Raw genomic sequence first — 46,789 nt, forward strand, 5'->3', positions numbered from 1 at the left:
TCTCCCCTCAGCGGGAGAGGGTTGGGGAGAGGGGTGGTTTGGCTAGGCACCACGCATCTTGATACGCCGCCCCTCTCCCCCGGCCCCTCTCCCGCAAGCGGGAGAGGGGAGCAAACCAGCGATGCTTAGGAACGGTAGTCGGCGTTGATCGACACGTAGTCGTGCGACAGGTCGCAGGTCCAGACCGTCGCTTCGGCCTTGCCGCGGCCGAGCGCGATGCGCACGGTGATCTCGGCCTGCTTCATCACGCGCTGGCCGTCTTCCTCGCGGTAGTCGGGGTTGCGGCCGCCGTCGCGGGCCACCCAGACATCGTCCAGCCACAGGTTGACGCGGTCGACGTCGAGGTCGTTCACGCCGGCGTAGCCGACCGCGGCCAGGATGCGGCCCAGGTTGGGGTCCGACGCATAGAACGCGGTCTTGACCAGCGGCGAGTGCGCCACCGCATAGGCGATCTGGCGGCACTCGGCCACGTCCTTGCCGCCTTCGACGCGGATGGTCATCAGCTTGGTGGCGCCCTCGCCGTCGCGCACGATCATTTGCGCCAGCTCCTGCGCCAGCGCGGTCACTGCGTCGCGCAGCGCCTCGAAGGCCGGGCCTTCGGTGCGGTCGACCACGGCGCCGGACTTGCCCGTCGCGATCAGCACGAACGAGTCGTTGGTCGAGGTATCGCCGTCAATGGTGATGCTGTTGAACGAATGGTCGGCGGCGTAGGAGACCAGCGCCTGCAGCACCGGCTGGGCCACGGCGGCGTCCATGGCGATAAAGCCGAGCATGGTCGCCATGTTCGGGCGGATCATGCCGGCGCCCTTGCTGATGCCCGACAGCGTCACGGTCTTGCCGTCGATCTGCACCGTGCGCGACGCGGCCTTGGGCTGCGTGTCGGTGGTCATGATGGCTTCGGCGGCGGCCAGCCAGTTGTCCGGCTTCGCGTTGGCGATGGCGGCGGGCAGGCCGGCCACCAGGCGGTCAACCGGCAGCGGTTCCAGGATCACGCCGGTCGAGAACGGCAGAACCTGCTCGGTGGCGATGCCCAGTTGCGCGGCCAGCGCGTCGCAGCTGGCGCGGGCATTGGCCAGGCCCGGCTCGCCGGTGCCGGCATTGGCATTGCCGGTGTTGACCACCAGCGCGCGGATGCCCTTGCCAGCGGCAAGGTGCTCGCGGCAGACCTGCACCGGCGCGGCGCAGAAGCGGTTGCTGGTGAAGACGCCGGCCACGGTGCTGCCTTCGGCCACGCGCACCACCAGCACGTCCTTGCGGTTGGCCTTGCGGATGCCCGCCTCGGCCCAGCCCAGCTCCACGCCGGCGACGGATTTCAGGTTCTCTGCCTGGGGCAGCGGAAGATTGACGGGCATGTGGACTCCTCTTTCCTGCTTGCGTTATCTGCTTGCGGCTTCTGCTCGCAACTTGCTTGTCATCAGACGAACATGCCCGCTAAGGGCGGGCATGTCGTTTCCATTCGCGTCACGCCGTGCGACGGGCGCGACCTCATACCGGTGCGCGACTCAGCTGAGCCTGCCGTGGCACTGCTTGAACTTCTTGCCCGAGCCGCACGGGCACGGGTCGTTGCGGCCGACCTTGGGCATGCCCGCCAGCGCCAGCTCGGCGGCGGCCATGGCCGCACCGGTGCGCGGCGACGGCGCTTCCTCGACCGGCTCTCGCCCTTCGGCGAACTCGTCGTGCTTGTACTGCACGTTCTCCAGGTGCGACAGGCCTTCCTCGATCTCTTCCGAAGCCTGCTCCAGTTCTTCCGGCGACTGGATCTGCACGTTGAAGGTCACGCGCGTGACTTCGCTCTTGATCAGGTCCAGCAAACGCGCGAACAGCTCGAACGACTCGCGCTTGTATTCCTGCTTGGGATCCTTCTGCGCATAGCCGCGCAGGTGGATGCCCTGGCGCAGGTGGTCCAGCGCGGCCAGGTGCTCGCGCCAGTGCGTGTCGATGCTCTGCAGCATGACCGAGCGCTCGAAGCCGGCGAACGACTCGCGGCCGACCATCGCGACCTTGCTGCCGTAGCGCTCCGCGGCCGCCTTCATGATCAGGTTGAGCAGCTCTTCGTCCTCGATGCTCTGCGCGCCCTCGATGGTCTGCGCCAGCGGCACTTCCAGGCCCCAGTCCTCGCGCAGGCGCGTTTCCAGGCCGGCGATGTTCCACTGCTCTTCCATGGTGTCGGCCGGCACGTGGTCGCGGAACAGCTCAACCAGCACGCTCTCGCGCAGGTTGGTCACCATGTCGCCGACATCCTGGGCTTCCAGCACGTCGTTGCGCAGCTTGTAGATTTCCTTGCGCTGGTCGTTGGCAACGTCGTCGTACTGCAGCAGCTGCTTGCGGATGTCGAAGTTGCGGCCTTCGACTTTGCGCTGCGCCGACTCGATCGAGCGCGTGACGATGCCGGCCTCGATCGGCTCGCCCTCGGGCATCTTCAGGCGTTCCATGATGGCGCGCACGCGGTCGCCGGCGAAGATGCGCAGCAGCTGGTCGTCCAGCGACAGGTAGAAGCGCGACGAACCCGGGTCGCCCTGGCGGCCGGCACGGCCGCGCAACTGGTTGTCGATACGGCGCGATTCATGGCGCTCGGTGCCGACGATATGCAGGCCGCCGGCGGTCTTGACCTGCTCGTGCAGCGAATGCCACTCATCCTCGAGCTGCTTGATGCGCGCGGCCTTCTCGGCGTCGGACAGGTTCGGATCCGCCTCGATAAAACCGGATTGCTTCTCCACATTGCCGCCCAGCACGATGTCGGTACCGCGACCGGCCATGTTGGTGGCAATGGTGATCATCTTGGGGCGGCCGGCCTGGGCCACGATCTCGGCTTCGCGTGCGTGCTGCTTGGCGTTGAGCACCTGGTGCGGCAGTTGTTCGCGATCGAGCAGGCCCGACAGGTATTCCGAGGTCTCGATCGAGGTGGTGCCCACCAGCACCGGCTGGCCACGCTCGTAGCAGTCGCGGATATCCCGCACCACGGCGTCGTAGCGCTCCTTGCCGGTCTTGTAGATCTGGTCCTGCTGGTCCTTGCGCTGGGCCGGGCGGTTGGTCGGGATCACCACCACTTCCAGGCCGTAGATCTCCTGGAACTCATACGCTTCCGTGTCAGCCGTGCCGGTCATGCCGGCCAGCTTGCTGTACATGCGGAAGTAGTTCTGGAAGGTGATCGTCGCCAGCGTCTGGTTCTCTTGCTGGACGGTGACACCTTCCTTGGCCTCCACGGCCTGGTGCAGGCCGTCGGACCAGCGGCGGCCGGTCATCAGGCGGCCGGTGAACTCGTCGACGATCACGACTTCGTCGTTCTGCACCACGTAGTGCTGGTCGCGATGGAACAGGCTGTGTGCGCGCAGGGCCGCGTACAGGTGGTGCATCAGCGTGATGTTCTGCGGCGCGTAGAGCGATTCGCCCTCGCCGATCAGGCCCTGCTGCGACAGGATCTCTTCGGCCTTCTCGTGGCCGGCTTCGGTCAGGTAGACCTGGTGGCCCTTCTCGTCGACGTAGTAGTCGCCCGGCTTCTCCACGCCGGTGCCATCGGCCTTCTCTTCACCGATCTGGCGCTCGAGCAGCTTGGGGATGCCGTTCATGCGCTGGTACAGGTCGGTCTGGTTCTCAGCCTGGCCGGAGATGATCAGCGGGGTGCGGGCCTCGTCGATCAGGATCGAGTCCACTTCATCGACGATGGCGTAGTTGAGCGGGCGCTGCACGCGCTGCGACGGGTCGTAGACCATGTTGTCGCGCAGGTAGTCGAAGCCGAACTCGTTGTTGGTGCCGTAGGTGATGTCCGAGTTGTACGCCGCCTGCTTGGCGTCGTGCGGCATCTGCGACAGGTTCACGCCCACCGACAGGCCCAGGAAGTTGTACAGCCGGCCCATCCACTCGGCATCGCGCTGCGCCAGGTAGTCGTTGACGGTCACCACGTGCACGCCCTTGCCGGTGATGGCATTCAGGTACACGGCCAGTGTCGCGGTCAGCGTCTTGCCTTCGCCGGTGCGCATTTCGGCGATCTTGTTGTCATTCAGCACCATGCCGCCGATCAGCTGCACGTCGAAGTGGCGCATCTTCATGACACGCTTGCTGGCCTCGCGGCAGACGGCGAAGGCCTCGGGCAGCAGCGCCTCGAGCGATTCGCCGCCGGCGTGGCGCTGCCGGAAGGTCTCCGTCATGCCGCGCAGCTCGTCGTCCGAGAGCTGCTCGAACTTCGGCTCCAGCGCATTGATCTGCGCCACCGTGCGGCGATATTGTTTGATCAGCCGCTCATTGCGGCTGCCGAAGACTTTCTTGAGAAGGCCGGTGATCATCGATTGCTTTCACCTGCGCGGAACCGGGTGCACCCCAGGGATGCGGGCTGCTCCGGCGGCCGGGCGAGGAATGGATAGATTGGCGCAAAACGCCGAGTTTATCATGTGCCGGGGTCACGGCCGGAACGCGCCTGGCCCCGTCCCGCAAGGGCAGGCAAGCCCGCCGAATGTTGACCATGCGTGTCGTGCGCATGATTGCCCGCGCGCCCCGTCAGCCACAGTTTGGGGCGGCCGCCGCAGCTTCAATCCGCGGTCGGGCAAGGCGGCCCCCGCGCCCCTTGCTAGAATGCATGCATGCGCCGCTTCACCCACCACGCCCTGCAGACCCCCGCCGCCAAGCCGCTCAACGACTGGCTGGCCAAGGCCGGCCCGGTTTCGACGCTGATGCAGACCGCGCGCCAGCTGTCGGTGCTGGAGGCCGAGGTGCTGGCGCTGCTGCCCGCCGGCATGCGCGACGGCCTGGCCGTGGCCGGCGTCAAGCGTGACGCCACCGACCCGAACGCCCAGGTGCTGCTGTTGCTGGCCGCGCACGGCGCCGCCGCTGCCCGCGTGCGCCAGGTGGTGCCGACGCTGCTGGCACGGCTGCACCAGCGCGGCTCGCACATCACCGCGATCCGGGTGCGGGTGCAGCCAGAGGTGTCGCGCCACGCGGACTGGGAAGTGGAGCCCGTGCAACGTCAGCGCACCGGCGGCCGCATGACGCCCACGGGACTCGCCAACCTCGACCAACTGGCGCGCAGCCTGCCGGATTCGCCGCTGCGCGACGCGCTCAATACGCTGCTCGCCCATCACCGCTAGCCCGGTGCCGATCACGAAAAAGCCGACCCTCGGGTCGGCTTTTTTTTGCGCCAGTTCGCCAGGATCAGGCAAACGCCGGCTGCGCCTGCGGCAGGAACGCGGCCGGGGCTTCCTCGACGCGGTCGAAGGTGACCAGCTCGTAGGCTTCCTGGTCGGCCAGCAGCGCGCGCAGCAGCTGGTTGTTCAGGCCGTGGCCCGACTTGTTTGCCACATAGGCGCCGATCAGCGGATGGCCCACCACATACAGGTCGCCGATCGCATCCAGGATCTTGTGGCGCACGAACTCGTCGCCGTAGCGCAGCTCTTCATTGTTGAGCATGCGGTGCTCGTCCAGCACGATCGCGTTGTCCAGGCTGCCGCCGCGCGCCAGGCCCATCTCGCGCAGGGCTTCCACCTCGTGCGCAAAGCCGAAGGTGCGGGCGCGGGCAATCTCGCGCACGTAGCTGGTGTCGGCAAAATCGATCGAGAAGGTCTGGCCGGTCTTGTCGACCGCCGGGTGGCGGAAGTCGATGGTGAACGACAGCTTGAAGCCGAAGAACGGCTCCAGCCGCGCCAGCTTGTCGCCCTCGCGCACTTCCACCGGTTTCTTGACGCGGATGAAGGTCTTCAGCGCGTTCTGCTCTTCAATGCCGGCCGACTGCAGCAGGAACACGAAGGACGCGGCGCTGCCGTCCATGATCGGGATTTCCTCGGCGTCGACATCGACATAGAGGTTGTCGATGCCCAGGCCGGCGCACGCCGACATCAGGTGCTCGACGGTCGAAACGCGCGCGCCATCCTTCTGCAACACCGATGCCAGGCGCGTGTCGCCGATGGCCGACGCGGCCACGGGAATCTCGACGGCCTCGGGCAGGTCGACGCGGGTAAAGACGATGCCGGTGTCCGCCGACGCGGGACGCAGGGTCAACGTGACCTTGCGCCCCGAGTGCAGGCCGATGCCAACGGTCTTCACCAGGGATTTGATCGTGCGCTGTTTGAGCATGACAGCCTCAACTATTATAAAAATCTATCGTGTAGCTTTTCTGATTAAGGGATTTTACCACCACATCAAGGGCGCTGCAGCCGGGTTTTGTTTCCGGCTGTTAACACCCCCTTAATAAGTTGCGTATTATCCACGTTTACCCGGATGACTGTGTCAGCCACGCAACGCCGCCAGCACTGCCTCGGCGCTGCTGACGCGGAATTCGCCCGGTGCCTCGACGTCGAGCCGGGTGACGACGCCGTCGTCGATCACCATCGCGTAGCGCTTGGAGCGCACGCCCATGCCGCGTGCGGTCAGGTCCTGGTCCAGGCCCAGCGCACGGGTCCACTCGGCGCTGCCGTCGGCCATCATGCGCACCGTGCCGCCCGCCTGCTGCTCACGGCCCCAGGCGCCCATCACGAAGGCGTCGTTGACCGACACGCACCAGACCTCGTCGACGCCGGCCTCGCGTAGCGCCGCGGCATGCTGCACAAAGCCCGGCACATGCTTGGCCGAGCAGGTCGGCGTGAAAGCGCCGGGCAGGCCGAACACCACGATCTTGCGGCCGCGGACCAGGTCCGCCACCTTGAAGGCATTGGGGCCAAGGGCACAGCCGTTGCCTTCGGTTTCGAAGAATTCCTGCAGCGTGGCGTCGGGGACGCGGGAACCGACAGTGATCATGGGTCGTGGTCCTCCTGGGTTTTCTGAAGAATAGTCCGGATGCCGGTGCGCAGACGCCCGCACTCAGGCAGATGGGCAATCTCAAGATCATAGGCGCCTTGCCCACATTGCCAAAGCCGGCTCACATCCGGTGACATCCGGCGCGGATCCGATACACCTTGCTACAAAGACGTCCGCGCGGCGCACCTCTTGGGTGCGCCGCGCGGACGCTGATACATCCCGACCGGGAAGGCGGGAAACCAGTCCGGGGAGGCGGCCAGCGGCACGCCCGTCCCGGCGACGGGATGCGGGTGAAGCTCAGTCCGGCGCAGGCGCGGCGCCGCCAGCGGCCCGGCGGTTCACGTCAGTCCATGCAAGGCACGCGCGGATGGGGAGCGCACGTGCATCGCGACAAGGCGACGCGTTCCGTCAGGCGGCCGGTGGAGGCACCGATGCCGCGCCAGGCAGGGCTCAGTCTGCCTGCTTGCGCAGGAAGGCCGGGATGTCGTACGTATCCACACCCTTTTCCTGCAGCGCCGCCACGTGGGCCGACGCCGACTCACGCGAGCTGCGCCACACTGCCGGCGTATCCAGGTTGCTGTAGTCCGGCGAGCTGTGCGTGGCCGCGGCGGCGGTCATGTTGGCCATCATCTGCACCGGCATGTTGTCCGTGCCGGTCTTGAGCAGGGTCATCGGCTGTTGCTTCTTGGCCGAGCGGCCCAGGCCCGTGGCCACCACCGTCACGCGCAGCGCATCGCTCATCGAATCGTCGTACACCGTACCGAAGATCACGGTCGCATCTTCCGCGGCGTAGCTGCGGATGGTGTTCATGACTTCCTTGGTTTCCGACAGTTTCAGCGAACGGCTGGCGGTGATGTTGACCAGCACGCCGCGCGCGCCGGACAGGTCCACGCCTTCCAGCAGCGGGCTGGCAACGGCCTGCTCGGCCGCCAGGCGGGCGCGGTCAACGCCCGACACGGTGGCCGTCCCCATCATGGCCTTGCCTTGCTCGCCCATCACCGTCTTCACGTCTTCGAAGTCGACGTTCACCAGGCCGTCAACGTTGATGATCTCGGCAATGCCGGCCACCGCGTTGTGCAGCACGTCGTCGGCGCACTGGAAGCACTTGTCCATCTCGGCGTCGTCGCCCATCACTTCGAACAGCTTCTCGTTGAGCACCACGATCAGCGAGTCGACGCTCGATTCCAGCTCGCTGGAACCGTGTTCGGCCACCTTGGCGCGGCGCGCGCCTTCGAAGTCGAACGGCTTGCTGACCACACCCACGGTCAGGATGCCCATCTCCTTGGCCACTTGCGCGACGATCGGCGCGGCGCCCGTGCCGGTGCCGCCGCCCATGCCGGCAGTGATGAAGACCATGTGCGCGCCGCGCAGGGAATCGGCGATCTGATCACGGGCCGATTCGGCGCAGTTGCGGCCGACTTCCGGCTTGGCGCCAGCGCCCAGGCCCGTATTGCCAAGCTGCAGCACGCGTGAAGCGCTCGAACGCTTGAGCGCCTGGGCATCGGTGTTCATGCAGATGAATTCGACGCCTTGCACGCCGCGGCTGATCATGTGCTGCACGGCGTTACCGCCCGCACCGCCCACGCCGACCACCTTGATGATGGTGCCGTCCTGCACTTCCGTTTCGATCATGTCAAAGTCCATCACTGCCTCCGAGAAAAATCAGTCCCCAGACGATGCAGCCTCCCCGCCGCAACCCCTGGTTTCTGAACAAGAAACCAAAAAAAAGAAAACCAGAAAACTTCCACTCAGCACACAGGCCTGTCCGGTAGACCGCCCTGCCTGCGCGCCGCTGCATCGTCAGCGCGTCAATTTCCGCATTGATCAGAAATTGCCGACAAACCATTCCTTCATGCGCGTCCACACCTGCTTGACCGACCCGCTCTGCACCGCGACCTTGCGCCCGCGCATGCGTTGCACGCGGCCTTCCAGCAGCAGGCCCATCACCGTCGCATAGCGCGGGCTCTTCACCACCTCGTGCAGGTTGCCGCGGTACTCCGGCACGCCCACGCGCACGGGCTTGAGGAAGATGTCCTCGCCCAGCTCGACCATGCCCGGCATCATCGCGGTCCCACCGGTGATGACCACGCCTGACGACAACAGTTCTTCATACCCGGACTCGCGCACCACCTGATGCACTAGCGAGTACAGCTCTTCGATGCGCGGCTCGATCACCGCGGCCAGCGCCTGGCGGCTGAGCGTGCGCGTGCCGCGGTCGCCCACGCCGGGCACCTCGATCATGTCGTCCGGGTCGGCGATCGCCTGCTTGGCGATGCCGTACTGGATCTTGATGTCCTCGGCGTCGGGCGTCGGCGTGCGCAGCGCCATCGCGATGTCGTTGGTGATCTGGTCGCCGGCGATGGGGATCACGGCCGTATGGCGGATCGCGCCTTCGCTGAAGATGGCGATGTCGGTGGTGCCGCCGCCGATGTCGACCAGCACCACGCCCAACTCCTTCTCATCCTCGGTCAGCACCGCCAGGCTGGAAGCCAGCGGCTGCAGGATCAGGTCGTGCACTTCCAGGCCGCAGCGGCGCACGCACTTGACGATGTTCTGCGCGGCGCTGACCGCGCCGGTGACAATATGCACCTTCACTTCCAGGCGGATGCCGCTCATGCCGATGGGCTCGCGCACGTCTTCCTGGCCGTCGATGATGAATTCCTGCGTCAGGATGTGCAGGATCTGCTGGTCGGTCGGGATATTGACCGCCTTGGCGGTCTCGATCACGCGCGCCACGTCGGTCTGCGTGACCTCCTTGTCCTTGATCGCCACCATGCCGCTGGAGTTGAAGCTGCGGATGTGGCTGCCGGCAATGCCTGTGAAGACCTCTGAAATCTTGCAGTCGGCCATCAGCTCGGCCTCTTCCAGCGCCTTCTGGATCGACTGCACGGTGGCCTCGATATTGACCACGACCCCTTTCTTCAGACCCTTGGACTCTGACTGGCCCATCCCGATCACCTCGTAGCTGCCGTCGGGGCGCAGTTCTGCCACCACCGCCGCCACCTTCGAGGTGCCGATATCCAGACCGACCAACAGGTCCTTGTATTCCTTGCTCATCGGGTTTTCTCCGCGTTCTTGCTCTTCAGTCGCGTCGGATTGTTGTTGGAAGTACCTGAAACCGCTGCTGCCGCCGGCGCCGGCTTGGCCGCCTTCGCTGCCTTCGCCGCCTTCTCTGCCCTGACCGCCGCTGCGATCTGCGCCTCGGTCAGGAAGCGGGCATTGGCGGCGCGGATGGCAAAGCCGTTGGGATAACGCAGGTCGGCATACTCGATCTGGCTGCCCCATTGCTGGGTGACCTGCGGCCAGGCCGCGACGAAGCGCCGGACCCGCTGGTCCATCGCCACGCGATCCTCATCGTTCTGCTCGCGGCCCAGTTCGACCTCCATGCCGTTGGACAGCTTCGCGCGCCAGGCATAGCGGCCGGACAGGGCCACCGCCAGCGGCTCGGCCTTGAGCGGCTTGAACCACTGGCGCATGACCTCGAGCTTCTCGATCACGTCGCCCTCGCTGTCCGGCGGCCCGTCCAGCGCCAGCAGCTGTGCGTCTTCTTCCGCCTCGGCGGTATTGGCGACAAAGATCTCGCCATAGGTATTGATCAGGCGCCCGCTGTCGGGCGTGCCCCAGGTGCCCAGCGCCTCGTGTTCCTCGACTTCGACCGCCAGGCCGTTGGGCCATTCGCGCCGCACGCTGGCGCGCCGCACCCAGGGCACCGACTCGAACGCCTGCCGGGCCGCGTTCAGGTCCAGCGTGAAGAAATTGCCGGTCAGCTTGCCCAGCGCGCTGGCGCGCACGCTGGGCGCGTTCACGTGGCGCAGGGCGCCGCCGTCCAGCGGGCCGATCTCCACATGGGTGATGGCGAACACCGGCCGCTGCGCCAGCCACAGCAGGCCTGCCGCGAGCGCCATCAGCACCACCAGCGCGTACAGCGCGGAGGCGATCAGGTTGAGCAGGCGTGCGTTATGCCACATGGTCCGGTGCGGTCCTGTTCGGTTGCGTTATTCGGGTTTCCAATGCTCGTTGGGATGCAGGTCCAGCGTGGCCGCGGCCACCACCTGCATCACGAAGTCCTCGTAGCTGATGCCAACCGCGCGCGCCGCCATCGGCACCAGCGAATGGCCGGTCATGCCGGGCGAGGTATTCATCTCGAGCAGGAAAGGCTTGCCGTCGGCGCGCAGCATCAGGTCGGCGCGCGCCCAGCCGCGGCATCCCAGCACGCGGTAGGACTGCACCGCCAGTGCCCGGACCTCGCGTTCGACTTCAGGGTCCAGGCCCGACGGGCACAAGTACTGGGTATCGTCAGTAAAGTATTTATTTTGATAGTCGTAGTTGGCTTCGGGCGCAACGATGCGGATCACCGGCAGCGCTTCGGCGCTGTCGCCCTCCCCCACGATCGGGCAGGTCAGCTCGGCGCCGTCGATAAAGGTCTCGGCAATGACGTCGTTGTCCAGCGCCGCGGCCTTCTCGAACGCCGCGCGCATCTGGTCGGCGGCAGTGACCTTGGTCAGGCCGATCGACGAGCCCTCGCGCGCCGGCTTGACGATCAGCGGCAGGCCCAGGTCGGCCGCCACGGCATCAAAGTCAGTGTCCGCATGCAGCATGGCAAAGCGCGGCGTGGCCAGGTCATGGGTCATCCACAGGCGCTTGGTGGCCTGCTTGTCCATGGCCATGGCCGAAGCCAGCACGCCGCTGCCGGTGTACGGCACGCCCAGTTGCTCGAGCAGGCCCTGCATGGTGCCGTCCTCGCCATAGCGGCCGTGCAGTGCGATAAAGACGCGGTCAAAGCCGGCCGCGGCCAGCTCGGCCACGCCCTGCAGGCCCGGGTCGAAGCCGTGCGCATCCACGCCGCGCGACTGCAGCGCTGCCAGAACGCCCTTGCCCGACATCAGCGAGATCTCGCGTTCGGCCGAGCGCCCGCCCAGCAGCACGCCGACCTTGCCCAGCGACTTGGGATCGATATTGGGATGGGCGACGAAGCTCATGCCTGGCCTCCCTGCGTTGATTGCGTCGATTGCTGGTGCGACACCAGCTGCCCCGGCACGGCCCCGATCGAGCCCGCGCCCATCGTCACGACCACATCGCCCGGCCGGACGGCATCCAGGATGGCCTGCGGCATTTCTTCCATCTGCTCCACGAAAACAGGTTCGACCTTGCCGGCCACGCGCAGCGCGCGGGTCAGCGCACGGCCGTCGGCAGCCACGATCGGGGCTTCGCCGGCGGCGTAGACCTCGGCCAGCAGCAGGGCATCGACGGTGCCCAGCACTTTGACGAAGTCCTCAAAGCAATCCCGCGTACGGGTAAAACGGTGCGGTTGGAACGCCAGCACCAGGCGGCGCCCCGGGAACGCGCCGCGCGCGGCGGCCAGCGTGGCCGCCATCTCCACCGGGTGGTGGCCGTAGTCGTCCACCAGGGTGAAGGTGCCGGCGCCATCGGGCGTGGCCACCTCGCCATAGCGCTGGAAGCGCCGGCCCACGCCGTGGAATTCGCGCAGCGCCTTGACGATGGCGGCATCGGGCACTTCCAGCTCGGTGGCGATGGCGATCGCCGCCAGCGCGTTCTGCACGTTGTGCAGGCCGGGCAGGTTCAGCACGATCTCCAGCGGCGGCTCGGCATGGCCGTCGAGGTGGCGCTGCACGGTGAAGTGCATCTGGCCGTCGACCGCGCGCGCGTCCACGGCGCGGATCTGGGCATCCTCGGCAAAGCCGTAGCGCACCACCGGCTTGGACACGAACGGCAGGATCTCGCGCACGTTGGGGTCATCCACGCACAGCACCGCGATGCCGTAGAACGGCAACCTCTGCGTGAATTCGATGAACGCCTGCTTGAGCCGGGCAAAGTCGTGCCCGTAGGTGTCCATGTGGTCGGCATCGATATTGGTAATGACCTCGATGACCGGGAACAGGTTCAGGAAAGATGCGTCCGACTCGTCGGCCTCGGCCACGATGAAGTCGCCGGTGCCCAGGCGCGCATTCGCGCCGGCCGAGTTCAGGCGGCCGCCGATCACGAAGGTGGGATCGAGCCCGCCCTCGGCCAGCACCGACGCCACCAGGCTGGTGGTGGTGGTCTTGCCGTGCGTGCCGGCGATGGCCACGCCCTGCTTCAGGCGCATCAGTTCGGCCAGCATCACCGCGCGCGGCACCACCGGGATGCGCTTGCTGCGGGCGGCCAGGACTTCGGGGTTGTCGCCGCTGACCGCGGTCGACACCACCACCGCGTTGGCGCCGGTCACGTTGGCTGCGTCATGCCCGTGCATGACCGTGGCGCCCAGCGAGGCCAGGCGCCGCGTGGCGGCATTGTTGCCCACGTCCGAGCCCGAGACCTTGTATCCCAGGTTCAGCAGGACCTCGGCGATGCCGCTCATGCCGGCGCCGCCGATGCCCACGAAGTGGATGTTTTTGACGATATGCTTCATTCGATTGCTGCTTAATTAGGCTTCAGTCCCTGGCCAGCTGACTGCAGATCTCGGCGACGCGCCGGGTTGCCTCAGGCTTGGCCAGTCCGCGCGCCAGGCGCGCCATGTCTTTCAACTGCGGCCGGGTCAGGCTGGCGATGGTTTGCGCCAGCCCCTCGGCCGTCAGGTCTTTCTGCTGCACCAGCAGGGCCGCGCCCTGCTTCGACAAAAATTCCGCGTTGGTGGTCTGGTGGTCGTCCACCGCATGCGGGAACGGCACGAACATCGCCGCTACGCCTGCGGCAGCCACTTCCGAAACCGTCATCGCGCCGGCGCGGCAGATCACCAGGTCCGCATCGGCGTAAGCGCGCGCCATGTCGTCGATAAACGGCAGGGTCTGCGCGGGCACCTGCGCGGCCGCGTAGTTGGCGCGCAGCGTGTCGATCTGCTTCGCGCCCGCCTGATGCGTGACCACCGGGCGCTTGCCCTCGGGCAGCAGCGCGATGGCCTTGGGTACCACCTCGTTCAACGCCGCAGCGCCCAGGCTGCCGCCCACCACCAGGATGCGCAGCGGGCCGCTGCGCTGGTCATAGCGCGCTTCGGGCGCGTCCAGGTGCGCCAGTTCCTCGCGCACCGGGTTGCCGGTCCATTCGCCGCCGGGCAGCGTGTCCGGGAATGCGCACAGCACGCGGTCGGCCACCTTGGCCAGCACCTTGTTGGCCAGACCGGCGATCGAGTTCTGCTCGTGCAGCACCAGCGGCCGCCCCAGCAGCGACGCCATCATGCCGGCCGGGAAGGTGATATAGCCGCCCATGCCCAGCACCACGCTCGGGCGCACCCGGCGCAGCGCGACTATGCTCTGCCAGAACGCGCGCAGCAGGTTCAGCGGCAGCAGGAACTTGGTCACCAGGCCCTTGCCGCGCAGCCCGCCGAACTGGATGAACTCCATCGGGATGTCGTGCTTGGGCACCAGCGTGGCTTCCATGCCGGTGCGGTTGCCCAGCCAGACCACCTTCCAGCCTTGCTCGCGCAGCGCGTGCGCGACCGCAAGCCCCGGGAACACGTGCCCCCCGGTGCCGCCGGCCATCACGAGCAAGGTGCGCGGTGCGGTCATACCTTCCCTCCGCGCATCAATACTCGATTTTCATAATCAATGCGCAGCAGGATCGCCAGCGCCACGCAGTTCATCAAGATCCCCGACCCGCCATAGCTCACCAGCGGCAGCGTCAGCCCCTTGGTCGGCAGCAGGCCCAGGTTCACGCCCATATTGATAAAGGTCTGCCAGCCGATCCACACGCCGATGCCCTTGGCCACCAGCCCGGCAAAGGTGCGGTCCAGCTGCAGCGCGGTGCGGCCGATATTGAAGGCGCGGCGCACCAGCCAGTAGAACAGCACAATCACCACCAGCACGCCAATAAAGCCGAATTCCTCGCCGATCACCGCGAGGATGAAGTCGGTATGCGCCTCAGGCAGGTAGTGCAGTTTCTCGATGCTGCCGCCCAGGCCCACGCCGGTCCACTCGCCGCGGCCGAAGGCGATCAGCGAGTGCGTCAGCTGGTAGGCCTTGCCCAGCGCATTGCTCTCTTCCCACGGGTTCAGGTAGGCGAAGATCCGCTCGCGCCGCCAGGGCGACGCGGTGATCAGCAGCGCGAACGCGCCCACTGCCACGCCGACCAGCCCGGCGAACAGCTTGCCGTTGATGCCGCCCAGGAACAGGATGGCCATGGCCACGGCCGCGATTACCAGGAATGCGCCCATGTCCGGCTCGAGAAGCAGCAGCATGCCGACCACCACCACGGCCACGCCCATCGGCAGGAAGCCCTTGGACACGGTCTGCATCCACTCCTGCTTGCGCACCGTGTAGTTGGCGGCATACAGCACCACCGCCAGCTTCATCAGCTCCGATGGCTGGAAGTTCATCACGCCCAGCGGGATCCAGCGCCGCGCGCCGTTCACGCCCTTGCCGACGAACGGCACCAGCACGATCACCAGCAGGATCAGTGCGACGATAAAGAGCTTGGGCGCGTAGCGGTCCCACACCTTGACCGGGATCTGGAACGACGCCAGCCCGACCGACAGCCCGATCCCCAGCGCGAACGCATGGCGCATCAGGAAGTGGCTCTCGCGGTAGTTGGCGTAGCGCGGCGAGTCCGGCAGCGCGATCGAGGCCGAATAGACCATCACCAGGCCGAGCGCGAGCAGCACGATCGACACCCACAGCATGGGCTGGTCGTACTCCATCATGCGCGAGCGCGTCGGCTTGACGCCGGACACGGCGTCGCGCAGGCCACCCCAGGCATTGCCGATGGTGGCGCCGATAAAGCCGCTGCGCTTGACCTGTGCTTCGCTCATGGCAGGATCCCCCGGGACAGCGCCAGTTCTTCCACCGCGCCGCGGAACACCTCGGCGCGATGCACGTAGTTGCGGAACATGTCGAGGCTGGCGCACGCCGGCGACAGCAGCACCACGTCGCCGTTCTCGGCCAGTCCGGCAGCCTTCGTCACGGCCTCTTCCAGCGTGGCGGCGTCGACCAGGCTGGCACCGCTGCCCTGCAATGCATCGCGCAGCTCACCCGCGGCGCGGCCGATCAGCACCACCGCGCGTGCGTACTGCGCCACCGGCGCGGCCAGCGGCGAGAAATCCTGGCCCTTGCCTTCGCCACCGGCGATCAGCACCACGCGCTTGTCCAGCCCCGACAGCGCGGCCACGGTGGCGCCGACATTGGTGCCCTTGCTGTCGTCGAAATACTCGACGTCGTCGATGGTGGCAACCCACTCCACGCGGTGCGGCTCGCCGCGGTATTCGCGCAGGCCGTGCAGCAGCGCGTTCATCGGCAGGTCGATGGCACGGCACAGCGCCAGCGCGGCCATGGCGTTGGTGGCGTTGTGCATGCCGCGGATATGCAGCGCGTCGGCCGGCATCAGGCGCTTGTGGCGCGCCGGCACGGCTTCCTGGACCACCTCGGCGGCCTTGCGGCGGCGCGGCTTGCCCTCCCCTTCCGCGTCCGGGTCGGCTTCGGCCAGCACCAGCCAGGGCATGCCGCCCTCGCGCAGGATGCCGAAGCTGCCCGGCGTTTCCGGCAGGTCGGTGCCGAAAGTCAGCGGCGAGCGCCCGGGCCGCGCCATGTCCATGGTCAGGCGGTCGTTGCGGTTGAGCACCTGCACGCACTCGCTGCCAGCCGGCCCGAAGATGCGCGCCTTGGATGCGGCATAGGCTTCCATCGAGCCATGCCAGTCCAGGTGGTCCTGGGTGACGTTGAGCACGGTGGCCGCGGCGGGCGCCAGCGTGTGCGTGGTTTCCAGCTGGAAGCTGGACAGCTCAAGCACCCACACTTCCGGCAGCGATGCCGAGGCGATGCAGGCCGACAGCTTGTCCAGCGCCGACGGGCTGATATTGCCCGCCACCGCCACGCTCTTGCCGGCGCGCTCCACCAGCCGGCCGGTCAGCGCGGTGGTGGTGGTCTTGCCATTGGTGCCGGTGATCGCCAGGATCTTCGGCGCGTAGCCGGACTCGGCTTCCAGGTGGCGCAGCGCGCGCACGAACAGTTCGATCTCGCCCCACACCGGGATGCCGCGCGCCTGCGCCGCGGCCAGCAGCGCGCCGGTGCCGGCTTCCAGCGGCGACAGGCCCGGGCTGATCGCCACCAGGCCGATGCCGTCGAGCAGGCTGTCGGCGAACGGGCCGCCGACGAACTCGGCCGAAGTCAGCTCGGCCTGCAGGAAGACAAGGTTGGCGGGCGCCTCGCGCGTGTCGGCCACGCGCACCGCGCAGCCGTTCAGGCCACACCAGCGCGCCATGGCCAGGCCCGATTCACCGAGGCCCAGTACCAGCACATGAGGTTTTTGCAGCTCGCCAAACACTTCGATTTCCTGCCTTTGATTTCCTGAATCTATATAGAAGAGCGCCGTCAGTCCCTGACCCGCGCAACCGTTAACGCAACTTCAGTGTCGACAACCCGATCAGCACCAGCAGCATGGTGATGATCCAGAAGCGCACCGTGACCTGGGTTTCCTTCCAGCCGCCCAGTTCGAAATGGTGATGCAGCGGCGCCATCCTGAAGAGCCGCCTGCCTTCGCCATAGCGGCGCTTGGTGATCTTGAACCACGTGACCTGCGCCATCACCGACAGTGTTTCCACCACGAAGATGCCGCCCATCACGAAAAGCACGATCTCCTGGCGCACGATCACCGCCACCGTGCCGAGCGCGCCGCCCAGCGCCAGCGCGCCCACGTCGCCCATGAACACCTGCGCCGGGTGCGCGTTGAACCAGAGGAAGGCCAGCCCCGCCCCGCTCAGCGCCGAGCAGAAGATCAGCAGCTCGCCCGCGCCCGGGATATGCGGGAACAGCAGGTACTTGCTGTAGACCGAACTGCCCATCACGTACGCAAACACACCCAGCCCGCTGCCGACCAGCACCACCGGCATGATCACCAGCCCGTCCAGGCCGTCGGTCAGGTTGACAGCGTTGCTCGAGCCCACGATCACCAGGTAGGTCAGCACGATGAAGCCGGCCACGCCCAGCGGGTAGCTGATCTCCTTGAAGAAAGGCACGATCAGGTTGGACTTGTACGGCATGTCCAGCGACAGCCCGCCCTCGACCCAGCTCAGGAACAGGTCCCACACCTTCACGTTGCTGCTTTCCGACACCGAGAACGCTAGGTAGACCGCGGCCACCAGGCCGATCAGCGTCTGCCAGAAAAATTTCTCGCGGCTCGACATGCCGCGCGGGTCGCGATACACCACCTTGCGGTAGTCGTCGACCCAGCCGATAGCGCCGTAGCCGAAGGTGACCAGCATCACCACCCAGATGAAACGGTTGCCCCAGTCGCACCACAGCAGCGTCGACACCGCGATCGAGACCAGCACCAGCACGCCGCCCATGGTCGGCGTGCCGGCCTTGACCAGGTGGGTCTGCGGACCGATGGTGCGCACCGCCTGGCCGACCTTCAACTCGGTCAGCTTGCGGATCACCCACGGACCGAACGCCAGCCCGATCAGAAGCGCGGTGAGGTTGGCCATCACCGCGCGGAAAGTCAGGTAGTTGACGACCCGGAGGAAGCTGTAGTCGTTTTGCAGCCACTGGGCCAGAGCCAATAACATCGTGTTGTCTTATTTAGTGTGCGGAAGAGTCTGCGACCAGCGCCGCGACCATCCGTTCCATGCGCATGAAGCGCGATCCCTTCACCAGCACGGCGCCCGCTTGCGCCACCATGCCCCTGCTGTCTTCCTCCAGTGCCTTTGCCAGTGCTTGCGCGCTGCCGAAATGCCGGCCGCCCGCGCCGAATGCCTGCACCGCATGCACGGCCAGTTCGCCGGTCGCCCACAGCGTGCCAACGCCGCGCGCCTTGGCGTAGGCGCCGATCTCTTCGTGGAACGCCGGGCCCTGGTCGCCCACTTCGCCCATGTCGCCCAGCACCAGGATGCGCGGCGCGGCAAAGCCGGCCAGCACGTCGATGGCGGCGCGCATGGAGTCGGGGTTGGCGTTGTATGTGTCGTCGATGACGACCGTCCCACCCGGCGTGTACTTGACCTGCAGCCGGCCCTTGACCGCATGAAAGCCGGCCAGGCCCGACTGGATCGCCGGCACGTGCACTCCCGCGGCCAGCGCGCAGGCGATGGCGGCCAGCGCGTTGCGCACGTTGTGCTCACCCAGCAGCGCCAGGCGCACGTCGAAGCCATGGCCGGGCGCGCGTACCTGCATCACTTGTGCGCCGTCGACCAGCGTCACGGTGGCGTGCACATCGGCGCGCTGCGAGGTGCCGAACGACAGCGCGCGGCGCGCGCCCGCGGCTTCGCGCCACAGCGGCGCGTGGGCGCCGCCGCTTTCCGCGTCGAGCGGGTACACCGCCACGCCGTGGGCCGGCAGCGCCGCGATCGCGGCGGCGTGCTCGTGGGCGACGGCTTCCACGTTCACCATGAACTCCTGGTGCTCGCGCTGCGCGTTAGTGATCACCGCCACGGTAGGCTGGGCGATGCCGGCCAGGTAGACCGTCTCGCCCGGGTGGTTCATGCCGAGCTCCAGCACCGCCAGCTTGTGCGTGGCGCGCAGGCGCAGCACCGTCAGCGGCAGGCCGATATCGTTGTTCAGGTTGCCGCCGGTGGCCAGGCGCTGGTCCTCGCCCACCGCCGCGGCAAAGATGGCCGCGATCATTTCCTTGACCGTGGTCTTGCCGTTGCTGCCGGTCACCGCCACCGCCGGCAGCGTGAACTGGCGGCGCCAGCCGGCGCCCAGCTCGCCCAGCGCGAGGCGCGTGTCCGGCGCGACGATGGCCGGCACGCCGGCATCGACTTCGCGGCTGACCAGCACGGCGGCAGCGCCGCGTGCCACCACGTCGGCGATGAAGTCATGCGCGTCGAAGCGCTCACCCTTGAGGGCGACGAACAGGTCGCCCGGCTCGACGCTGCGGCTGTCGGTATGCACGCGCGAAAACTTCACGGCGCCGTCGCCGCAAACGCGCGCGCCGGCGATCCAGCCGGCGGCTTGCTGCAAGGTGGTCATTGGGGTCTGGCTCATGCCGATACTCCACGGGTGGCAAGCGCCAGTCGTACGTGTTCGCGATCGGAGAACGGGCGCTTGCGGCCCTGGATCTCCTGGGTGGCCTCATGGCCCTTGCCCGCCACCAGCACCACGTCGGCCGGTGCCGCGTGCTTGACGGCATAGAGGATGGCGGCGGCGCGGTCTTCGATCTGGCGAGCGCGCGCGCGCTCGGCCATGCCGTCGGCAATGGCGTCCAGGATGTCCTGCGGGTCTTCGCTGCGCGGGTTGTCGCTGGTCAGGATGACCTCGTCGGCCTCGCGCTCGGCCACTGCGCCCATTAGCGGGCGCTTGATCGGGTCGCGGTCGCCGCCGCACCCGAACACGCACCACAGGCGGCCGTTGCGCGCCTGCGCCACCGGGCGCAGCGCGGCCAGCGTCTGCGCCAGCGCGTCCGGGGTATGGGCGTAGTCGACCACGGCCAGTGGCGCATCCGGGCCGCCGGCGGCACCGAACAACTCCATGCGCCCTTCCACCGGCGTCAGCGCGCGCAGCGCGGCGATGGCGGCGTCCCACGCCACGCCGTTGGCGAGTGCCGCACCCAGCACCGCCAGCAGGTTGCAGACGTTGAAGGCGCCGATCATCGGCGTGGCCATCTCGGCGCTGCCGAAGCTGCCGTCGATATGGAAGGCGGTGCCGGTGGGCGTGGCGCGCACGTTGGTGGCGCGCAGCCACTCGCCGCGCGGGCGGCGCACCGTGGCCGCGTCGGGGCCGTCGATGCCGTATTCGATCACGTGCGGCGCACCGATGGCGGCGGCGTCCGCCGCAAGCAGGCGCTGGCCCATGGCGTCGTCGCGGTTGATCACAGCAGTGCGCAGGCCGTCCCAGCGGAACAGGCTCTCCTTGGCGGCCTCGTACTCAGCCATCGAGCCGTGGTAGTCGAGGTGGTCCTGGGTCAGGTTGGTCAGCACCGCCACCGAGAAATGCGTGCCGGCCACGCGCTCCTGCTCCAGGCCGTGCGAGGACACCTCCATCGCCACGGCGCGCGCGCCGGCGTCGTGCAGGGACGCCAGGCTGGCCTGCAGCTGCACCGCGTCGGGCGTGGTGAAGCCGGTGGCCTGCAGCGCGCCCGGGAAGCCGGTGCCCAGTGTGCCGATGGTCGCGCAAGGCGTGCCGGCGGCCTGCAGCACCCGTGCCAGCCACTGGCTGCACGAGGTCTTGCCGTTGGTGCCGGTAATGCCGGTCACGGCCAGGCCGCGCACCGGGTTGCCATGCCAGCCGGCGGCGATCGGGCCGGCCAGCTGGTGCAGGCGGCTCACCGCGAGGTGCGGCACGACGTCGCCGAAGGGCCAGTCGAAGCCGTCGGCCTCATAGACGATGGCCCCCGCGCCGGCGGCGATCGCCTGGGCGATATAGGGCCGGCCGTCGGTGGCCAGGCGCTCGTTGCCGAGCACGTAGGCGAAGAACACATCGCCGCGCGCCAGGCGCCGGGTATCGCCGGTCAGCTGCGCGGCGGCGGCCACGTTGGTACGCAGCCAGGCCAGCGCGTTGCTGGCCTGGGCGGTGACCTCGAGCGGGAGCAGTGGCTTGGCCGTCATTGGGTCGAGCTCCACGGTTCGCTCTCCTGCACCTTGTCGCTGACCACCAGCTGGCGGATCGGCGAGTCGGGCTGCACATTCAGTGCGCGCAGCGTGCCGCCGGTGATGGCCGCGAACGCCGGGCCGGCCACCAAGCCGCCGTAGTGGCTGCCGGCCGTGGGCTCGTCCACGCTGACGGCCACGATGATGCGCGGATTCGACATCGGCGCCAGGCCGATGAACGAGGCGCGGTACTTGCTGCGGTTGTAGCCGCGGCCTTCATGCTTGTAGGCGGTGCCGGTCTTGCCGCCGACGCGGTAGCCCATCACCTGCGCCTCGGGGGCGGTGCCGCCGGGCGCGGTCACGGTTTCCAGCATGGCGCGCACATCGCGCGCCACCTGGGGCGACAGGATGCGTTCGCCGGCGACAGGACCGTTGGTGCGGAACATCGACACCGGGATCAGCTCGCCGTCATGCGCGAAGATGGTGTAGGCATGCGCCATCTGGAACAGCGACACCGACAGGCCGTAGCCGTACGACATGGTGGCCTGCTCGATCGGGCGCCAGCTCTTGAACGGGCGCACGCGGCCGGCCACGGCGCCGGGGAAGCCGATCTTGGGCGCCTGGCCAAGGCCGACGCTGGTGAACATGTCCCACATTTCCTGCGGCTTCATCATCATCGCGATCTTGGTCGTGCCGATGTTGCTCGACTTCTGGATCACGCCGCTCACCGTCAGCGCCCCATAGTTGTGGGTATCGCTGATGGTGGCGCCTTCGAAGTTGTACTTGCCGGTGGTGGTGATCACCGTGGACGGCGTCACGCGCTTGAGCTGCAGCGCCAGGCCGACCGTGATCGGCTTCATCATCGAGCCCGGCTCGAAGGTATCGGTCAGCACGCGGTTGCGCAGCTGCTCGCCGGACAGCCGGGTACGGTCGTTGGGGTTGTAGGTGGGCCAGTTGGCCAGCGCCAGCACTTCGCCGGTCTGGGCGTCGAGCACCACCGCGCTGGCGGCCTTGGCCTTGTGCTTTTCGACCACGGCCTTGAGTTCGTTATAGGCCAGGTACTGGATCTTGGCGTCGATCGACAGCTGGATGTCCTCGCCGTCACGCGGGGTCTTCAGCACGCCGACGTCCTCGACCACGCGGCCCAGGCGGTCCTTGATCACCTGGCGCGCGCCGGCACGGCCGGCCAGGCCGGGCTCGCGCGCCAGCTCCACGCCTTCCTGGCCGCGGTCTTCCACGTTGGTGAAGCCGACGATGTGGGCCATCGCCTCGCCTTCCGGGTAGAAGCGCTTGTATTCGCGGGTCTGGTGGATGCCTTCGATCTTCAGCGCGGCGATCTTGTCGGCGACGTCAGGCAGCACCTGGCGCTTCAGGTAGACGAAGCCCTTGTCCTCGGACAGCTTCTTGCCCAGGTCTTTCTCGGACATGCCGAGCAACTTGGCCAGCTGGCGGATCTTGGCGGCATCGACCTGGTTGGGCACGTCCTCGGGCACCGCCCAGATGGCCTTGACCGGCAGGCTGGTGGCCAGCACCAGGCCGTTGCGGTCCAGGATCTTGCCGCGCGTGGCCGGCAGCTCCAGCGTGCGCTGGAAGCGCTTCTTGCCCTCGGCCTCGTAGAACTGGTTGCCGGGGCCCTGGATCCAGGCCGCGCGCACGGCCAGCGCGCCGAAGGCCGCGAACATCATGAACACCACCAGCTTGGAGCGCCACATCGGCAGGCGCAGGCCCAGCACCGGGCTGGCCGAGAACTGGCCGCTGCGCGGGCGCGACGCGGTGCCGTTGCGGTCACGGCGGGGCGGGTTGGGACGGGCCATGCTCATCGGCGCGCCTCCGCGGCACTGGCCGGCGCCGCCTCGGCGGGCGCCGGCAGCACGATGCCGGACAGGTACTGGGTCTTGCCGGGGTTGACCGGCGCCATCTTCAGCTGCGCGCGCGCCGTGTCGGCGATGCGCGCGCTCTTGCCCAGCGCGCTCTGCTGGTACTGCAGGCGCGACCAGTCGATATCGAGCTGCTTCTCTTCAGCCTGGGCCCGCTCCAGTGCGACGAACAGCGTGCGCGCCTGGTGCTGCGCGCTCACCAGCGACAGCGCGCACAGGATCAGCGCGGCGAGCAGGAAGAAGGTCAGGCGGTTCATGCGCGTGCGCCTCCGCCCGCAGGAGTCGCGGCAGGGGCCAGCTTCTCGGCCACGCGCATCACGGCCGAGCGCGCGCGCGGGTTGGCGGCCACCTCCTCAGTGCCCGGCTTGTAGCGGCCGAGCAGGCGCAGCGTCGGTTGCGGCAGGTCGGCCGCGCGCAGCGGCGCACGGCGCAGCGCCGGGTCGGCATCCTGCTGGGGACGGGCGTGCGCCGCCATGAACCGCTTGACGATGCGGTCCTCCAGCGAGTGGAAGCTGATCACCACCAGGCGCCCTCCGACCTGCAGCAGTTCATACGCCGCCTTCAGCCCTCTTTCGAGGTCCTCAAGCTCTTGATTGACGTGAATCCGTAGAGCCTGAAAGGTGCGGGTCGCAGGGTCCTGACCCTTCTCGCGTGTCTTGACGGCTTTCGCCACGAGCGCGGCAAGGTCGGCAGTAGTGGCGATGAGTCCGCCATCGCCGGGTTCGCTCCGGCGAGCAACAATCGCCTTTGCAATCTGTACAGCAAACCGTTCTTCCCCATAGTCTCGTATCACCCTGGCAATGTCCTGCTCATCCGCCTGCGCCAGCCACTGCGCGGCAGTGATGCCGCGCGTGGTGTCCATGCGCATGTCCAGCGGGCCCTCGAAACGAAAGGAAAACCCCCTCGCCGCCTCGTCGATCTGGGGCGAGCTGATCCCCAGGTCGAGCAGCACGCCAGCGACGTGGCCGCGCCCCGACAGGCGCTCGGCCATGGCCGCAAAGCTCGCGTGCTCAATGGAGAAGCGGGCATCCTTGATGGTGCCCGCTTCTGCGATTGCTGCTGGGTCCTTGTCGAACGCAACCAGGGCCCCGTCTGGCCCCAGCCGGGCCAGCACCGCCCGGCTGTGCCCTCCCCTGCCGAAGGTGCCGTCGACGTAGACCCCGTCGGGCCGCCAGACCAAGGCGTCGACGGCCTCGTCCAGCAGCACGGTGCGATGGCGCAGGGCGGGGGTTGCCGGCGTTCCGGTAGGACTCATGACCTCGTCAGAAAGAGAAATTCTTCAATGCTTCGGGCATGCCCTGCGCCATCGCCTGCTGTTCCTTGGCGGCGTAGGTCGCGGCATCCCACACTTCGAAATGGCTGCCCATGCCGAGCAGCATGACTTCCTTGTCGAGCAAGGCGGCACTGCGCAGTTCCGGGGCGATCAGCACCCGGCCCGCGCCGTCCATTTCCACGTCGGCGGCGTTGCCCAGGAAGATGCGCTTCCACCAGTGCGCATCCATCGGCAGCGCTGCAATGCGCGTGCGGAAGGTTTCCCACTCGGGCCGGGGAAACAGCAACAGGCAGCCATCCGGGTGCTTGGTCAGCGTCACCCGGCCTTCGGCCTGCTGTTGCAGCGCCTCGCGGTGCCGGGACGGAATGGACATCCGCCCCTTGGCATCCAGCGAGAGTGCCGATGCTCCCTGAAACAAGCTTGCTCCCGGTCCATGCCGGCCGGTTGTCGGCCAGCATGCGCGTGAATCCCTTCTGTTCCGACTATGGCGACATCATCCCACGGCCGGGGCCCAATTTCACACAAAAATACACTTCCTCACACTATTTCCCACTTTAGAGGAAGCGATATGGCGGGTCAAGGCTGGTTGCAGGGCAGCAAACGAGTTTTTTTGAATCAGAACAATGACTTAGCGCGCACACTTCACGCACCGAAAAAGTGAATCCTTAATGAAATGAAGATCTTAGGGAGGAAAGCCGAGAAACCACCTGAGAACCACTTGCGGAGGAACTGCCGGCGGCACGGGAGAGACCTGCCCCGTCGCGCGAAGAAAGGATACAACAATTGCCCGCCAGCCCCGCCGGAACCAGGGCCAGCGAGGGGCAAGCAGGGGCCGGCTCAGATCCGGTAGGCGGCGGTGGTCATCACGCGCGAGGCGCCGCGCATCAGTGCCCGCACCGGGGCGGGCAACGGGATCCCGCCGGCATCGCGCGCGGCATCGCCGTGGCGGATCTCGTCGTCGCGCATCTGCTCGAGGATGGCGCGCGAGCGGCCGTCGGCCTCGGGCAGGCGGTCCAGGTGCCCGCCCAAGTGGTGCTCGACCTGGCGCTCGGTCTCGGCGACGAAGCCCAGGCTGACACGATCGCCGGCGCGGCCGGCCACCCAGCCGATGGCGAAGGCGCCGGCGTACCACAGCGGGTTGAGCAGGCTCGGGCGCGAGCCCAGTTCGCGCAGGCGCTCGGCGCACCAGGCCAGGTGGTCTTCCTCTTCGCGCGCGGCGGCATCCATCTGCGCGCGCACCGCGCCGTTGCGGGCGGTGAGCTTCTGGGCCTGGTACAGGGCCTGCGCGCAGACCTCGCCGACATGGTTGACGCGCATCAGCCCGGCCACGTGGCGGCGTTCATCGGCGCTCATCTGTTCGGTGTCCGGTGCCAGCCGGTCAGCCGGGTTGGTGCGCGCGGTGCGCGTGGCGCCGGCAATGGCGCGCAATGCCACGTCGAATTCTTTGATCAGGGTGTCCATGTCGCAGAGGCAGTTGGTCTTCGTTCCCGGCAGCCCCTGCCATCATGGGGTGCGCGGCCGCGGCGCGGCACGCGCAGGGGCCATCGGGATTACCCGCATTGTAGCTTGCCTCTAATCGGCGCCAACCCGCATCCCGCCTTGCATTGATGCGCCTGGCTACTCAGAAACCCTGAGTTGTTAAAAGAAGACAAGGGGGATTGGCCTGACTAGTGAATTAAGGGTTGTTTGTTACAGTACTTCGCAACTTCCAAGGAAGTTTGACGCACGGGGGATGGAGACCAACAGGAGGTTCGCCCGGGCCGTCACCAATAATTCTTACAGTGGAGATCAACGAGCATGAAGAAATCGCTTCTGGCGCTGGCAGCGCTTGGCGCATTTGCTGGGGCGGCGCAGGCCCAATCGAGCGTGACCCTGTACGGCGTGGCCGATGCGAACCTCGAATACGTCAGCAATATGTCGACGACGAACCCGACCAACGCCAGCCCCACCAACCCGTTCCCGGGCGCAGCGCACAACCTGTTCCGGATGTCCTCCGGCGGCCTGTCCGGCTCGCGCTGGGGCCTGCGTGGCGTCGAGGACCTGGGCAGCGGCCTGAAGGCGCTCTTTGTGCTTGAAAGCGGTTTTGGGCTGGATGACGGGAAATCGCAGCAAGGTGGCCGCCTGTTCGGTCGTCAAGCCTACGTCGGCCTGGAAAGCGACCAGGTCGGCCGCGTGACCTTCGGTCGCCAGTACACCTCGCTGTTTGACATGATGGCCAACTTTTCGCCGGCCGGCTATGCCACCCAGTACGAGCCGGTGGTCGCTCAACTGGGCCTGAACTTCCGCTCGGACAACACTGCCAAGTACACCGGCAAGTTCGGCCCGGTGACCGCGGTCGCGCACTGGTCGTTCGGTAACGGCGTTGCCGGCGGCGGCGAAGTCCCCGGCCAGTTCCGCCGCGACACCGGCTACGGTGCCGGCCTGGCGTGGGCCGCCGGCCCGTTCGGCATTACCGCCGCCTATGACCAGTACAACCCGACCCTGAACGCCGCCGGTGGCACCGGTGACTTCAAGAAGGCCGCGGTTGCCGCCAGCTATGCCTTCGGCCCGGCCAAGCTGATGGCCGGCTATCGCTGGGGCATGAACAAGGCACCGAATGACAATACGATCCTGAAGGACAACTACTACTGGGTCGGTGCCAACTACCAGGTCACGACGGCGCTGGGCCTGACGCTGGCTTACTACTACGACGACGTCAAGAACCTGAACCTGGCCGCCACCGGCGCCACCAACAATATCAAGAACCCCTGGCAGATTTCGTTCATCGCCGACTACAACCTGTCCAAGCGCACCGACCTCTACCTGACCACCGCCTATTCGAAGAACGCCGGCCTGAACTTCGACACCTCGGCCATCAGCTTCGCCAACGGCTACTTCCTGGGTGCCGGCAAGGACAACATGGTCGGCGTCGCCCTGGGCATCCGCCACAAGTTCTGATCGCCTGTCGATCCCGGTCGCAAGGCCGGTCTGCAAAGGCACCTCCGGGTGCCTTTTTTCATTGGCGCGCCCCCCACTCCCATAGGGCATCACCTCATCGGCGCCACCCCGGCAGCGGACTAGAATGCACTTACCGTAGCCGCCCCACCGACCTCACGAGCGGACAACACCAGGAGACTCACGCATGCAACCCAATCGCCGGCGCGCCGTCGCGCTGCTGCTGTCCGCCAGCCTTGCCGCGCTCGCCAGCCAGTCGGTGCTGGCCGCCGACCCGTACCCGGCCAAGCCGATCCGGCTGGTGGTGCCCTTTGCCGCCGGCGGCACCACCGACATCCTGGCCCGCGCCGTGGCCGCGGAGCTGGCCAGGCTGCCGGGCTGGAACGTGGTGGTCGACAACAAGCCCGGCGCCGGCGGCAATATCGGCGCGGACCTCGTCGCCAAGGCCGCGCCGGATGGCTACACGCTGCTGATGGGCACCGTGGGCACCCATGGCATCAACCAGTCGCTGTACGGCAAGCTGCCGTTCGACCCGATCAAGGACTTCGCTCCGATCACCGAGGTGGCGGCCGTGCCCAACGTGCTGGTGCTGAATCCGGCGTTTGCGCAGCAAAACAAGATCGACAGCGTCAAGGACCTGATCGCCTACGCGCGCGCCAACCCCGGCAAGATCAACATGGCCTCCAGCGGCAACGGCACCTCGATCCACCTGGCCGGGGAGCTGTTCAAGACGCAGACCCGGACCTTCATGGTCCACTTCCCCTACAAGGGCAGCGGGCCGGCGCTGACAGACCTGGCCGGGGGCACCGTGCAGGTGATGTTCGACAACCTGCCTTCGTCGATGGCGCTGATCAAGAGCGGCAAGCTCAAGGCGCTGGCGGTGACCAGCGCCAGGCCGTCGCCGGCGCTGCCGGGCGTGCCGACCATAGCCCAGGCCGCGGGCCTGCCGCAGTATGAAGCCAGCTCCTGGTTCGGCATGCTGGCGCCGGCCGGCACGCCGCCGGATGTCATCCACCGCATCCAGCAGGAAGTGGCCAAGGCGCTGAATGCCCCGGCCGTGCGCGAACGCCTGCAGGCGCAGGGCGCCGAGCCTGTCGGCAACACCCCGGAGCAGTTCGCCGCGTTCATCCGCGCCGAAACCGCCAAGTGGGCCAAGGTGGTCAAGGATTCCGGCGCCAAGGTGGATTGACGCCGATTTGATCGCCGGCAGGGCGGCGGCCCGTATCGCGCATATACTTGAGGCATCAAATGTCGGCTGCCCGCCCCGTGGGCGGCCCCTGGCGGCTGCGGCCGCACCCCTGCGCACCGATGCACTGAAGATGCCAAACCCGTCCCCTGCCGCCGGCGCCGAAAGCGCGCCGGTCGACCTTGAAACCCGCGCCGACCAGACCGAGCACGAAGCCCTGCGGCTGTGGTTGCGGCTGTTGACCTGCACCACCCTGATCGAGGGCGATATCCGTTCGCGGCTGCGCCAGGATTTTGCCTGCACCCTGCCGCGCTTCGACCTGATGGCACAGCTCGACCGCCACCCTGAAGGCCTGAAGATGGGCGAGCTGTCGCGCCGCATGATGGTGACAGGTGGCAACGTCACCGGCATCACCGACCAGCTGCAGCAGGAAGGCCTGGTCTCGCGCGAGGCCCTGCCCACTGACCGCCGTGCCTACCTGATCCGCCTGACCCCGGCCGGGCGCGCCGCGTTCTCGCGCATGGCGCGCGCGCATGAGGACTGGATCGAGCAACTGTTCTCCGGCCTGGCCGAGACCGACCGGCGCGCCCTGTTCCGACTGCTTGGCCGGCTCAAGACCGGCCTGATCTCGCCATGAAGACCCTGCTCTACCTTGTCCTGTGCGGCCTGCTGCCGGCGCTGGCCGCCTGCAGCAGCACGCCGCCGCCGCCGCAGGTCACGCCGGTGAACGCCACCATCAAGCTTGGCCGCGTCACCGAGAAGACGTTCCTGACCCGCCTGGACGTGGCCCAGGTGCCCCCGTACTACGGCGGCGGCACCAGCGTCGGCGTGGGCGCCGCGGGTGGCGGCGGGGGTGGCGGGGTGGGCGTGGGCTTTGCCTTCGACCTGAGCCGGCTGTTCAGCAAGCCCGCACCGGTGCAGCAGGTCGACCTGTTCCAGTACAAGGTGCGAACCATGGACGGCGCGATCGTATCGGCCAACGCGCCGGCGGCGCCGGGGCTGGAGCCTGGCGCGTGCGTGCGGGTGATCTACCCCGACGGCAGCCAGGAAGCCCGCCTGGCGCCATCGAACGAGTGCTGAGCCGCCGCAACGCGGCCTGAAAGCACAACGGCCTCCACTCGGGAGGCCGTTGTCGTTTGCAGCGGCTGCCGCTCAGGCGGCCTTGCGGCTGTCGCGCAGTTCGCGGCGCAGGATCTTGCCGACGTTGGTCTTGGGCAGCTCGGTGCGGAACTCGACGTACTTGGGCCGCTTGTAGCCGGTCAGGCGTTCCTTGCAGAACTCGATCACATCGGCCTCGGTCAGCCCCGGATCCTTCTTCACCACGAACAGCTTGACCACCTCGCCCGAGTGCGTGTCGGGGACGCCCACGGCCGCCACTTCCAGCACGCCCGGGCACTCGGCGACCACGCCTTCGACCTCGTTCGGATACACGTTGAAGCCCGACACCAGGATCATGTCCTTCTTGCGGTCGACGATCTTGGTGTAGCCGCGCTCGTCCATCACCCCGATGTCGCCGGTCTTGAAGAAGCCGTCCGGGGTCATGACCTTGGCGGTCTCGTCCGGGCGGTTCCAGTAGCCGGCCATCACCTGCGGGCCGCGGATGCAGATCTCGCCCGGCTGGCCGAGCGGCACGTCCTTGCCGTCGTCGTCGCGGATCACCACTTCGGTCGAGGGCAGCGGCATGCCGATGGTGCCGGAGAACACGTTGGTGTCGGTCGGGTTGCAGGTGGCCGAGGGCGAGGTCTCGGACAGGCCGTAGCCTTCGATGATCGGGCAGCCGGTCTTGGCCAGCCACTGCTTGGCCACCGCCTCCTGCACCGCCATGCCGCCGCCGTTGGCCACGCGCAGGCCGGAGAAATCGACCTTGCTGATTTCCGGGTTGTTGAGCAGCGCGTTGTACAGCGTGTTGACCGCTGGGAACATGTTGAACCTGTACTTCTGCAGTTCCTTGATGAAGCCCGGGATGTCGCGCGGATTCGGGATCAGCACGCTGGTGCCGCCGCTGCGCATGCCCAGCAGGCAGCAGACCGTCAGCGCGAAGATGTGGTACAGCGGCAGCGCGGTGATGGTGATGGGCTGGTCGATATGGGCGCCCTTGTCCAGCGCCGGCTGCATCCACGCCTCGGACTGCAGCACGTTGGCCACCACGTTACGGTGCAGCAGCACCGCGCCCTTGGATACACCGGTGGTGCCGCCCGTGTACTGCAGGAAGGCAACGTCCTCCGGCCCCGTGGTGGCCGGCTGCAGCGTCAGCTTGCGCCCTTCGGCCAGCACGCTGTTGAAGCGCACGCAGTTGGGCAGCTCCCACGCCGGCACCATCTTCTTGACGTTGCGCACCACGAAATTGACGATCGCGCCCTTCAGGCCGCCGAGCATGTCACCCATGCTGGCCACCACCACATGCTTGACCGGGGTCTTGGCCAGCACCTGCTGCAGCGTCGAGGCAAAGTTCTCCAGGATCACGATGGCCTCGGCGCCGCTGTCCTTGAGCTGGTGCTCGAGTTCGCGCGGAGTGTAGAGCGGGTTGACGTTGACCACCACGAAACCCGCGCGCAGCACCGCCGCCAGCACCACCGGGTACTGCAGCACGTTCGGCATCATGATCGCCACGCGTGCGCCGGGGCGCAGCCCGCGCGACTGCAGCCACGCGGCAAAGTGGGCCGAGAGCTGGTCCAGTTCGCCGTAGGTGATGGCCTTGTCCATGCAGATGAAGGCCTTGCGGTCGGCATAGGTGCGGAAAGACGCCTCGAGCAGCGCGGCAAGCGAGCGGAACTGGCTGGCATCGATCTCGGCGGGAACGCCGGCCGGGTAGTGTTTCAGCCAAATTCTTTCCATAGCACCGTCTCCTGAATTTCTGAATGGTCGTTCGATTTTGCCGAGATGCTAAACGTGCGCCCCGGTTAAAACAACAACTTAGACGAAGTCCTCGGGGTCACCGGACAGCCCTTGGTGCCCCTGACGGGCATTATGCGCCACCGATCGGGCGCAAGTAGCGGGATAACCCCTAGTGAGGCAAATCCGCACTCACCCGCCGCTGGGCAGCGCCAGCTTCATCATGCTGGCGGCAAGCTCCTGCGCCAGTGTCTCCGGGTCCATGCGCCCGGGTTCATGCCAGGTGTACAGGAAGCCCACCACGCTGCCGATCGCATGCGCCGTCACGCGCGCGTCGCCGAAGGCGAACACGCCATCGCGCCTGCCCTCTTCCAGCAGCGCATAGAGGTCGCGATAGAAGTCCCGCGCCATGCTGTCGAGCCACGCCACGGTGTCGGGGCGCAGGTACTGGTTGTCGCGAAAGCTCAGCGTGGCCGGCACATGGCAGGCAACGCAGCGCCGCGCCATCTCGAGCAGGCAGGCCTGCAGGCGCTCGCGCACCGGCAGCGCCGGGTCCGCGGTCTCGCGGATCACGGGCAGGCAGGTCTGGGCCGACTCGCGGCACAGGATGTCGAAGATCTCGTACTTGTCAGCAAAGTAGTAGTAGACCGCCGGCTTGGTCACGCCCAGCGCGCGGCACAGGTCGTTCATGGTCATGCCGGGATAGCCCTTGCTGTAGAAGAGCTGCGCGGCGGTATCGAGGATCTGGCGGCGGCGGGCCTCCTGGCGCTCGGCGATATGCGGGCGGGCCGGCTGCGGCTCTGGCGGTGCGCTCAACGGCGGGTTCAGCGGTGCGGATCTGGGTGCAATCGACATGATGCAATTCTCGCACGGCGGGACGCGGCAGCTTAGTTGGCCGCCGTCTTGCCGCCCGCGGTCAGCGTGCCGGTGCGCGTGGCTGGCGGCGCCAGCCGCTGCAGCGCGGCCTCGCGCTCGGCGGCGGGCAGCGCGCCGATATGGGCGGCCTCGTCATAGAACCGCTGCCAGTCGCCGTTGCACCGCGCCAGCAACGCGGTGAAGGCCGGCACCCACTGCTGGTAGGTGGCCACCGCGGCCAGATGGGCGTTGGTCAGCGGCTGGTCGAACCAGCGGTCATAGCCGCTGAAGCCGCCCCACTCCGTGCGTAGCCGCGCGTACTCGGTGCGCAGGTCGGCGAAGATCCTGGCCTTGCCCTCGCGCTTGGCGTCATCATCGAGCGGGGTCTGGTACAGCGCCACCAGCCGGTCGCGCGTGCCCAGCAACAGCGCGCGGAACTGCTGGCGCCGGGCATCGTACTGCCGATAGCTGGCGCGCGCGTCCTCCGACGCATCCTCGGACAGCCAGCGCTCCACGCCCGCGGCTTCCACTGCGGTGGCGAAGGACTCGTTGAAGGCGGTGTCGTTGCGCACGTACACCACCTGGTGCGCCAACTCGTGGAAGATCAGCCGCGCCAGTTCGCCCTCGGGCAGGTAGACGAAGGTATTGAGCAGCGGGTCGTCGAAATAGCCCAGCGTCGAATAGGCGGGGATGCCGGCCACGTACGTCTCCAGCCCGTCGCGGCGCAATCCCTGCGCATACTGCTCGGCATCGGACTGGGCGTAGTAGCCGCGGTAGCTGATGCAGCCGACGATGGGGAAGCACCACTTGCGCAGCTCCATCGACAGCTCGGGCGTGGCGAACACGCTCCACACCACATAGGGCCGGTGCAGGTTGGCGTAGCGGCGGTAGCTCCCGTTCTCGGGCAGCTTCAGTTCGCGCGAGGCAAAGTCGCGCATGCGGCCGGCCAGCGCCAGCCGCTGCGCCAGGCGCGCATCGTTGGCGTCGCGCGCGCTGGCGATGGCGTCGGTCAGCGGCTGTGCCTGGGCCATCACGCCCAGGTGGCCGCCGATCGACTGCGCGTAGTAGCCGACGGCCTCGCACCCGGCCGTCACCAGGACCACCGCGGTGAGGCCGGTCGCCGCCAGGAGTGCCGCCCAGCGCCGGCGGCCAGGCTGCGGCGTCATGCAGGCAGGACTGCCCCTTGCGTGCAGGCCTCGACCTGCACCAGGCAGTCATAGAACACCGGCGCGCGGCCCAGGTCGGTCAGGCGCTGGCTGGTCAGCTCGTTGGCGTTCTTGCCGTCCGAAGCCAGCTTCTTCCACCAGATCGACAGGCCCACCACCAGCCCGCGCCGGGCGCGGTCGGTGACGCGGGCGCGCGCCACCATGCTGCCGCGGTCGTTGAAGACGCGCACCATGGCGCCGTGCACGATGCCGCGCTCGGCGGCGTCGGCCGGGTGGATGTCCAGGTGCGGCTCGCCCTCGGTGGCGCGCAGGCTGTCGACGTTGACGAAGGAGCTGTTGAGGAAGTTGCGCGCCGGCGGCGAGATCATCGCCAGCGGATAGCGCGCCGCCAGCTCGGGCGCGGTCAGCGGCGCCTCGTACTGCGGCACGTAGTCAGGCAGCGGGTCGAAGCCATCGCGCGCCATCGGCTCCGAATAGAACTGGCACTTGCCCGATGCGGTCGGGAAGCCACCCTCGGCGAACGGCGCCGCCGGCAGCGCCAGCTTCTGCCAGCCCTGCTCCTTCAATGATTCCCAGCTGATGCCGGCCGCGCGCGCATCGCCCGGAATGATGGCCTGCGCGGCGATGGCCTCGTCGCTGTCGGCAAAGCATGCCTCGGTGAAGCCCAGGCGCTGCGCCAGCCGGCGGAAGATCTCGGTATTGGGCAGGGCCTCGCCCATCGGCGCGATGGCGGCGTTGTTGGCCAGGAAATAGGTATGGCCGTAGGCCTTGTGCACGTCGGTGTGCTCAAGCTGCGTGGTCGCCGGCAGCAGGATGTCGGCATAGTCGGCGGTGTCGGTGCGGAAATGCTCCAGCACCACCGTGAACAGGTCCTCGCGCGCAAAGCCCGCGGCGACCTTGCCGGATTCCGGCGCCACCGCGACCGGGTTGCTGTTGTAGACCACCACGGCCTCGATGCGCGGCGCGCCGGGTGCCGGCTCGGCCAGCAGCGCGTCGCCGATGGTGCTCATGTTGACGATGCGCGGCAGCGTCTGCGGCCAGCCAGGCAGCAGGTCGGGGCGCTGCAGCGCGGCTTCGTCGATCGGGAAGAAGCCCGAGGTCGACAGCTGCAGCCCGCCCGCGGGCTGGCGCCAGGCGCCCACCAGCGACGGCAGGCACGCCACCGCGCGCACCGCCTGGCCGCCGCCGTGCACGCGCTGCATGCCGTAGTTCAGGCGGATTGCCACCGGCTGGCGCTCGCGCACCGCCAGCTGGCCGTAGAGGCCGGCCAGCCATTCGATGTCCTCGGCCGGGATGCCGCAGATTTCGGCCGCGCGTGCCGGAGTGTAGGCCTGCGCGCGCTCGCGCAGCGCCTCGAAGCCGACGGTGTGGCGTTCGATGTAGTCGTGGTCGAGCAGGTCGTCGCGGATCAGCACATGGATCAGCGCCAGCGCCAGCGCGCCGTCGGTGCCGGGCATCGGGGCGATGTGGCGGTGGCACTTCTCGGCGCTCAGCGAGCGGTACGGATCGATCGCCACCAGCGTGGCGCCGCGCCGCTTGGCTTCCTGCGCGCGGGTCCAGAAATGCAGGTTGGAAGCAATCGGGTTGCCGCCCCAGATGATCACCAGCCTGGCATCGACCACGTGCTCCATGTCCATGCCCACGCTGGCGCCGTAGGTGTAGCGCAGCGCGGTGGCGCCGGCGCTGGCGCAGATGGTGCGGTCCAGCCGCGACGCGCCCAGCTTGTTGAAGAAGCGCGCGGCCATGCTCTCGCCCTGCACCAGCCCCATGGTGCCGGCATAGCTGTACGGCACGATCGCCTGCGGATCGCGCGCCGCAATCGCCTGCAGGCGCGTGGCGATGGTGTCCAGCGCCTCCTCCCAGGAGATCGGCGCGAACTTGCCTTCGCCCTTCCTGCCGATGCGCTTCATCGGCGTCAGCAGCCGGTCCGGGTGGTAGGTGCGCTCGGTGTAGCGCGACACCTTGGTGCACAGCACGCCCTGCGTGCCGGGATGGTCGGGATCGCCCGCTACCTTGACGGCACGGCCGTCCTCGACGGTAACGAGCAAGGCACAAGTGTCGGGGCAGTCATGCGGACAGGCGGCGCGGACGATGCGGGAAGCCATGGGGTCTCCGGGCGGGGTGTGTTGTTTTCGTTCGGTCGTACGGAACTGGAGATGCCGGCGCAGGCGGCGGGTTGCGGCGCCCGAGCCGCGCCGGCGGGCGGCGCTTTCCCGGCCGTGCGGGGTGATGGCGGGGAGTATCTCGATCCGATTGTATTCGATTATGATGTGCCGGCGCGCTGCCGGCACAGACCAGTACGCGCACCATGCCGCACGACGTGAGCAATTCGCCGGCGAGAGACCGGCCGACGCGGCCAACGGGTAACCGAACCACATTTCGCGGGGGGTTTATGTCTTTCCGATCGGGGGTCAATGGCCGGCTTGCCGGCCTGCTGGTGGCGTGCGCCATCGGCACGGGTGGCGCATCCTGCGCTGCCTTCGCAGCCAACACGGCGGGCACCGCCGACACATCCGAAAACGGCGTCACTGCCGACACCATCCTGCTGGGCCAGTCCGCCGCCCTGACCGGCCCGACCGCCGTGCTCGGCAAGCAGATGAACTCGGGCGCGCGGCTGTATTTCGACCACATCAACCAGCAGGGCGGCATCTACGGCCGCAAGATCCGGCTGGAGGCGCTGGACGACTACTACGAGCCCGAGCCCGCCGCCAGGAACACAAAGAAGCTGATCGAGGAAGACCGCGTCTTCGCCCTCTTCGGCTATGTCGGCACGCCCACCAGCCAGGCCGCGCTGCCGCTGGCAACCCAGGCCAAGGTGCCGTTCTTCGGCCCGTACACCGGGGCGCAGTCGCTGCGCGAGCCGCGCAGCCGCTACGTCTTCCACGTGCGCGCCGGCTACAACGAGGAAACCGCGGCCATCCTGCGCCAGATCCAGACCACCGGCCTCAGGCGCGTGGCCGTGGTCTACAACGAGGACGCCTACGGCAAGGCCGGACTGGAAGGTCTGGAGCGCGCGCTCAAGGCCGCGCCCGACAGCGGCGTACAGATCGTCGCGCGCGAGCCCGTGATCCGCAATACCACGGAAATCGGCGACGCCATACAGGGCTCGATGAAGACCAGGCCCGACGCCGTGGTGATGATCAGCGCCTACCGCACCGCCGGCGCCTTCGTGAAGGAAGCGCTGCGCCGCGGCTACAACGGCCAGTTCTACAACGTCTCCTTCGTCGGCACGCAGGCGCTGGCCAACGAGGTCGGCGCGCAGGGCAGCGGCGTGATCATCTCGCAGGTGATGCCGCACCCGGGCAACGCCACGCTGCCGATCGTGCGGGAGTACCTGCGCATGCTGCAGGCCGCCGGCAAGCCCAGCGAATTCGACTACGCCAGCATCGAAGGCTTTATCGCCGCCAAGGCCTTCACCGAAGGCCTGCGCCGCGCTGGCAAGGACCTGACGCGCGAGAAGCTGGTGACCGCGCTGGAGTCAATGCGCAGCTATGACCTCGGCGGGTTTATCGTCAACTTCACGCCGGAGAACCACGTGGGCTCGAAATTCGTGGAGATGACGATCATCAATTCGAAGGGCCAGGTGATCCGCTGAGACTCCGGGTTTTCTCCTCCCTGCGCGAGGGAGGAGAAAACCAGGCCCTACTCCATGTCGTTCAGGTGACACGCCGAGAATCGCATCGGCGCAATCTCCTTCAGCAGCGGCTGCTCTTCCCGGCAACGCGGCATCGCATGCGGGCAGCGCGGGTGGAAATGGCAGCCCGGCGGCGGGTTCAGCGGCGACGGGATCTCGCCGCGGATCGCGACATAGGTCTTGCGGGCCACCTCCAGCTTGGGCGCCTCGGCCAGCAGTGCCTGGGTATAGGGATGGTTGGGCGCGGCGAACACGTCTTCGGTCGGCGCGGATTCGACCACCCGCCCCAGGTACATGATCACCACGCGGTCGCTGATGTGCTTGACCACGCCCAGGTCGTGGCTGATGAACAGGTAGGTCAGGTTCAGGTCTTCGCGCAGGCGCATGAACAGGTTCAGCACCTGGGCCTGGATCGACACGTCCAGCGCCGCCACCGACTCGTCGCACACCAGGAACTCGGGCTTCACCGCCAGCGCCCGGGCAATGCCGATGCGCGCGCGCTGCCCGCCGGAGAACTGGTGCGGAAAGCGCCGCAGCACGGTCGGGTCCATGCCCACGCGCACCAGCATGTCTTCCACATAGCCCTTCTGCGCGCCGCGCTCGACCATGCCGTGCACCACCGGCGCCTCGCCGACGATATCCAGCACGCGCAGCCGCGGATTGAGCGAGGCATACGGGTCCTGGAAGATCATCTGGATCGCCAGCTGCTTCTCGCGGCGCTTGTCGGGCGGCAGGTGGTCGAGGTTGGTGCCGCGCCAGAAACGCTCGCCCTCGGTCAGTGAGTGCAGGCCTACAGCCATGCGGCCCAGCGTGGACTTGCCGCAGCCGGACTCGCCCACCAGGCCCACCACCTCACCGGCACGGATGCTCAGGTCGACGCGGTCGACCGCGTGCACCACCTCGTCATGCGCATGGGCGCCGAACAGGTTGGCGATGCGCGCGGCGGCGTCGAGCGACTTGACGAAGCGCTTGGACACGCCGCGCAGCTCCAGGATCGGCGCGCTCGGCGTGGCCCCCTCTTCAGCGGCAGGATTCGTCATCGGTCGGGATTGCAGTTCAGTTGCGCTCATGCCGCCTCCTGGTTGGCCAGCACCGGATGGAAGCAGCGCAGGCGGCGGCCGTCGGCGGCGGTCTCCAGCGGCGGCTCGGTCTTGCAGGCAGCGGTGGCGTAGGGGCAGCGCTCACGGAAGGCACAGCCGCCCGGCAGGTTCAGCAGCGACGGCGTCATGCCCGGGATCTGCCGCAGCGGCGCGCCGCGCGGATTGCGCGACGGCGCCGAGCTGATCAGCCCGTGGGTGTACGGGTGCTCAGGGTGCTCCAGCACCTGGCGCACGTCGCCGGCCTCGACGATCTTGCCGGCGTACATCACGCACACGGTATCGGCCAGCCCCGCCACCACCGACAGGTCGTGCGTGATCCAGATCAGCGCCGTGCCCGATTCGCGGCACAGGGTCTGCATCTCGTACAGGATCTGGCCCTGGATGGTGACGTCCAGCGCGGTGGTCGGTTCGTCGGCAATGATCAGGTCGGGCTTGTTCAGCAGCGCGATCGCGATCGCCACGCGCTGGCGCATGCCGCCCGAGAACTGGTGCGGATAGGCCTGCAGGCGCTCGTCCGGCGACGGGATGCCGACCCGCGCCAGCGCATTGCGCGCGCGTTCGCGCGCCACCGCCTTGCCCACCTTCTCATGGGCCAGCACCGCCTCGATCATCTGCGTGTCGATGCGCAGGACCGGGTTCAGCGTCATCATCGGGTCCTGGAAGATCATCGCGATGCGGTTGCCGCGCACGTCGCGCTGCTGCGCCGGCGTGAGCGCGCGCAGGTCGCGGGTGATGCCGTCGCGGCTGGTCAGCGCGATGCGGCCGTCGACGATCTTCCCGGGCGGGTCGATCAGGCCCATGATCGAATACCCGGTCATGGACTTGCCCGAGCCGGACTCGCCCACCAGCCCCATGATCTCGCCGCGGCCCACGGTGAAGGACACGTCGTCGACGGCCTTGGCGATGCCGCCGCGCGTGTGGAATTGCGTCTTCAGGTGTTCAACTACCAACGTCGGTTGTGCCATGTTCCGCTCCTGGTTATTGCGTCTGCAGGCGCGGGTTGAGGACATCGCGCAGCTGGTCGGCCACCAGGTTCATCGCCACGATGGTGACCACCAGCGCGATGCCCGGGAAGAAGCTGATCCAGTACTTGCCCGACAGCATGTACTGCTGGCCGTTGGAGATCAGCGAGCCCAGCGAGGGCTCGGTGACCGGCACGCCCAGCCCGAGGAAGGACAGCGTCGCTTCCAGCGTGATGGCCGAAGCCACCTGCAGCGCCGCGATCACGATCAGCGGCGGCAGGCAGTTGGGCAGCAGGTGGCGGAACATGATGCGCATCGGCGGCAGGCCCAGGCAGGTGGCGGCCTCGATATATTCCTTGCGCCGCTCCACCAGCGCGGCGCTGCGCGTGGTGCGGGCGTAGTAGGCCCACTGCACCGCCACCAGCGCAATCACGATATTGCCCAGGCCCGGGCGCAGGAAAGCCAGCAGGATCAGCGCCAGCAGGATCGGCGGGAACGACAGCTGCAGGTCGGCCACGCGCATGATGACGGCCTCGGTGCGCCCGCCCAGGAAGCCGGCCAGCAGGCCGAGCGTGGCCCCCAGCAGCAGCGCGATCACGGTGCTGACCACGCCTACGCCGATGCTGATGCGCAGACCGTACATCACCGCCGACAGGATGTCGCGGCCCTGCTCGTCCGAACCCAGCAGGAAGGTCATGCCGTTGCCGGCCTGCTCGCCCGGCGCCAGGCGCGCGTCGAGCACGTCCAGCGTCGCCAGGTCATAGGGGTTCTGCGGCGCCAGCCACGGCGCGAAGATGGCGATCAGGATGATGATGACCAGCGTGGCCAGTCCGGCCACGGCAATCTTGCTGGAGAAGAACTCCGCGGCAAAGCGCCGCCACGGCGATTGTTCGCGCGCCGCGGCGGGCGGCGGCGTCTTGTCCTCTTGTTCGGCAGATACGGCACTCATGGCTCAGCCCTTGTTGTCGGCAATGCGCACGCGCGGATCGAGCATGCTGTAGATGATGTCCACCACCAGGTTGATCAGGATAAACAGCGTCACGATCACCATCAGGTAGGCGACGATCACCGGCCGGTCCAGCAACTGGATCGAGTCGATGATGAGCTTGCCCATGCCGGGCCAGGCGAAGATGGTCTCGGTCACGATCGCAAAGGCGATGATCGAGCCGAACTGCAGCGCGATCACCGTGACAATCGGGATCAGGATGTTCTTCAGCACATGCACGCCGACGATGCGCGTGTTCGACAGGCCCTTGGCGCGCGCGAACTTGACGTAGTCCTGCATCATCGCCTCCTGCGTGCCGGCGCGCGTGAGCCGGATCACCATGGCGATATTCAAGAGCGACAGCGTCACCGCCGGCAAGATCAGGTGGCGGATGCCGTCGGCGGTCAGGAAGCTGAGCGGGATGCCGAGCACGCGCACGGTCTCGCCGCGTCCGTTGGAGGGCAGCCAGCCGAGCTGCACCGCGAACACCATGATCAGCATCAGCCCGACCCAGAAGGTGGGCAGCGAGAAGCCCAGGATCGATACCGCCATGATCGACTTGCCGGCGATGCCCTTGGGCCGCAGCCCGGCCCACAGGCCCAGCGGGATGCCCAGCACGATCGCCAGCAGGATCGCGCAGATGGCCAGCTCCATGGTGGCGGGCATGCGCTCGAAGATCAGCTTGAGCGCTGGCGTGCCGTGCGCGAACGAGGTGCCCAGGTTACCTTGCAGCGCATTCTGCAGGAACACCCAGTACTGCTCCCACAGCGGCTTGTCCAGGCCCAGCGCCGCGATGGTGCGCTTGATGTCCTCCTGGTCGGCCTGCGGGTTGATCAGGATGTCGACGGGATTGCCGATGGCAAAGACGCCGAGGAAAACCAGCAGCGACATGACGAAGAGCACGACCACGCTCTGCATCAGGCGCCGGATGATAAAGACCAGCATAATCGAACCACTATCCTTTCGCGCGCGAATGCACGCGACGCCCGGGCCGCGCCGTGGCGCTTCCCGGGTGTGGCGCGGCAGCCATGCGCGGCACCGCAAACTCGGCCAGCAGACAATCCGCGGGCCGAGGCTCCTGTCTGAGCTGACCGGAGCTTACTGGGGCTTGAAGTTGTGCGCGTAGGTGCGCTCGTCGGTACGCGGCACGTAGACGATGCCCTTTTGCGTGGCCCAGGTGGTCACCTGCTGGTGGATCGGGACGATACCGCCATCGTTGATCGCGATTGCGGTGGCCTCCTGCAGCAGCTTGGAGCGCTCCTTGTCATCCACGGTGGACAGCGCCTTCTCCAGCACCACGTCCATCTTGGGGTTGCAGTACTCGCCCCAGTTGGTGGTGCCGAAACCCTTCTTGCTGTCCTCGCACGCCAGCAGCGCGCGCAGCGGCGAGCTGACCTCGCCGGTCTGCGCGCCCCAGCCCAGCAGCCCGAACGACCACTCGTGCTTGATGCCCTTGGACGAGTACGTCGCCATCGGCATGCCTTCGACCTTGGTGGCGATGCCGATGCGGGTCAGGTTCTGCGCAATCGTCTGCGCGATCTTCTCGTCGTTGACGTAGCGGTTGTTGGGCGTATGCAGCGTCACGCCGAAGCCGTTCGGGAAGCCGGCGTCGGCCAGCAGCTTCTTGGCGGCCTCGGGATCGTACTTGACCGTCTTCAGGTTGGGGTTGTAGCCGAACAGCGTCGGCGGCACCAGGTTGTTGGTCGGCTCGGACAGGCCTTCCATCAGGCGGTCCTTGATGCCCTGCCGGTTGATCGCCATGCTGATGGCATTGCGCACGCGCGCGTCCTTCAGCGGGTTCTTGTCCAGCGGTGCGCCTTCCTTGGTGGTGACGTAGGGCGACTTGTCGCGCTTGGCATCGAAATACAGGTAGATCACGCGGTGCGAGATCTTGGAGAAGAACGACAGCTTGGGATCCTGGCGCACCTTCGGCAGGTCAGGCGTGGGCACGTTCTCGATGGCCTGCACGTCGCCCGACAGTAGCGCCGCCAGGCGCGTCGCCGGATTGGGGATGAAGCGCAGCGTGACCTTGTCCCAGGCCGGCTTGGCGCCCCAGTAGTCGTTGTTGCGCACCAGCTCGACCCGGTCGTCGCGGGCGTAGCTGACGAACTTGAACGGCCCGGTGCCGACCATGCCCTTGCCCTGCGCGAAGTCATCCGAGCTCAGCCCCTGCGTGGCCTTCTTCTGCACGATGAAGATCGACGTGAGGTCGTTCAGCATCAGCGGATAGGGCTGGTTGGTGGTCAGCTGGATGGTGTACTTGTCGATGATCTTCTTGTTGACGATCGCCTTGGTGTAGACATCGAACTTGCCCGGGCTGTTCTGGATGGTGGCCGGGCGGTCCAGCGACCAGATCACGTCTTCCGCGGTCAGCTCGGAGCCGTCGTGGAACTTCACGCCCTTGCGGATCTTGAATTCCCAGGTGAGGTTGTTGACCAGCTTCCACGACTCGGCGAGGCCCGGGATGATGCGGCTGTCCGGGTCCATCTTGGTCAGCGAGTCAAAGATATGCTCGGAAACATTGATGTTGGAGAACAGGTTGTAGAAGTGCGGATCCATCGAGGTTGGCGGCGAACTCATGGCCAGTTTGAGGTCCGCGGCCTGGGCGGTGCCGGCAAGCGCCAGGCCAAGGGCCCCGGCTACCGCCACCACACCAATTGCCTTCTTGAAAGTGCGAAGGGACATCGCGCAATTCTCCCTGTAGGAAGTGAAGCAGACGTTTTAGGATCGGCAATGCGCCGCGGGTCACGCGGCGGCGCTGCGTTTTGGTGCGGTTTGGGGTGCGCTTGCGCATCACAAAGCGACGAAATTGCCGGCCGGGCACTTCAAGCATGAACTGTTCCAGCAGTGCGCATGTCGCGGCAATGCGGGGAAACCCACCCGCGCTGGCATATTGCACTGCGCCAACCGGGCAAGCGCGCAGGAAATCGCCGCATTTTGGCGCTTTGCGGAGAGGCATCGTATGATCGGGGTATCCAACGCTAACGCCCCTAACGTCCAGGGCAGCCAGGCATCATGAAGCTCATTCCCGAAATCCTGCAGGCACAAGCCGAAATCCGTGCGATCCGGCGCGACATCCACGCCCACCCGGAACTCTGCTTCGAAGAACAGCGCACCGCCGACGTGGTCGCGCAGAATCTGGAATCGTGGGGCATCGAAGTTCATCGCGGCCTGGGCACCACCGGCCTGGTGGGCGTGATCCGCAACGGCAACAGCCCGCGCACCATCGGGCTGCGCGCCGACATGGACGCGCTGCCGCTGCAGGAAGCGAACACCTTTGATCACCGCTCGCAGCACTCCGGCAAGATGCACGCCTGCGGCCACGACGGCCACACCGCCATGCTGCTCGGCGCGGCGCGCTACCTGGCGCAGCACAAGCCCTTCGACGGCTCCGTGCACCTGATCTTCCAGCCGGCCGAGGAAGGCGGCGGCGGCGCCCGTGAAATGATCAAGGACGGCCTGTTCGAGCGCTTTCCGTGCGACGCGGTGTTCGGCGTGCACAACTGGCCGGGCATGCCGGTCGGCACGTTCGGCACGCGCGCAGGCCCGCTGATGGCATCGAGCAACGAGTTCCGCATCGTGGTGCGCGGCAAGGGTGCGCATGCGGCCATGCCCAACAATGGCAACGACCCGGTCTTCACCGCGGCGCAGATCGTGTCGGCGCTGCAGGGCATCATCACGCGCAACAAGCGCCCGATCGATACCGCGGTGATCTCGGTCACGCAGTTCCACGCCGGCGACGCCACCAATATCGTGCCGGACCAGGCCTGGATCGGCGGCACGGTGCGCACGTTCACGGTGCCGGTGCTGGACCTGATCGAACGGCGCATGGAAGAAGTGGCGCGCGCGGTGGCGGCGGCGTTCGACTGCACCATCGAGTACGAATTCCACCGCAACTATCCGCCGACCGTCAACAGCGAGGCCGAAACCGGCTTTGCCACCGAGGTCGCCGCCGAACTAGTCGGGCCGGACAACGTCGACAGCAATGTCGAGCCCACCATGGGCGCCGAGGATTTCTCGTTCATGCTGCAGCACAAGCCCGGCTGCTACCTGTTCCTGGGCAACGGCGACGGCGGCCATCGCGACGCTGGCCATGGCATCGGGCCCTGCATGCTGCACAACCCGAGCTACGATTTCAACGACGAACTGCTGCCGGTCGGCTCGACGTTCTTCGTGCGGCTGGTGGAAAAGTGGCTGGCGCCTGCGTGACGTTACGTACCTGAGCACAGCACAACGATAACAAGAGGGGAGCATCCGGATGGGCCGCCTGGCGCTGGATCGCGAAACAGCGCGCAGCTTCGCGCGCGTGGCGCTGGACAATATCCTGCGCCGCTATCCATACAAGCTGGACCACATGATGGCCAGCGCCGGTGACCTGGCCGAACCGGCGGCCTGGCATCCGGTCTTCTGCGGCAGCTACGACTGGCACTCCAGCGTGCACATGCACTGGTTGCTGGTGCGGCTGCTGGCGCTGTCGCCGGACCTGGAGGAGGCGCCGCGCATCCGCGCAACGCTGGATGCCCAGCTGCGCCCAGAGCACATCGCGGTCGAACTGGCCTACTTCCAGCGGCCCCATTCGCGCACCTTCGAGCGCCCCTATGGCTGGGGCTGGATGCTGAAACTGCAGGCGGAGTTGCTGGTGCTGGCGCGGCAGGACGCCCAGGCAGCCACCTGGGCCGAGGCGTGCGCGCCGCTGGCATCGCACCTGTCACGGCAACTGGCGGATTTCCTGGATGCAGCGGTTTTCCCGGTGCGCACCGGCACCCATTACAACAGCGCCTTCGCCCTGGTGATGGCCATGGCCTATGCACGCACGCACCAGGACCTCACCTTGCGGCGCGCCATCGTGCGGCGGGCCCACCGCTGGTTCGGACATGATCAGAAATACCCGGCGCGGTATGAGCCCGGCGGCGATGAATTCCTGTCCGGCGGGCTGACCGAAGCCGTGCTGATGCACGCCGTGATGGACGGCTGCGCGTTTTCAGAATGGTGGGAGTTGTTCGTGCCGGGGCAGGTGGAACTGGCCAACTGGCTGACGCCGGTCGAAGTGACCAATCGCAGCGATCCCAAGACCTCGCACCTGGACGGACTCAATCTGTCTCGCGCCTGGTGCTGGCGCATGCTGGAGCCCGCCCTGCCCGACCCGCTGCGGCCGCTGGCCATCCGGGCCTGGTCGGACCATCTCGAATCGTCGCTGCCGCAGGCGGTCGAGGGCGAGTATGTATCGACGCACTGGCTGGCCTCGTTCGCGGTGCTCGCGCTGGCCGAGCCGATCGGCGGCTGACGGCGCCGCCAGCGTCCTTCAGTCCAGCGCGATGTCGCCGTACCAGGACTCGGCCTTGCTCTTGGTGTTGTCGGTATCGGTCATGATGCCCACGGCGATGACCCGGCCGGGGTCTGTCCCGAAGGCCTTGCGGTAGTCGGCGCGCAGGTCGCGCTCATGGCAACGCCACTCATTGGCGTGCTTCATGCCGCTATCCACCACGATCATGCGCACCCTGTCAGTGTGCGGATTTTTCACCACTGAGCCTTCCGCGCGCCGTCCGCCCCAGATATACATCAGCGTGGCGTAGGGCATTTCGCGGCCGGTGGTCAGCCGCGCCATCTCGTACATCAGCTGGTCTTTCAAGGACAATGCACCCTTGTCGCCGTCGAAGGCGACAAACAGGCGCAACGGCGAATCCTCGCGCGGGCCGTGGCTGTTGTCAGCGTTGCGGATAATGCCGCTGGTCTTCCAGGTCCAGCGCAGCATGCCGGCATCGCGATCGCGCAGCGGGACATACAGGCCGGAGGCTGAGCTCTCGGCCTGCGCATGGACGACCACGCGCTGGTCGACCTCTACCATCGAATAACGGGTGGGCGTCTTGTTGCGGTTGATGGTCCACGGCTGCCAGCCGACCGGCAACTGGCCGCGATGCGGTGAGACCGAGAACAACGGCAGCGTGGCCAGGGTCGGCGGCGGCGCGGCATCGGCGACTTCGCCGTCGTCACCCGCCTCGGCTTCCGCCGCACTGGTGTTGGCGGCAGCCAGCGGGTCGGGCGACGACACCGCAGGCAGCGCCGGGTCCGTCTGCGCTGCCACGTACGCGGTCATGCGCCTGGCGAACGTCTGGCAATCGATCGCGGAAGTGCCTGCCGTATTGGCCGTGTCATCCGAATGAACCGCGGAAACAGGGGGAGTGGATGCGCATCCTGCCAGCAGCAGCGCGCCGGCGGCGCCAGTCAAAACCAGCCGAAACACCTTGGCCGTCATGTAACCCCTCGAAACCCGAATCCGGACCTGCTCTGATGGCAAGGGTCCGGCTATTGCCCACTACTTGCTGCAAACACATGTTGCAACCGCCTTCGTGCCGCATGTGGGCACTTGGGTGTCGACCATAGCAGAAGGCGCGCAGTCCCGGAATGCTCGGCGACCCGCGTTGCGGCATGAAAACAACGAGGACGCGCATGCCTGCGCCGGCCACGGCATTTTCGCCGCGCCAAAGCAAAAACCCCCAGCCTTTTGGGCTGGGGGTTCTGCGGTATAAGAGCCTGGCGATGACCTACTTTCACACGGGTATCCGCACTATCATCGGCGCGGAGCTGTTTCACGGACCTGTTCGGGATGGGAAGGGGTGGTTCCAGCTCGCTATGGTCACCAGGCATAAGGGGTTGCAGCGCTGAGGTTGAGGTCAACGCTGCGAATAGGGATGTAGTTGGGGTTGTGCGTCTTGTGTCAACTGTTTCGGCACAGTCACGATCACACACCAGGCAAAACACACTGGTTATAGGATCAAGCCTTACGGGCAATTAGTACTGGTTAGCTTAACGCATTACTGCGCT

The 46,789-nt window shown here is 67.2% G+C and carries 38 protein-coding genes and 1 rRNA gene; 8 read left to right on the forward strand and 31 right to left on the reverse strand.

What is annotated here, in order from left to right; all coding sequences use genetic code 11:
• Positions 1-125: 125 nt before the first annotated feature.
• Positions 126-1,352, reverse strand: coding sequence for a bifunctional glutamate N-acetyltransferase/amino-acid acetyltransferase ArgJ (argJ, locus tag AC1Q7H_RS03450; protein ID WP_153954174.1), 1,227 nt, complete (start codon positions 1,350-1,352; stop codon positions 126-128).
• A 150-nt stretch (positions 1,353-1,502) separates the two neighbouring features.
• Entirely contained in the window at positions 1,503-4,280 is a 2,778-nt protein-coding gene (secA, locus tag AC1Q7H_RS03455) for a preprotein translocase subunit SecA (RefSeq protein WP_013958067.1), read from the reverse strand.
• A gap of 294 nt (positions 4,281-4,574) precedes the next feature.
• Here secA and AC1Q7H_RS03460 point away from each other — a divergent pair, with 294 nt between their 5' ends.
• Positions 4,575-5,078, forward strand: coding sequence for a hypothetical protein (locus AC1Q7H_RS03460; protein ID WP_013958068.1), 504 nt, complete (start codon positions 4,575-4,577; stop codon positions 5,076-5,078).
• A gap of 64 nt (positions 5,079-5,142) precedes the next feature.
• On the opposite strand, the gene lpxC is transcribed toward AC1Q7H_RS03460, so the two are convergent.
• The 18 genes from lpxC to coq7 form a co-directional block, all read right to left on the reverse strand.
• A complete protein-coding gene (gene lpxC, locus AC1Q7H_RS03465; RefSeq protein WP_013958069.1) occupies positions 5,143-6,060 on the reverse strand; it encodes a UDP-3-O-acyl-N-acetylglucosamine deacetylase in 918 nt (305 codons plus the stop codon).
• A 153-nt stretch (positions 6,061-6,213) separates the two neighbouring features.
• Complete coding sequence (locus tag AC1Q7H_RS03470) at positions 6,214-6,720, reverse strand: peroxiredoxin (RefSeq protein ID WP_013958070.1); 507 nt, start codon at positions 6,718-6,720, stop codon at positions 6,214-6,216.
• Positions 6,721-7,170: 450 nt separating this feature from the next.
• On the reverse strand, positions 7,171-8,364 hold the full coding sequence (ftsZ, locus tag AC1Q7H_RS03475; protein WP_010814764.1) for a cell division protein FtsZ: 1,194 nt from the start codon (positions 8,362-8,364) through the stop codon (positions 7,171-7,173).
• A 180-nt stretch (positions 8,365-8,544) separates the two neighbouring features.
• A complete protein-coding gene (ftsA, locus tag AC1Q7H_RS03480) occupies positions 8,545-9,777 on the reverse strand; it encodes a cell division protein FtsA (protein ID WP_010814765.1) in 1,233 nt (410 codons plus the stop codon).
• A complete protein-coding gene (locus AC1Q7H_RS03485; protein ID WP_211980322.1) occupies positions 9,774-10,688 on the reverse strand; it encodes a cell division protein FtsQ/DivIB in 915 nt (304 codons plus the stop codon). The genes ftsA and AC1Q7H_RS03485 overlap by 4 nt, the downstream gene beginning before the upstream one ends.
• Positions 10,689-10,715: 27 nt before the next feature.
• On the reverse strand, positions 10,716-11,699 hold the full coding sequence (locus AC1Q7H_RS03490; RefSeq protein ID WP_013958071.1) for a D-alanine--D-alanine ligase: 984 nt from the start codon (positions 11,697-11,699) through the stop codon (positions 10,716-10,718).
• Complete coding sequence (gene murC / locus AC1Q7H_RS03495; protein WP_013958072.1) at positions 11,696-13,129, reverse strand: UDP-N-acetylmuramate--L-alanine ligase; 1,434 nt, start codon at positions 13,127-13,129, stop codon at positions 11,696-11,698. The genes AC1Q7H_RS03490 and murC overlap by 4 nt, the downstream gene beginning before the upstream one ends.
• A 22-nt stretch (positions 13,130-13,151) precedes the next feature.
• Entirely contained in the window at positions 13,152-14,222 is a 1,071-nt protein-coding gene (murG, locus tag AC1Q7H_RS03500; RefSeq protein WP_013958073.1) for an undecaprenyldiphospho-muramoylpentapeptide beta-N-acetylglucosaminyltransferase, read from the reverse strand.
• Positions 14,219-15,460, reverse strand: a complete 1,242-nt coding sequence (gene ftsW, locus AC1Q7H_RS03505; RefSeq protein ID WP_013958074.1) for a putative lipid II flippase FtsW — start codon at positions 15,458-15,460, stop codon at positions 14,219-14,221. The genes murG and ftsW overlap by 4 nt, the downstream gene beginning before the upstream one ends.
• On the reverse strand, positions 15,457-16,968 hold the full coding sequence (gene murD, locus AC1Q7H_RS03510) for a UDP-N-acetylmuramoyl-L-alanine--D-glutamate ligase (RefSeq protein ID WP_211980323.1): 1,512 nt from the start codon (positions 16,966-16,968) through the stop codon (positions 15,457-15,459). Before murD ends, ftsW begins: the two co-directional genes overlap by 4 nt.
• Before the next feature lie 70 nt (positions 16,969-17,038).
• Positions 17,039-18,208 (reverse strand): phospho-N-acetylmuramoyl-pentapeptide-transferase, encoded by a 1,170-nt coding sequence (gene mraY, locus AC1Q7H_RS03515; RefSeq protein WP_013958076.1) that lies wholly within the window; start codon positions 18,206-18,208, stop codon positions 17,039-17,041.
• Positions 18,209-18,221: 13 nt separating this feature from the next.
• On the reverse strand, positions 18,222-19,622 hold the full coding sequence (locus AC1Q7H_RS03520; RefSeq protein WP_013958077.1) for a UDP-N-acetylmuramoyl-tripeptide--D-alanyl-D-alanine ligase: 1,401 nt from the start codon (positions 19,620-19,622) through the stop codon (positions 18,222-18,224).
• Positions 19,619-21,181 carry a UDP-N-acetylmuramoyl-L-alanyl-D-glutamate--2,6-diaminopimelate ligase gene (locus tag AC1Q7H_RS03525; RefSeq protein WP_492378456.1) on the reverse strand — a complete coding sequence of 521 codons (1,563 nt, stop codon included), beginning with the start codon at positions 21,179-21,181 and terminating at the stop codon, positions 19,619-19,621. The genes AC1Q7H_RS03520 and AC1Q7H_RS03525 overlap by 4 nt, the downstream gene beginning before the upstream one ends.
• Positions 21,178-22,983, reverse strand: coding sequence for a peptidoglycan D,D-transpeptidase FtsI family protein (locus AC1Q7H_RS03530; protein ID WP_013958079.1), 1,806 nt, complete (start codon positions 22,981-22,983; stop codon positions 21,178-21,180). Before AC1Q7H_RS03530 ends, AC1Q7H_RS03525 begins: the two co-directional genes overlap by 4 nt.
• Entirely contained in the window at positions 22,980-23,297 is a 318-nt protein-coding gene (gene ftsL, locus AC1Q7H_RS03535; RefSeq protein ID WP_013958080.1) for a cell division protein FtsL, read from the reverse strand. The genes AC1Q7H_RS03530 and ftsL overlap by 4 nt, the downstream gene beginning before the upstream one ends.
• Complete coding sequence (rsmH, locus tag AC1Q7H_RS03540; protein WP_492378429.1) at positions 23,294-24,295, reverse strand: 16S rRNA (cytosine(1402)-N(4))-methyltransferase RsmH; 1,002 nt, start codon at positions 24,293-24,295, stop codon at positions 23,294-23,296. The genes ftsL and rsmH overlap by 4 nt, the downstream gene beginning before the upstream one ends.
• A gap of 7 nt (positions 24,296-24,302) precedes the next feature.
• Positions 24,303-24,731, reverse strand: coding sequence for a division/cell wall cluster transcriptional repressor MraZ (gene mraZ, locus AC1Q7H_RS03545; protein ID WP_013958082.1), 429 nt, complete (start codon positions 24,729-24,731; stop codon positions 24,303-24,305).
• A 419-nt stretch (positions 24,732-25,150) separates the two neighbouring features.
• Complete coding sequence (gene coq7 / locus AC1Q7H_RS03550; RefSeq protein WP_211980325.1) at positions 25,151-25,774, reverse strand: 2-polyprenyl-3-methyl-6-methoxy-1,4-benzoquinone monooxygenase; 624 nt, start codon at positions 25,772-25,774, stop codon at positions 25,151-25,153.
• Between the two features lie 336 nt (positions 25,775-26,110).
• Between coq7 and AC1Q7H_RS03555 the strand changes: the two genes are divergently transcribed.
• From AC1Q7H_RS03555 to AC1Q7H_RS03570, 4 genes are all read left to right on the forward strand, one after another.
• Positions 26,111-27,250 carry a porin gene (locus AC1Q7H_RS03555; protein ID WP_211980326.1) on the forward strand — a complete coding sequence of 380 codons (1,140 nt, stop codon included), beginning with the start codon at positions 26,111-26,113 and terminating at the stop codon, positions 27,248-27,250.
• Between the two features lie 184 nt (positions 27,251-27,434).
• A complete protein-coding gene (locus AC1Q7H_RS03560; protein ID WP_013958085.1) occupies positions 27,435-28,436 on the forward strand; it encodes a tripartite tricarboxylate transporter substrate binding protein in 1,002 nt (333 codons plus the stop codon).
• Positions 28,437-28,566: 130 nt separating this feature from the next.
• Entirely contained in the window at positions 28,567-29,070 is a 504-nt protein-coding gene (locus tag AC1Q7H_RS03565; protein WP_013958086.1) for a MarR family winged helix-turn-helix transcriptional regulator, read from the forward strand.
• Complete coding sequence (locus tag AC1Q7H_RS03570) at positions 29,067-29,513, forward strand: hypothetical protein (protein ID WP_211980328.1); 447 nt, start codon at positions 29,067-29,069, stop codon at positions 29,511-29,513. The genes AC1Q7H_RS03565 and AC1Q7H_RS03570 overlap by 4 nt, the downstream gene beginning before the upstream one ends.
• Positions 29,514-29,585: 72 nt before the next feature.
• Here the strand turns inward: AC1Q7H_RS03570 and AC1Q7H_RS03575 are convergent, their stop codons facing one another.
• The 4 genes from AC1Q7H_RS03575 to AC1Q7H_RS03590 all read right to left on the reverse strand — a co-directional run bounded on the left by AC1Q7H_RS03575 (position 29,586) and on the right by AC1Q7H_RS03590 (position 35,391).
• A complete protein-coding gene (locus AC1Q7H_RS03575; RefSeq protein WP_211980329.1) occupies positions 29,586-31,268 on the reverse strand; it encodes a long-chain fatty acid--CoA ligase in 1,683 nt (560 codons plus the stop codon).
• Positions 31,269-31,457: 189 nt separating this feature from the next.
• Entirely contained in the window at positions 31,458-32,120 is a 663-nt protein-coding gene (locus tag AC1Q7H_RS03580; protein WP_492380955.1) for a TetR/AcrR family transcriptional regulator, read from the reverse strand.
• 32 nt (positions 32,121-32,152) lie between these two features.
• Complete coding sequence (locus AC1Q7H_RS03585; RefSeq protein ID WP_492380956.1) at positions 32,153-33,286, reverse strand: aminopeptidase; 1,134 nt, start codon at positions 33,284-33,286, stop codon at positions 32,153-32,155.
• Positions 33,283-35,391 carry a molybdopterin-containing oxidoreductase family protein gene (locus AC1Q7H_RS03590; RefSeq protein ID WP_211980331.1) on the reverse strand — a complete coding sequence of 703 codons (2,109 nt, stop codon included), beginning with the start codon at positions 35,389-35,391 and terminating at the stop codon, positions 33,283-33,285. The genes AC1Q7H_RS03585 and AC1Q7H_RS03590 overlap by 4 nt, the downstream gene beginning before the upstream one ends.
• A gap of 287 nt (positions 35,392-35,678) precedes the next feature.
• On the opposite strand from AC1Q7H_RS03590, the gene AC1Q7H_RS03595 reads away from it, so the two are divergent.
• Positions 35,679-36,881 carry an ABC transporter substrate-binding protein gene (locus tag AC1Q7H_RS03595; protein ID WP_211980332.1) on the forward strand — a complete coding sequence of 401 codons (1,203 nt, stop codon included), beginning with the start codon at positions 35,679-35,681 and terminating at the stop codon, positions 36,879-36,881.
• A 47-nt stretch (positions 36,882-36,928) separates the two neighbouring features.
• Here AC1Q7H_RS03595 and AC1Q7H_RS03600 read toward each other — a convergent pair whose 3' ends face one another.
• The 5 genes from AC1Q7H_RS03600 to AC1Q7H_RS03620 form a co-directional block, all read right to left on the reverse strand.
• Entirely contained in the window at positions 36,929-37,960 is a 1,032-nt protein-coding gene (locus AC1Q7H_RS03600) for an ABC transporter ATP-binding protein (RefSeq protein ID WP_167540182.1), read from the reverse strand.
• A gap of 26 nt (positions 37,961-37,986) precedes the next feature.
• The gene (locus tag AC1Q7H_RS03605) at positions 37,987-38,985 is read right to left on the reverse strand and encodes an ABC transporter ATP-binding protein (RefSeq protein WP_013958094.1); all 999 of its coding nucleotides are present in this window, start codon (positions 38,983-38,985) and stop codon (positions 37,987-37,989) included.
• A gap of 13 nt (positions 38,986-38,998) precedes the next feature.
• On the reverse strand, positions 38,999-39,931 hold the full coding sequence (locus AC1Q7H_RS03610) for an ABC transporter permease (RefSeq protein ID WP_013958095.1): 933 nt from the start codon (positions 39,929-39,931) through the stop codon (positions 38,999-39,001).
• A gap of 3 nt (positions 39,932-39,934) precedes the next feature.
• Positions 39,935-40,912 carry an ABC transporter permease gene (locus tag AC1Q7H_RS03615; RefSeq protein ID WP_013958096.1) on the reverse strand — a complete coding sequence of 326 codons (978 nt, stop codon included), beginning with the start codon at positions 40,910-40,912 and terminating at the stop codon, positions 39,935-39,937.
• 153 nt (positions 40,913-41,065) lie between these two features.
• The gene (locus AC1Q7H_RS03620; protein ID WP_013958097.1) at positions 41,066-42,652 is read right to left on the reverse strand and encodes an ABC transporter substrate-binding protein; all 1,587 of its coding nucleotides are present in this window, start codon (positions 42,650-42,652) and stop codon (positions 41,066-41,068) included.
• A gap of 330 nt (positions 42,653-42,982) precedes the next feature.
• On the opposite strand from AC1Q7H_RS03620, the gene AC1Q7H_RS03625 reads away from it, so the two are divergent.
• Together AC1Q7H_RS03625 and AC1Q7H_RS03630 are read left to right on the forward strand one after the other, a co-directional pair.
• The gene (locus AC1Q7H_RS03625; RefSeq protein ID WP_013958098.1) at positions 42,983-44,176 is read left to right on the forward strand and encodes a M20 aminoacylase family protein; all 1,194 of its coding nucleotides are present in this window, start codon (positions 42,983-42,985) and stop codon (positions 44,174-44,176) included.
• Positions 44,177-44,225: 49 nt separating this feature from the next.
• The gene (locus AC1Q7H_RS03630; RefSeq protein WP_492380957.1) at positions 44,226-45,251 is read left to right on the forward strand and encodes a DUF2891 domain-containing protein; all 1,026 of its coding nucleotides are present in this window, start codon (positions 44,226-44,228) and stop codon (positions 45,249-45,251) included.
• An 18-nt stretch (positions 45,252-45,269) separates the two neighbouring features.
• On the opposite strand, the gene AC1Q7H_RS03635 is transcribed toward AC1Q7H_RS03630, so the two are convergent.
• Positions 45,270-46,220, reverse strand: a complete 951-nt coding sequence (locus AC1Q7H_RS03635) for a DUF3047 domain-containing protein (protein WP_013958100.1) — start codon at positions 46,218-46,220, stop codon at positions 45,270-45,272.
• Between the two features lie 276 nt (positions 46,221-46,496).
• Positions 46,497-46,609: ribosomal RNA gene (gene rrf, locus AC1Q7H_RS03640) — 5S ribosomal RNA — on the reverse strand.
• Between the last annotated feature and the right edge of the window lie 180 nt (positions 46,610-46,789).

This window comes from Cupriavidus sp. GW823-FHT06D04 (genome assembly GCF_058795055.1).

Bases quoted from the DNA above. Each gene is read 5' to 3' on its own strand.
- AC1Q7H_RS03600 (WP_167540182.1), bottom strand. From the start codon at position 37,960: ATGACGAATCCTGCCGCTGAAGAGGGGGCCACGCCGAGCGCGCCGATC.
- AC1Q7H_RS03460 (WP_013958068.1), top strand. From the start codon at position 4,575: ATGCGCCGCTTCACCCACCACGCCCTGCAGACCCCCGCCGCCAAGCCG.
- murG (WP_013958073.1), bottom strand. From the start codon at position 14,222: ATGACCGCACCGCGCACCTTGCTCGTGATGGCCGGCGGCACCGGGGGG.
- rsmH (WP_492378429.1), bottom strand. From the start codon at position 24,295: ATGAGTCCTACCGGAACGCCGGCAACCCCCGCCCTGCGCCATCGCACC.
- AC1Q7H_RS03635 (WP_013958100.1), bottom strand. From the start codon at position 46,220: ATGACGGCCAAGGTGTTTCGGCTGGTTTTGACTGGCGCCGCCGGCGCG.
- AC1Q7H_RS03485 (WP_211980322.1), bottom strand. From the start codon at position 10,688: ATGTGGCATAACGCACGCCTGCTCAACCTGATCGCCTCCGCGCTGTAC.
- AC1Q7H_RS03570 (WP_211980328.1), top strand. From the start codon at position 29,067: ATGAAGACCCTGCTCTACCTTGTCCTGTGCGGCCTGCTGCCGGCGCTG.
- AC1Q7H_RS03630 (WP_492380957.1), top strand. From the start codon at position 44,226: ATGGGCCGCCTGGCGCTGGATCGCGAAACAGCGCGCAGCTTCGCGCGC.
- murC (WP_013958072.1), bottom strand. From the start codon at position 13,129: ATGAAGCATATCGTCAAAAACATCCACTTCGTGGGCATCGGCGGCGCC.
- AC1Q7H_RS03490 (WP_013958071.1), bottom strand. From the start codon at position 11,699: ATGAGCTTCGTCGCCCATCCCAATATCGATCCCAAGTCGCTGGGCAAG.
- mraY (WP_013958076.1), bottom strand. From the start codon at position 18,208: ATGTTATTGGCTCTGGCCCAGTGGCTGCAAAACGACTACAGCTTCCTC.
- AC1Q7H_RS03560 (WP_013958085.1), top strand. From the start codon at position 27,435: ATGCAACCCAATCGCCGGCGCGCCGTCGCGCTGCTGCTGTCCGCCAGC.
- ftsA (WP_010814765.1), bottom strand. From the start codon at position 9,777: ATGAGCAAGGAATACAAGGACCTGTTGGTCGGTCTGGATATCGGCACC.
- argJ (WP_153954174.1), bottom strand. From the start codon at position 1,352: ATGCCCGTCAATCTTCCGCTGCCCCAGGCAGAGAACCTGAAATCCGTC.
- ftsL (WP_013958080.1), bottom strand. From the start codon at position 23,297: ATGAACCGCCTGACCTTCTTCCTGCTCGCCGCGCTGATCCTGTGCGCG.
- AC1Q7H_RS03580 (WP_492380955.1), bottom strand. From the start codon at position 32,120: ATGTCGATTGCACCCAGATCCGCACCGCTGAACCCGCCGTTGAGCGCA.
- AC1Q7H_RS03595 (WP_211980332.1), top strand. From the start codon at position 35,679: ATGTCTTTCCGATCGGGGGTCAATGGCCGGCTTGCCGGCCTGCTGGTG.
- AC1Q7H_RS03530 (WP_013958079.1), bottom strand. From the start codon at position 22,983: ATGAGCATGGCCCGTCCCAACCCGCCCCGCCGTGACCGCAACGGCACC.
- AC1Q7H_RS03620 (WP_013958097.1), bottom strand. From the start codon at position 42,652: ATGTCCCTTCGCACTTTCAAGAAGGCAATTGGTGTGGTGGCGGTAGCC.
- AC1Q7H_RS03585 (WP_492380956.1), bottom strand. From the start codon at position 33,286: ATGACGCCGCAGCCTGGCCGCCGGCGCTGGGCGGCACTCCTGGCGGCG.
- AC1Q7H_RS03605 (WP_013958094.1), bottom strand. From the start codon at position 38,985: ATGGCACAACCGACGTTGGTAGTTGAACACCTGAAGACGCAATTCCAC.
- AC1Q7H_RS03575 (WP_211980329.1), bottom strand. From the start codon at position 31,268: ATGGAAAGAATTTGGCTGAAACACTACCCGGCCGGCGTTCCCGCCGAG.
- AC1Q7H_RS03625 (WP_013958098.1), top strand. From the start codon at position 42,983: ATGAAGCTCATTCCCGAAATCCTGCAGGCACAAGCCGAAATCCGTGCG.
- lpxC (WP_013958069.1), bottom strand. From the start codon at position 6,060: ATGCTCAAACAGCGCACGATCAAATCCCTGGTGAAGACCGTTGGCATC.
- AC1Q7H_RS03590 (WP_211980331.1), bottom strand. From the start codon at position 35,391: ATGGCTTCCCGCATCGTCCGCGCCGCCTGTCCGCATGACTGCCCCGAC.
- AC1Q7H_RS03525 (WP_492378456.1), bottom strand. From the start codon at position 21,181: ATGACGGCCAAGCCACTGCTCCCGCTCGAGGTCACCGCCCAGGCCAGC.
- AC1Q7H_RS03610 (WP_013958095.1), bottom strand. From the start codon at position 39,931: ATGAGTGCCGTATCTGCCGAACAAGAGGACAAGACGCCGCCGCCCGCC.
- ftsW (WP_013958074.1), bottom strand. From the start codon at position 15,460: ATGAGCGAAGCACAGGTCAAGCGCAGCGGCTTTATCGGCGCCACCATC.
- AC1Q7H_RS03470 (WP_013958070.1), bottom strand. From the start codon at position 6,720: ATGATCACTGTCGGTTCCCGCGTCCCCGACGCCACGCTGCAGGAATTC.
- AC1Q7H_RS03520 (WP_013958077.1), bottom strand. From the start codon at position 19,622: ATGAGCCAGACCCCAATGACCACCTTGCAGCAAGCCGCCGGCTGGATC.
- AC1Q7H_RS03615 (WP_013958096.1), bottom strand. From the start codon at position 40,912: ATGCTGGTCTTTATCATCCGGCGCCTGATGCAGAGCGTGGTCGTGCTC.
- AC1Q7H_RS03565 (WP_013958086.1), top strand. From the start codon at position 28,567: ATGCCAAACCCGTCCCCTGCCGCCGGCGCCGAAAGCGCGCCGGTCGAC.
- secA (WP_013958067.1), bottom strand. From the start codon at position 4,280: ATGATCACCGGCCTTCTCAAGAAAGTCTTCGGCAGCCGCAATGAGCGG.
- AC1Q7H_RS03555 (WP_211980326.1), top strand. From the start codon at position 26,111: ATGAAGAAATCGCTTCTGGCGCTGGCAGCGCTTGGCGCATTTGCTGGG.
- coq7 (WP_211980325.1), bottom strand. From the start codon at position 25,774: ATGGACACCCTGATCAAAGAATTCGACGTGGCATTGCGCGCCATTGCC.
- ftsZ (WP_010814764.1), bottom strand. From the start codon at position 8,364: ATGGACTTTGACATGATCGAAACGGAAGTGCAGGACGGCACCATCATC.